The organism is Bacillus sp. JAS24-2, from assembly GCF_008274905.1.
Taxonomy (GTDB): domain Bacteria; phylum Bacillota; class Bacilli; order Bacillales; family Bacillaceae_G; genus Bacillus_A; species Bacillus_A cereus.
The window spans coordinates 230,685-288,355 of record NZ_CP031069.1 but is presented as its reverse complement, the minus strand read 5'-3'; the positions used below and the strand labels follow the sequence as shown (position 1 = coordinate 288,355).

Sequence of the window (57,671 nt, the reverse complement as noted above, 5' to 3'; positions counted from 1 at the left end):
TATAAAAATTACATATAATTTTCATTTAGGGTGAACTTAAAAACCTTAACTTGATAGCAATGTGGTGCTACCCCTCATTGTTTATAACATAAAAATATTATGTTAATAAAACCTCTGATAAGACAAGCCCAGTATACGAAGTTAGTTTGTGGTAGGCTTTTAATAGATTAATATTCCAGGAGGTTTTTGTGATGGTAGATACTAAAAGAGAAGATATTGTTTTACGAGAAACCATTAACGATAATTGTTATGAATTGCTCGTTGCAAATAATGGACCAGGATTCAATCATTTTGTACTACATGTGGATCATGACAATAATTTATTCCACATCTTTGATCCTATTACCCTCGCATACTTAGATTATGCCCGTGGTACAGCTGCCGATCAACATTTTTATGGTAATAACCTAAGAGAAAAGATTTGTTCTTCTTTAGAATTAGATCCTTCAAAATATGATAAAGTATTGATCTATACACCAGATTCAAACGCTGAAGGCTTCCATATTCAACCTCATGGATTCGGAGTTCATGTTCCAAAGAAATTTGATACATATGAACCATTTGTTATGATGGCAAAGACTACAAAGTAAATTAGAATCTAAAAAACTTATTATTAGTACATTACTAATTATTACAACGTTAGCATGTCACATGAAGGAAAAGAGAGTAATTGCCGAATAGTTACTCTTCTTTCCTATTTCCCTATGGATCTATTAAAGCCATTTAATGATGGGTTATACACGAAGGGAAAGATAATCGCCTTAAAATCGCAATCTCAGCGACTTTCTATGTCCAAAATACAGTACGTAAAATTATACATTCTTATAATATGGTTTATTCAAACTCCTTTTAACTAAAAAATAGATTGAAAATTAAAATTTCAATGTGTGTAATATGAAAAAATGCTAAAATTAAAGCATCTTGTTATGTAATAAATTGTAAATTGATCAGGGTTCGTGAAATTTTAATATCTTTTTTTACGAGGAGGAACTTTTTTGACTTTTATACGTGACATCATTCAACCTATTTTATTTATAGTTACTTTTGTTTTACTCTTTTTTATTCTTGTATTAGCAGATAAACTAACAGGATTAGGACTTTCTAATAATAATAATGCCATTGATAACCTCTTTTCATTTTCAGTTTTATTAGCAGTAATTTTCATCTTTCCGATAATAAGAAATGATTTCAAAAATCGCTTTATTCTTCATAAAAACAAATATTTAACTATAGGTTTCCCAATCCTAATTGGCATACTCATACAATTTATCGTCACTTCCATTTGTTTTATCCCTACTGTACTAGGTCAAGATATGATTGGCATAGGATCAGATCAAATAACATATACATCAGACCTAACCAAAACAGGATTTCTTATCTTGGTTTCTGTAATTGGTCCATTTCAAGAAGAATTTGTCTTTAGATATTTGTTTTACGCTGGAATATTTTTAGCGCTTGCTAATTTTAAAGTGAAATTTTCATTGGTTGAAAAAATTTACAATCCATTGTTTATCCATAAAAACCCCTTATATATATGGGGATGGATATTAGTCACTAATTTAGGATTTGCATTATTACATGGACCTGACGTATCAAATTTCCATGTATATTTCATTCCAGGTATAATTGATGCTTTGTTATTTTTAAGATTGGGATTCTTATCCGCTTGGTTAGCCCATGGAGCTTTTAATTTATGCTCAATGACTGTTTTCAGCATCGTATCCATTATATTCTTAAAATAAGCATATAAATTAAACCCTACAGTTAATGGAATTGTGCATATATAATAGTTAAAAACATTTATTAGATTGTAAAACGATAAAAGGTGAATCCCTTCTCTCACAAGGATTGGCTTGTTTAACTAAAGCACCTTTCAATGTAATTGCTCTTTTCTCGAATAATATTCGTAATTTCCGATACAAATTAGATCCAATTTAATTATCAAATATAGTTAACTTTCTCTATTTTGAGGATTTTTTCAGGAGAAATACAGATGTCTTCTTTCAGGAAAACCATATGGTTTTCCTCTGGTCCCCAGTAACCCGTTTGCTTGAATAGAATGTACTCAATTGCCTTTAGAACATAGTTGGATGGTTCAAAAGAGTTAATATCCCCATAGTTTACGAGTAGTGATAGTTTTAAAGGTTTAGCCTTTTCTTTCCATTTATAAACTATCTCTGGCATTTTAATTAGGTTACCTATATCCCATATAAACTCAGGACATTCTCGAATATGACTTACATTAGTATTATTTTCAGCATCTTCATTTATCAAAAAACCATTTATGCATTTATCATTTTTAAAGCGGTGGAACAGTAGTTCTTCCTTATATTCTTTTCCCTTAAATTCAAGTAAAGGAGGAGAATCATCCTGATAGCATACTTTTATTCCGCATTCTTCTAAAAAACCAGAAAAAATGTCATCTTTAATAACTGATTCTAAATTTAATATCCCTTTTTCTCGAAAACTGTTATCATCTAGAGCAGAGGTTAAATGAAACATAACTAATTTATCAGGAATAATCTCATTTTCATTTAAATCAAAATGGTTTAGTATATCTTCAATAGTAAGATCATTGTATTTCCATAGGCTATCATTATTAGTTATTCGATATTTATTGCTATCTATAAATGAATTTAAAATCTCTTCCTTAGTTTTAAGCAATGTAGAAAGTGACTTTATTGTTGTTTCAACACTTGAACAATTTAGTATTCTCATTTTATTTCTCCGCTAATATTTATCTTGTTTTTTTATTTGCTTCTTTAACTGCATTATATAGTGCACTTTGTCCGACATGCGCTTTTAGCTTTCTTTAAATTTAGGTCTTGATAACGTACGAAATTCGCGTTTTGTTGGTGCTACTTTATAACAAAATATCTCCTTCTTTAATAAAGCTCATCACAGCTTCTGCATACACCTTTACAACTAATTATAAGAATCCTTATCTTTTTTTTCTTCCAAAGAAATGTGTTTATTATACCATTTATTTAATTTTCCTTTGTAATACTTTTCGACTTCGTAATCCGGAATCCAAATTTCACAATCATAGATTTTACTCATAACACTTTCTAAAACATCCTCATGTTCTCTCGGTTTCAATCTACGGTTATGCACCTTAACCTTCTCTATATAAGCCTCTCTCAGCCAATTTGATATGGTTTCACGTTGGTTTTGCTTTAGGTGAGACCATTTCTTATTTGTTTGCAACAATTGCCCTTTAGGACCTTTTGTATGGTTTTTCACTGTCTTCCCCTCGTCGCTATGGTAGATTTATACTCATCACTTATTTTAGCCTAATATGAAGAGGAATCCAAATTGATTGCAAATTAATACAGAATTTTCTGATAATTGTTTAGAAATATTCTTTTAAACTACTATCAGCTGTAATAATATGGATTTAACTGCTATGATAAAAACATATAGATATAAATATACAAAGGGGGAAGCTATGTGATTGTAGCAAAAGGAAACGAAAAGATTACTAAATTAATGAACGATTGGTACAAAGCTATGCGCTCTCAAAAGTTATTGAAAGCAAAAAATCTAAGATCAGATGTTGAAAAACTTATCGACGAAATGGAACAAGATCAAACGCTTCTTATTTACTATTCGTTACTAGAGTTTAGGTATAATCTTTTGATAAATAATACATCAGGTTTAGTAAAACCTGGAGAACATATTGAAGAGTCTACCACAGACATGCTCAATTACTACTACTATCTGTTCAATGCTATACATGCAATGAAGATTGGACAATATAGTGACGCCAAACACTTCTATCACAAAGCTGAAACACTTCTATCTCTTATTCCGGATGAATTAGAACAAGCGGAATTTAATTATCAGTATGCCCTTTTCAACTATTATCAGTTCCAACCACTAAATACAATAACATACAGTAATAAAGCGAAAGAAATCTATTCTAATGAAGTTGGGTATGAAATAAATGTAGCTTCATGTAATAATATTTTGGGACTTGCAAGTACTTCCCTAAAGCAATACGAGTTAGCTGAAGAGTATTTTCTTTCCGCTTTAGATATTGCAACCAAACAAGATCAAACACAACTTACTCATATGATTCGTCATAATATAGGGCTGCTATATTCAGATCAAAATATGCCTCAACTAGCAATCAATTATCTCTCCAAGGCACTAGAAGGTAGCTGCAAAACAATGTATTTGTTAGCTAAAGAACATGAGAAACTAGGCAATGTAAATGAAGCTGCTAATTATATAGATAAAGGATTGCAAATTAGTAATGCACAAAATAATAAAGAATATTATCATCATTTAACAATTCTAAATGCAAGATTACAGCATACAACTATAGATGAATACGAAAAGATTATTGTTGAAGGAATCCATTATCTCCAAGAAGAAAATTTATGGCACTTTGTCGAAATATATGCTGATGAATTAGCAAACAAGTATTATGATGAAGGTAACCACACGAAAGTAAGCGAATACTTCCGTGTGGGGTACAAGGCTAAAATTGAAATGGAGAAAAGGAGTGCTTTAAAATGATGAAAAAAATTCTAATTAGTACGGCAGGACTTTTGTTCTCTGGTTTAATGCTCGTAGCACCAATCACTTTAAGTAACACTCATGGCGAGGCAATGATTGCAGTACAAAAGCAGGAAATTATACAATATACTACCCATGGTGAAGGAATGTAATAACTGCAGAAATCCTCCCTACAATTAATACACTATTATTTGCAGGGAGGATTTCTTTGTATATAACATTTCTTTTATTTGTACTATGAAATAATAAGACTAGTTACAAGTGATGCAGCCACTTGGGAATGCCACCATTAAAGACAGCTTACGCAGAATAGAGAAAGAGAAATAATAAAAGGTTCAGCATATAGATATATTGCTGAACCTTTTATTTTCGAATTTTTTTCAAGTTTAAATTTCTATCTATGCATATTTGCTTTTATCACATCTAAATTCCTTGATACTTCAAATGAAATTTCTATAAGCTCGACGTAGATATATGTTTCCTGGAAGCGTAATATGTAAAGGCCCCCATGAAGGATTCGCATCATGCAAAATATTTAACATACTTAACATCCTGTCAAATATAACTGGAAGATTACCATTACCATTACTAGATAATGCCTCAAAAACAGCTGCAGCAACAACATGAGTAGCAAACACGCTGGATTCAAATTTATTAGGCAATGGGTGTGCGACTGATAAATTTGAGCGCAGTTGCTGAACAATCATTTCATCCGCATTTTTCCAATTTTGAATCTCACTTAGTGCATGGTCGCCTAGTACTTGTAGTCTCGATTGCGCAATGACAGATGCAACAATTTCTGCAGATTTTCGAGCATCCTCCGCACTTACTTGAGTTCCATCGAGAATAATTTTTTTAAGGTCTTTATCTGTCTCGGATGCAATAACATCAGCCCAATTTTTTGCACCGTCAAAACTAAGTAACCTTACTGTGGATGCAGCTAAATAGCCCCGTAAAATATCAGCTGGATGTGGATCGTTAGTGCGTCCGTTATTACTTAATTCAGGTTCCCCTGTAGAAGCAGCACGGAGACCCCTAAAATATCCAATTAAGCCTATGCCAGCTGCAGGTCCCATATTAAGTATTCCTAAAACATCTGATGCTGTTTCATCAATTCTTGATGCCCAATATTCTGGTAATCCATCGTTCGAATTCTGATTATTCAACGCATTGAAAACACTCGTGGAAAGTTCTTTAAGCAATCCAGTATCAGCATGCAGAATATCGTGTCCACCTGTTTCATGGCCCAGTGCACCCCATGCTAAAACACCCCGTCTAGCATTAACGGGAGGAAGATTCACTATCCCTGTCTGCAAGCCAAAGGTTTCGGAAGTGCCATCAACTGGAATAGTATATGGGCCCAAATCTGGATTTCCCCATTTTACAAGTGGAGGAATAACGCTTTTATCTGGTCGTTTTACTCCTATACGATCTTCTTTACTTAGAAAACCATCGTATATATCACTAACTACCTCCTGAAAAGCGCGTGTTGCCTTTTTGTTATACCTTTCCCCTTGCTGCAATATCGCTTGAATAATATCGAACATCACTCCGGATAAATCATCACTTCGTAAAAGGATTTCATTAAATCCAGCTTGCCCGATATCATTTAGTTTTTGCATAAACGGTTCAAATACGGCTTTTTGATAAAGTGAAGGCAACTTATCCCGACAAGCTTCCAATTTTCCTCGTAACTCATTATAGTCCTTTATATCACTTGGGCCGGTATCACTGTCAAATGCAGCATTTTTAACATCATCGATACATTGAGAAAGATTGCTGATATCTGGCATACTTAAGGCCAAATCTGTGTTTGGTGGTTGTGAATTCTCTGAAAAACTAGATTCTTTCATCATTTTACCTCCATAAAATCTTTAGTTTTTAAATTTATACATATTGAGCACAGTTTGCGATTAGTTATCTAATCACATCTATTATGTTTTGAAGTTTGTTCTCTATTTATACCAAAAAAATCGAGTAAGATAACATTCATATAAATTAATATAACTATTATGATAGACTATTGTAGTATAAAGTGCATACTGAGAGCTTGGAGTCCATTCGAAAGACTTCTAAGCTCTCGGCCACACTACGAAGGCATGTCCTTTCCATTGTTAAGCTATAGGAGATGGGGGCCCACCGGCTTTGTATCGATATAGCCGCCGTATAGACAAATCACATCGATAACTGGTGGGACCGCACAAATCAGGCTGGAATGTACGAGTAATGAGCATGAGAGCCGCTATTGCGGCCAAGTTACCCTCTGTCGAATTACCTACCAAAATAAACTTGATATATAAGTACATTTCATACTTTCATTAATACTTACTAATCTTTCTTATAAGGGAATCGGATGTTATGATTTTAAAATAAACGTCTTATGTTATACCCCTATAAAGAATAAAATTGCTACAATAACCATTTATACTGTGTATAAAAAACACTAAAAATATTTGTGATTTAATCAGATACAACGGAAGAAAGTTGGTGAGTTGGTGAAAAATAAACAACGGTCTATATTCAATAGACCGTTGTTTATTTTCTTCAATTTATGTCTTCAGAATCACGTAGACTATTTTCCAAGCAACGAACATTAGTTCGCTTTAATGGTTAGTAAAAATCTTAACAGCTATTAGGTAAGAATTTTTTTAATATTTTACGGTTCTTTCTAAAACAATCATTCAAACACAATTGAACTACCTCCCCTTTTACATTCACGTAATTCTTGTATGCTTATTATAAGTTCCACTTTTCTATTGGAATAAAAATATATATTGCAATTATAAATTTTAAAATCCTTTGGCTTCTGGAAAATAAGCATATGTATCCTTAACTTTAATCGTAATATTTTCCCTTGTTCCATCTTTCCAAATATATCCCAGTATATCTAATTCTCCAATATAAGATGGCCAAAACCAAAATCCAACTTCCTCTCTTTCTATAATTCCCCATATATAAACCCAATTACCTAAATACTCAAATAATTCAAAACTACTTCTAAATTTAACTTTTAATACTGGAATATCTTTAGGTGGGGCATTATGAATGATATAATTTCTACGTGAATCAACAATAACAAGATAACGAGTTAAAATTAAATACCAAGTTTTTTGATCTATTACCCCATTTATTTTTTCCTCAGGAAGTTTCATAACTACTTTTTGAAAAAGTTTTACGGCTTTATCGGTTTTTTCTCCAAATTCTCCATGTTCTTCAATAGATTTTGTAAGTACTGGAATTTGATATTCTTTACCTATTACCTCAAGATACTTTTGACATTCTTCCACTTCAGAACCTGAATCTCCTAAATTTATAGGTTTTATAAAAGAATAAAATTCTCCATTTAATAAAATGTGAGTTGCTGATATAATATTAAAATTTGAACCGTAATAATGTTTTAATATTTCTCCGTGTTTTTTCCCTTGATTAGCTAATTTTCTAGATCCAATTTGTTCTAACTTATTTTTATCTGCACATTTTATCGAAGTACCATTGCAATATTGAGTTAAAAATGGAAAATTATGATCTCCAGGATATTCTACATATTGATTAAAAATGTCATCTATATTCCTGATAAGTGGTGCTTCAGCAGTATAATTTTCTAAAAAACCTTGATCCACACGCGTATCATTTGTTATATGAAAATCCTTATTCTCTCTTTTATAGTGCTCCGTAAAAATACGATTTAAAATGAAAGATACTATTACAATTACATTAGCTTTAATTGCTTCATCTTCAGTAAATCCTCTAATTTCAGCATGAACAACTCCTTTAATATAATCAACAAATGGAACTTTTACAGTACGAGAATTATTCAAATTAACCTTCACAAATTCTGGAATCGTGAGGCCTATGGGTAAACCAGAAAATCCCCCACCTCCACACCTCCCATGGAAATGTCCATGATGTGTTTGTGATGTAATTAAAACAGATTCTGAAATATTATAAGGATTAAGAAATTTTTTTTCATTAGAAGGAGTAGGTTCTTCCATTACCAATACTTTATATGAAACCCTTTCGCGATTATTATTTAAAGGAGTAAGCTTTATCTCTGGTATTGCTACAGAATTTTTAGATATTGTTAAATTCTCTATACGTACTGGATAATAGTTAGGATGTTTAATAATGATGATATATCTCCCTTGAGAAACCGTCGTATGATGGTTGTGCCCAACCCCATCACCATGCCCAATTTCATTTGAAAGAGCAGGTAACACAATCTTTTCAATATTACCAAACTTATCTGTTTTTAAAGTTTTAATTAAAATTCCATTTGTATCCCTAATCTCTACTTGAGCATCAAAAATTGGAGCAAGATTCCCCTCCTTATGAACACTTAATACAAGTTCACCAACAGGTTTTTTCGTCTCCATAATGCATAACCTCCAATAAAAAAGATTTCATAATATAAATCTAAAAATACCCACATATTTCTAATTTATTAGTTGGATTACAAGTAAAGTACTAAAAATCCCATATTAAAAAAACTAATTGGTTGTCAAGCCAATCGTCTGCCTTGTATTATTAATTTTACTAATTTATATTTATAAGCTGTTTTTAAATCTTAGTGATTCTTAATATATTTTTAGTTCTAGCTTTTGTACCTTGCTATGGACACCCTCATTTCTTAGCATAACTCTTACGCGGAGAGTCAGATTCTAATGATCATGTTTCTCCACTAAATGAAAGAGGAAAAGTGCAAGCTGAAAGATTGGCTGAATTTTTATCGGATCTCACGAAATTTGAAAATGCTATTATAATTAGTAGTCCGTTCTTACGTGCTAGCGAAACTACAGCAATTTTAACCGCACGAACAGACCAAACGTTTTGCACAGATAAGCGTTTGGAAGAGCGTAATATAGGCGATTATCAAGGTAAGGATTTATGGGGAGTTCTTAAGAACCATTTTAAAGATATGGAACATAAATTTCCAAATGGTGAATCTAATGATGAAGTGTTATCTCGTGTGAACAGCCTAATGGAAGAGCTGAAGAATAGTAATCACCAAAATATATTTTTAATTACACATCGTTTTACAATGATGCTCTTGTTTAATGAACTCGATAAAAATTTTGATTTTGACAAAGGAAGTTTAATTACAAATCCAGATGTTTATGAAATAAATTCTATTAATGGAGAGATCGTAATTAAACGATTGTGGAATGAGAAATGATTAAATTTCAAATAATCTCATGCTATACCTTTTAAATTTTGAAAGCTAGTAGTATAAGCGCTTTTTCTTATACACTTTTTTGGAAAATCGAATTATCTTACAAATAAATTAAATAACGTAAAAACCGAGATTCGAGATAATATTCAAAAACACATTAAAAGTAGTAAGTTTTTATGATATATAGCACAAAATATACTAAGGTATATGAAAATAATGCCTCCTTATAAATTAAGACATACATTTGTATATAAATTATATCTGGAAGAAAGAGACTCATTACAAGTGATGCAGTAACTTAGACATACCAGTCAAGATACAGCGTTATTATACACCCAACTTTGGGAAACAACTATTAAAGATAGTTTAAGAAGAATAGAAAAAAATAAAGAATAAGAGTTTAGCAATTACACATTGCAGACTCTTATTCTTTTTACCCTAGTTAAATATATATTTTATTATAAAGAAATTAACAATTTGAATAGATATTTTCTAAATTGGGTCAATAACATCTAAATCAATAATGGGTTTCATCACTAAATAAAAAAGCCTATTTTCTTCACATTAAATTGAGAATTTAGGCTTTTTAGTATTGAAATTTCCTTAACGTTGTAAATCCACATTTTTCTGAAGCTAAGCCATATATAAGAAATAGACTTTATTACCTCTCGTCTAAATGTCTGGATATCTACTCTTCTTAAATCACTTATAACACTACTTTTTTCCATTTTCGTATTTTAGTTCTGAAATTCGTAAATGGAGCAACTGTATTGATATGCACCCATTTCCAAATAGGCCACTTTGCTTTTGTTGTGGCCCATTTTCTTTGTTCTGGTTGAAATAATTCTACTTCAGAAAGATCATTTATCCAATCAATTAACATTTGAACTAACTTTGTTAATTCTTCCTCTTGCTGTTTTAAGGTTAACTTACCGTACTGCTTATAAAAAGATTGATAAAGCCCACCTAAGTTATTCCATTTGTAGTCCGGAGTAGGTGTTTGTACGTCAAGTCCATCTTGTTCATCTTTTTCCCATGATAATAACAAGTTAATCCACCCCAATTGATAAGAAAGGATTTCAGAAGGAGTTTTGTCCACTTCAGAGATATGTTTACCTCTCAACTCTTCAGGAATCACCTTAAATTCTTCAATAAATTTCTTATAAGCTTTATCGATTGATTTAATTAATTCTTCTGCATTCGCATACTCTTTCATAATTCTTTCACACCTTTATTTTTGATACCCCGAGCATATGGTTAATAGTCTACATTCAACCAAACTAAAAGAATCCTAAATAAATAAGATTCTTTTAGTTTGGTTGAATTTTATTTATCTTAGTTTGCTAGTTCACTTGACGATGATTTGTTTGGTATTCTTCGCCTTTATCTTTCTTGGTTATCATAATATGTTTTATCTGCGTATTTTTTATCATTTCCTCTTAGATAGGCTAAGATTACTTTTGGATTTTTTAGTAAAGCCCAGTCTCCATATGTATCAAATCTTCTGCATGAAGTTATCATTCCGTTTTTAATGGTACCGAATTTCTTATGATTTTGCTTTCCCCATTTTTTTAACCGTTTAGCAAAATCTGCATCTTCTGCCATAAGCATATTTTCATTAAATCCATTGATTGCTATAAAGTCTTTTCTATAGCACCAAAAAATCCCTACAGATATAGCTCCATACTTAAAAAGTAAGGGGATTATTAATAATATTGCGGAAACGAATATTCCTAAAGACATTCTTTCAAATTTCCCAGTTACCCCACCGCCAATGTATTTACCTGAAGCTAAATATTTATCTACATTAGACAACATAGATTCTGTCATTTGGGTATCAGCGTCTATAGTAATGATTATTTCTCCACTAGCTATTTGGGCACCTGCATTTCGAATTTTGGATAAGTTTTTATCGTTGTTTTTTAATGTAATACAATTATAAGACTTTGCTATTTCTTCTGTTTTATCTGTGCAACGATTTAAAACAACGATAACTTCAGTTTGACCTTTATATGCTTTTGATGCTTTTGCAATCGAATCTAAACATTTTTTAATATACTTTTCCTCATTGTGCGCAGGGATTATAATAGAAAATTTCACAGCTTCTTTTAAATTGATTCCTGAAGATTTGTTTGTTTCAGTCATAATATTCCCCCTTTTTCATAAAGCAAATATATACCATATATAATACATATTAACATTTATAGGGTTTTATTATAGGGGGTAGCACGTAAATCTTAACATTTGTATATCCTAAGGAATTCTCAAACACCACGTCAATATACTACTGCTGCAGTGCATCCATCTATATGTAGCCATGTTTACTCTGGACTAGATTTCCAAGAGGGACTATTATCAATACAAATAGAGCTCTTGGTATACCTAATGGTACTGCAAAGAATACATTTGTAGTAGGTGTCCCTGTTTAAAGAAGTGCCCATTTTCTTATCTGGATGTGTGGCCAGGATAATAAGTACTAATTGAACTGTTTCTGTAGATGGTAGAGCATTTCACACTACAAAATTAGTTTCTACTTTCATGCCTTTATACACTTTTGAAAAAGTGTATAAAGGCATAGATCTCTAAACAATTTAGACGAGAAAGTAGATCCTTCATGAATATCTTTTGTTACTTATGTAGAATTAAATTACATTCTAGTTAAACTCCAAATTTAATAAGATTTTACTGAGGACTAAAAAAAGAGAGCATGGCTCTCCTTTTTAATTATTTACTATTTAATTTTGTTTCAAATTAAATTAGTTGAAGCGTTACTAAAATTTTCTTCAGAAAATTAACTAGATTTTCATGCTTCTTTCATTCTGTTTTCCATAAGAGCTACATCTCTTATTCCTTGCAATATAGCAGTTGCTAATCTTTTTAAAAGTTTTTAGAATTTCACTTGTGCATGTGTAGTAGTTTCTGTAAATTTATCAGATTGACTAGCTGAAACTCCAAACGTAAGAGGTGAAAACGATATAGACGGAGAAACTTGGAATGTTGTTTCTTGATGCAAGTACTTACCATAAGCATCTATCTGAGTAGTAGTTGCTAATTTCTCAACTGTATAATAAGAGAATGCGGATAAAGTTAGTACTTTTTCGTTATAACAAGCGTAGGATTTAGTAACATCATTAGGTAAATCAATATTTAAAGCATAGCCAGAAGGTCCTTTTGACCATTTGTTGCTGTCCTTGGTATAAGTTGCATTCTTAGGTTTAGTTTTATTACAATCATACTTTAGTTTCCATTTTTGTTGTCCATATTGTGATCCTGGAGAAGGAGCCCAAAAAGAACTGTTAACACCTGTACCTATAACATCTATTTTTCTATTACTAGGCATAACACTCCATTCTATTGAAGTTTTTACCCTGTACTTTTGTTTTGCTTTTAAAGAGACAATATTAGTTGTAACCTTTTTATAAGATGTTGTATTTATATCGCTAGAAAGTTTTGCCACACCATTGCTTTTTTGAACTCTTTTTGCTTCTTCTAGTTGAACTTCATTTAAATACGTGTTCTTATCAATTTCAATTTCTTTACTTGAATTATTAACTCCATTTTCAGTAACTTTAATAAACTTTTCTTTGGTAGCTACAACTTGACCATCAATTTCTAAGTTTTTCATTATTTCCATTTCAGGCATGTCCGAAATTTCTTCTTTAGTGAAACCTAAAGACTCTAAATGTTTTATTTGTTCTATATTTAGCTCGGCAGCTTCAACTTTAATACCATCCAAATTAACTACCATAAACCCCATCAAAAAACCAACAAATAAGTATATTTTTTTCAAAATAATCCCCCTGGTTATTTTTATATTTTAATTTATTTATACAAATAATAAGGTTGTTGCATTTCAAAGGTTTTACTATTGAATTCGAATTTTTATAAATCTGCTTGATAAACCATATATCGACCACTAGCAAGGGTAACGAATACTTGATTATCTTTAATTTTTACTACAGTGCCGCTAGAAGTATAATTATTTAATTTTGTTTTTGCTTTAACAGAAATTTTATTATTTCCATCAATCTGAACCAAAAGCATCTGACCAGTGGAACTAATTACTATTGCATGTTTATCCTTGAGGGCCACCACTTTATTCCATTTATAATTTTTACTTTCTTGATCAGTCAGTTCTGAGCTCTCAATCTTTTCCCCTTCTTTATTAAAAAGGGCGAATTTTGCACCCTCTCCAACAGCTATTATAGTACCATCAGAAAGTCTGTCAATTGACGTAATATCATGTTTTGTTGATCCCCAATCCCCAAAGTTGATTACGTTTCCATTTGTTAGTGACATGACTTGATACTTTCCTTTATCACCTACCATCAAGATCAGGTGTCCACATAACTGAATTGAATCGTTAATATTCCAATCATTTGGCCATTTTCCTGTTCGTGTTACGCCATAAGAATCACCATCAAGAATAGCATAATAACCTTTATCGTAAACTAATAAAAGCCTTCCATCCAATAGTTTCTTAACAAATCTCGGATTACGTTTGTCCGATAACTGCCCTTGTTCAACTAAACCTGCAGATGAATCTACAACTTTCCATTTTCCTGATGTACCCGCAATAAAAAAGTTACCATCAGATGTTTTTACAATGCCTTTTGTAGGAAAAGAAGGTTTGTTTTTTTCATGTGAAACCATTGATCCACCAGATTCAGTGCTTAATACAGCTAAATCAGTAGAATTTCCAACAAAAATAGTATCCCCATCGATATCTACAGCTTCCTGGATAGTGCCATTTCCATCCCATTTATTACTCACAACACCATACAGATTTGCTGCATTTGCACTTGTAGGCAACATTAGTAAAGCGCTTACAAGTAATAATGTAGATAATTTCTTGAATTTAATCATTTTTTCCACCCCTTCAAAATATATTTAATAAACTGTATATTATCATATTAACACGATAGGTAATAAAAGATAAATGCTGTAGCATATTTATCAAAAGGATTCAGAATAATCAATTATATCATTTGGTATGTATATTCGATTATAAAGGTTGCCCTTTAAATATTAATAAATATAAAATTTAGCGAGGAAAAATTATGCAGAAAGGTTATGTAGGGGGCTCATCACATGCCCTATTAAGCTAAGGTATGGTACCCTATGACCTTCCGAACTTGTTGACTACATGCTTGATATTTTGTTTTTTGTTAAAAATACGTATTCAGAATAAACCTTAATAAGATCTGTTTTTAAAGGTTATGCAGAAAAGTTTTATCTATTATTTTTCTGACCCTGTTTATTTTTGTATTTCAACAATAAAGATAAAAGCCCTCCTTTAATTAGGAGGGCTTTTACCTTTCATATAAGTGAATCCGATTTTATGATTTTAAAAGTGAATGTCGTCTGTTATACCCCTATAACGCTGACTTTATTATTATACTAATGTATATAACGGAAATCAATATTATAGTAATAGGTAGATTCCCCTTGCTCCTCTTCGTTTTAGATACCTCTAATTGTCGCTTTAAAATAAAGATTGATAATATGTAAAAAAGTGTAATCAAAATTCTATGTTGATGTGCAGGATTCTTTCTTATTCAACAATCGGGCCATTTAATTGAATAAATCTAACTGTTTCTAGAGGAACTGGTCAGATTGACGGGAGAAAGTTTATTCACTCGTATTTCTTTAAAACAATAGCTGCATTATGACCTCCGAAACCAAATGAGTTAGATAGACCTATATTTATTTTCACTTGGCGAGCAACAGAAGGTACATAATCTAGATCACATAATGGATCAGGTTTTTCTAAATTAATTGTTGGAGGAATTATCTCTTCCTTTATGCTCATTGCTAAAGCAATTGCTTCAACTCCACCAGCTGCCCCTAACATATGACCAAGCATAGATTTATTAGCTGTTACCGGAATCTGATAAGCTTGTTCTCCAAACAGCTGCTTAATAGCCATCGTTTCAGAGATGTCCCCCACTTTTGTACTTGTTGCATGGGCACTAATAACATCAACTTCTTCAGGCGATATATTGGCAATTTTTAAAGCAGATCTCATTGCAAGATAAGCACCTTTACCTTCCGGATGTGTAGCTACGATATGGTGCGCATCTGAACTTGCACCATATCCAATGACTTCTGCATAAATCTTTGCCTCTCTACGTAAAGCGTGAGATAAAGATTCTAAAATTAAAATTCCAGCTCCTTCTGACATGACAAATCCATCTCGATTTTCATCAAATGGACGACTAGCCTTAGTGGGATTATCGTTTCTTGTTGATAATGCTGTAGCGTTACCAAAGCTGGCTAATGATAAGTCTATTATAGCTGACTCTGTTCCACCTGCAAATATAACGTCAGCTTCCCCAGAACGAATTAGTCTAAAGGCTTCTCCGATAGCTGTATTTCCAATTGCGCAAGCAGAAACAGGTGACATAGAAGGCCCCATCGCATTCCACTTGATACTAATTTGTGCTGCAGCAGCATTAGACATTATGGCAGGTACTAGAGTTGGGCTGACTCTTCTTGGTCCCTTCTGCCTAAGCGCATCAACATTTTCAATCAAGGTTTCAATCCCTCCGATACCTGAACCTACGTATACGCCTAACCTTTCTACATCTATACGATCGAGGTCTAACTTAGAATCTGACCAAGCTTGTTCAGCTGCAGCCAAAGCAAATTGAGAAAAACGATCTAAACGTCTTGCTTCTTTCTTTCCTAAAACTTCATCTGCATCAAAATCTTGGACGATACCCGCAATTTTTGTTTTATGATTGGTAACATCGAAAGTATCGATATTGACTATACCAGATTCCCCTTTAATTAGATTGTTCCAAAATGTTTTGATGTCGTTTCCTATAGGAGAAACTACTCCCATACCAGTAATCACAACTCTTTCCACTTTGCATTCCCTCCAATCAATAATATACTTGTATTTTACAGTCAATTTGTCCTATTACAAGGGGGGGATTTATCCTAGTATAACTACTACTAGGATAAATTGATAAGATAAGGAGTTTTAAAAATGAATAATAAAACAAGGCTTAAAGCTCTGTCGGCATTCTTAAAAGCTAAGCGCGCCCAAATTAATCCAGAGTCTATTGGTTTGTCTGCCGGAAACCGGAGAAGAACACCTGGGTTACGAAGAGAAGAGGTTGCGCAGTTAGCAGGTGTAAGCACTACTTGGTATACATGGCTAGAGCAAGGAAGAGATATAAAGGTTTCTACACTCGTACTTGATTGTATTTCTAAAGCTTTGCAATTAAATATTGATGAAACCGACTACTTATATGACCTAGCATTCGAAACAAATTCAGAAATTACAAGTCAAAAAAAAGATCAATCAAAGATTAGCCCTTCTCTAATACGAATACTAGATGAGTTAACATATTGTCCGACTATCATTACGGATCGACATTGCCATATTGTAGGCTGGAATCCTGCAGCAGCTTATGTTTTTTTAGATTTTGAACAAATACCGAATGATCAAAGAAATTTGATTCGTTTAGTATTCACTAGAAAAGAATTAAAAGCATTGGCCGTCAATTGGGACCATTTTGTGAAAGGTTTTCTTGCGATTTTCCGTACCTATTATGGACGCTATTTAGACGATGAATGGTACAGCCAGTTTATTAAAGAAATGAGTCATTCCCACCCAGAATTCCAGGATTTATGGAAAGAAAGTCAAGTGAGTAAGGCTCCAGACATGATAATTGAATTCAGACATGCTAAAGCAGGAAAAATGTTGTTTAATTTAACTTCTCTTCAAGTTCAAGGTGATATGGATTTACGGTGCAGTATCTACACACCAGTAGAGGAAACAGATACTGAAAATAAATTAAAGCGATTAATGAAGAGGGTTTCCGTTGAAAATTAATAAAGTAGGTTCATTACATTAGCAAAATGATACTGATTATTGAACAAAGTCATTATTCCTTATGGGGAAAAGTGTTAACTTTACCATGGGTGGATGGCGTTACTTGAAGGAAAATAAGCTAATTTGCATTCGAATTTCTATTTTCGGTATTCCATTATAGAGCGCTTTAATGGAGGAAAAATCACAAAAATGATCAAACTTTTTTATGAAAGATACATAGTCAATCTCAAAAGTGGAATCAATTTTGATCAAAGATTTTTCAAACTGGATTCTTTTTCTTACCATCCAAATAAAGAAAAATATTACGCAAACTCAGATCCAAAAATCAGTACAAAAAATAAAAAAGCCTAACATATTAGTCATATATAATATGTTAGGACTCTTATATTTTAGGTTTCTTTGAATTTAGGTCTTGATAACGTACGATATCCGCGTTTTGTAGTTGGTAACCCTTGATGGGCTAGCACCACACATCCATCAACTGAAGGAATTGGTAGTTCCCACAAATGAAGAAAATGAGCTAAACTCTCATACATAACTATAAAATAATAAAATTTTCGTTTTGGAGATATTTTAAAATATTAGCATGATGAGCATGTAAGGCCACTCTTAATTAAAAATTTCAAAATATCATAAGTTAACTCTTAGAAATTCATTTTTTCTAATTTATCGTTTTCCGACAGAAGACTCCTTCCTCAAAAATATGAAGGTGTGAAACACCAATTTTAGGTGGGAGATGAATGTCGGTTGGCATAAGCCAACATATTTGCTATCATTTACTTGTACAGATTGCTCTTCGAAAACTGAAGATATGAGGTTGGTTGTAGAAAAACGTTGCAACCGTAAAATCTTCAACGTTCTATCGCCCCACGCTTCTCAAAATTGCGAAAACCAAGCTAAAGTAGATAGTGTGGTGAGTCAGCGTACAAGATACTTATGTTCTCACCGTAGGGACTACGGGTAGAGCCTGCTAAGATAACTGATGGATACATCGGTGTTCGCAGGAATCTCCCACTCCAAACAGTCCGTTAGGACGTTAAGTGGTGAGTAGTTCAAGTATAGCATTTAACTGATTGTCCGATTAATCTTCTGTGCTACTTTTAGATCCTTAGTTTTAAATCCGCTATTTATAGCCCATCTATAAAATAGAAAAGAAACAATTGAAATGAGTACCATATCCCATCCATAAGTTATAATATTTAACCCACCAAATCTTTCACTTCCAATGTACGATATACAAATCATAAATAATAAATACCCCACAATCCATAATCCAGCTAAAAAATTCCTCTTAAATCCAACCCATTTTGTTTTTAATTGATAATAAAAATATATAGGTAAGCCCATAAGAATAATAAACATTACTTCTCCTGTTAATGGCCATCTTGCCCAATATAATGTTAATGATGCAAATATGAACCCTAAAGGCGCAATAATGTTTAATCTCTTTATATAGAAAGAACGATTAAAATTAGGTGCAGTTTTTCTCAAAGTCATTACTGTTATAGGTCCAGTAACATATGAAATTAATGTAGCTACTGAAATAACTTCAGCTAAAACACCCCATCCTTTAAATAAAAATAAAAAAACAAAACAAATCAATAAATTAAACATCATGGCAAATCTAGGCACACCATATATAGGATGTAATGTCCCAAAAACTTTTGGAAAATATCCATTCTTCTCCATTCCGTATAGCATGCGTGATGTGGTTGCCATATAAGTAGTACCTGTACCAGAAGGAGATACAAAAGCATCTAAATATAATACAATAACTAACCAATTAATATTTAGTGCTATCGCTAAATCAGCAAATGGTGAATTGAAATTTAAATTCGACCATCCATTAATTATCATATCGGGATTTACAGCACCGATAAAAGCAATTTGTAATAATACATATATTACAGTTGCAATTAAAATGGATCCTACAACTGCCCGAGGAATAGATTTCCCTGGATTCTTTGCTTCACCAGCCATATTAATTGGGCTTTGAAAACCATTGAATGCAAAAATAACACCAGATGTTGCCATAGCAGTTAATACATTTGACCAATTAGATACATGAAAGTCCTGATGACTAGTAAAGTTCTCTCCATGAAATCCAACAAATAGCAATGCACCAATTGTGAGACCAGGAATTATAATTTTAAATATAGTAATTAATGAATTAACTTTTGCAAATAGACTAACTGTCCAATAATTTAAAAAGAAATATATGATTATAAGTAAAGAAGCAGCTGCAAGCCCTTTTGAAGTCAGCATTCCATTATCCACTAAATCTTTGGCCCAACTTGCCCACTCCCAAGGCCACGAGCTCATATATTGTATTGAGGCTATAGCTTCAACCGGAATAACTGAGACGATGGCTATCCAATTAGCCCATGCAGCAATAAATCCTACGAAATCTCCATGTGAGTATTGGGTATATTTTACCATTCCGCCAGCCTCTGGAATCATGGCTCCTAACTCGCTATATGGTAAGGCAATAAATAATATTACAATCATTCCTAAGACCCAAGAAAAGATAGCGGCCCCTCCTGATATTTTGGCGGCCTTCCATGCACCAAATAACCAGCCAGACCCTAAAATCGAACCAATCCCAGTCATTGTAAGTGCAAAGGTTCCTAGCTTACGTTTCATATTTTTCATTTTTCACACGCTCCTCGTTTACAAAATAAATAGAATCCTCTTATTCATTAACCTTTTACTCATATATACTCCCCCTTTTTATTTAAAGTAAGAATGAAAGTTTTATAGACCAATTCGCCATAAAATTTATCTCCAATCAACTCTTTATAATGTATGTATACCCCCTATAACTCTCTCTAAACTTAAAAACTTTTAACTATATTTGTTACGGAAAAACATCATAATCCATTATGCCTCTAAATTGAGGTTTCAACGAATCTTGTTAGTGAAGCACTAATAACTACATTTGTAAGAGTGTACCTCTATATTAAGAATATTTTAGTTCTAATAGACGAAGTTCATCTTGCCTATGTTCTTAATTTGATAGGCATGGGATGTTCCTCCAGATGCATTCAAGATAGACACGAAAATGAAGGAAACTGTTATAGAAATTTCTATATTTCTTTGGTAATTTATCGCTCCTTTCTTACAAAAAACTCAACTCTATTACATCAAAAAGGTTCTGTATGAAAATATGTAGAATTAGCACATATACGGCATTTTATAAATGAAGAGGTGATTGTGTTGAAACATTTAACAAAAGCAAAAAACTCATCAACAGGTCTGAGAGGGTATTTGGAATCCTATCCGTTAACTTCATTTTTTGTAATGGCATATGTATTCTCATGGGTTGTATTAATTCCATTTATCTTATCCCAATGGGGTATTTTTCCTAAAACAAAGGCATTTGATATCTTCTTTTTTGCCAATGCATTTGTAGGCCCTATGTTAGCAGCGTATATCATGTTTCGAACTCTTGAAGGCAAGGAGTCATGGAAAAAATTTAGAAAAAGCATTCTATCTACTAAGGTCGGTTTGAAGTGGTACTTGTTTACTCTCATCGTTATCCCCGCTGCAATGTTTCTGGGGATGGTGATAGTAAATGGAGAGATACCTACTTTCCGTGACCTTAATTTTGAATTTTTTATAACCTATCTCTTCTCTTTTGTAGCAATTTTCTTTCTCGGTGGGCCTTTACCCGAGGAAATCGGATGGCGTGGTTTCGCTCTGCCTCGATTACAATCGAAATTTGGACCGTTAAAAGCTACTTTACTACTTAGTGTTTTGTGGACTTTTTGGCATCTTCCACATTTCTTAACGGCTGCACAAAGGGGGGGCCCGGGTTCTGACCTTTCTCTCCTATATATTCATTTACCAATTTTTATTTTACTATGTTTGCCGATTTCAATTCTTCTTACTTGGGTCTATAACTGCAATCACGGTAACTTATTTATTGTCATGCTAATTCATGCGAGTGTAAATACGTTTAGTTTGGTACAAACTCATTCCACCAACCCTGTTTTAAAGAATACGGATATATTTGTAGTGATAGGATTGGGATTTGTTGCTTTACTTATTCTTATTTTCACACGGGGCAACCTGGGATATAGCCAAACTTTTAATGAAGTAGAGTTCAGTAACAATGAAAATATTAGTAAGAGGTAGAATCTGCCGCCCTCGCGCTTGGCCCATACAGCAGCTGTTTTCTTCGGTAACACATTGTTTTCTAATTTTCGGGCTAAATATTGAGTCAGCACATTTTGCCCCAATCCCGGCGATAATTCATATGTGCTCTCTCTCAAAAATTCGCCCCGATGGTCACATAGCTTACATTGAGTATGACGAAAGAGAAAACTGTAAAGATTTGAAAATAAAGTTGAATGATTTAAAAAAACTACTATTTATGGCATGAAGTAAGAACTTTCTAGTATAAACATTAAAACAATAGAGTTTCATATGCCCCCACAACTATCAGTGGGGGCATTTTATATTAAATGAATTGCATTAAAACCAACTTCTAACTGAATTTTTCCAATTAATTCCCTATATTGATTAATAATACTAATATCTATTTCCAATATTACATTCATGTTTTTTCAACTCTAAGGTCACCATGGATACTAAACATTACCCTCAAAATTCTTCACATATTCTAATAATGTTTGATATTGTTGATCAAGGGCATACTCATCTGTTCCAATTGGTGATTTAAAAAAGAGTGAAAGATGTTCCATTATTCCTACTTTCCTCTCTCTAAGTGCATGATCCATAAAACGGGACAAATCAATTATTAGAGGCGCAGCTAAAATCGAATCGATACCTAGCCAATTAATTTTCATTGTCATTCGTTCTCCTAACCAACCTTCAAAATCAATCGTATCCCAGGCCTCTTTCCTATCTCCTCGGACAGGAAAGTAATCAATTCTTACTTTATGATCAAAATTACTGTACCCCAATATTTGTTCTAACCCAATGGATTTCGAATCAATTTTTGTTGAAGAATGTATTGGATGTTCCAAAACTGCACCATCTTGATTCCCTAAGATATTCGTGCTATACCACCCGACAATATTCAATCCGCGTTGTTTAAACATTTTTCCTAAAACATGTTTATATAAAGTCTGACCTGTCCGTCCATCTTTTCCTGCTGTCGGAACAGCTTGTAATTCTGCTAATTCCTGTAGTGCTGGTATCTCAGTCGTCACACTTGGCGTGAAATTTACATAGGCACATTTTGATTTCATAGCTGCATAGGCATAAAGCATACTCGGTCGAATATCCGATGAATTTTCCCTTAACCCTGTCTCAAATGCTTTTAAAGACTGATATAATGAATGATTTTTTGTCTTTGCTTCCGTTGAAGCAGTATTTATCACAACAATTCTCTCAAGATTATATTTTTTTCTAAAATCTTCAATGTCTGCCTGAATTTGATTCACTGCGCTCATTAAGTTCTCAGGCTCTCCTGTCAGACTATAGACTCCTTTAACAAAATCATTTACATTAGCCAGTGGTGCTTGCCAAATAGGAACATCATTGAGTTGCACTTCAATTTTCTGCAAAATAGATTCCTGAATGATACCATATTTTTGTACTACTTCTATCAATGAATCCTTTTGTATATCCCATCCACCAAAAGCAATCTGATCGAGTGGAGTTAGCTGTAGTGTCTCGAATTCTTTCTCTGTAGAAATAACGCCCTTTAGTGGAGCAAGATTTTGATTGACTGCAAAGATTCCGGAAATTGTTGTTGTTGCAACTGCGCCTAGTACTCCAACAAATAACACACCTATCTGATATGTCATTCTTTCACCACCCCTCATTCCCCACAAGTTTTAGCAACAAGTCATGGACTTCGGTTGCTTCTAATGTATCTGGAAGTTCAAAATCTCTCCCTGTTACTACAAGTGACACATAATCTCCTTTATCCTTTGCTGGTAAACCGTGAGATCCTTTGATTCGCTCCGGTTCTAGTGGTATTTGGAATGTCTTTGGATTTACAAACAGCTCTACCGGATCATAACCAGGCTTCCTATGAATATCTACATTGTATGCAAATTCTGGTGCCTGTTCATCGTTCAACCACCAGTAATACACAAACCAACTGTCAGGTTCCGCAATTGCAATTAATTGCCCTGAAAGCTCGTGATTAACCTTATGAGCCCGCTTCTCCTCTTCTCCCCATACCTCGGCTATACCTGGTATTCTCTCCAGAATTGCTTTCACTACCCCAATATCACGTGAATCTTGAATATATACATGGGCCAATTGATGGTCTGCTAAAGCAAAAGCTTTTGACATTTCTAAATCGAGAAAATCCATATTTTCAATATGCTTGATAGCCACATATCCCTCTTTATTCAACGTTTGATTGATAAATATAGGTCTATTAACTGTCTTAAAGTTGTATTCTGATAAAATAACTAGCCGTGTTTGCTCCTTCAAGTTGCGCTCTTCCAATTGCTCGACAAAGTTTCCAATTAAACTGTCAATTTCTTTAATGGATCTCTTCGCAGCTTCACTTTCAGGCCCAAACCTTTGTGCGTTATAATCTATATTGGGTAGATATACAAGTGATAATCTTGGTTTATATTCTTCTAAAACATCTATTGCTGCATCTAATATCCATTCACTGGATTTAACTGAAGAGAGCGGACCCCAGAAGCTCTTCAAATCGAACTCCCCATATTTCCCCCTCAATTTTTCATATAGCCCCCTCGGCTTTGAATCACACCACATAATTGTTTTTTTATCGAGATGAATTGGGGCAGGAGTAACTACATAGTCTGCTGTGCTCAACTTACTGAACTGCCAAAACAACACTGCTGTTTCAGCTGTCAAATCTTCTCCCTTCAACTTCTCCCATATCTTTTTACCTTCAACAGGTAGCATTGTTTGATTCCACATTGTTATCTCTTTTGTATCCCAATTCGGAAGACCGTTACAAATAATTCCATGTTCAGCTGGTGAGGTTCCAGTAATATACGTAGCCTGCATTGAACCAGTTACAGCCGGAAATACAGGTTTAATTTTTGCTTGTTGGCCATTCTCTAGCAACTTCTGAATATTTGGGGTTAATTCAGCATCATTTAGATGCTCCTCCGTCAAACTAATAATATCTAATACAACCACGTTCTTTTTCTCCATAGATATCATCCTTTCATCTATGTAACGGGAAAGATATGAGACATGATATAGCTTATGATTAGGAAAGAAGATACAGAAAAGAAAGCTGGCCATCCTCCAAATGAAGCAGCAATTGCTCCATCCAATAATGGAAGACCAATTATACATGTTCCTACTGCTTTTTTAATATTAGATGATATTGGATTTGCTAATGCTGGTAAAATCCCTGAAAAAGTCCATAATAAAAAAACTATTACCGTAATAACAGTTGTTCCCCATACACCATAGAAATGCAAAAGCAAAATAGCAATAGCACATGTTAAGACCGCTCCTGCCATAATTCTTACTCGTATAGGATAAAGGCCGGATCCAACCTCACCTTTAGACATTACAGTAACAGTGAAAATATATATAAACCCTAATCCCGCTAACCACCAAAATTCTACTAATTTATCTGGTACAATACTTAATCCTAGTAACAAGTTAACTCCTCTACAAAGCCCCATCGTTAATGGTCCTAAAATGTCATAATGCTTTGAATAGCGATTATATACAAATACCAACATAATGAGGATACAAGCAATTAAAAAGCTGATACCTGAAACAAAACATACAGATATGATACCTACAGTAAGAAGCACAAAACTAAAACATAAAGCAGAATGAATTGATATACGACCAGATGGTAAAGGTCTCTCAGGGCGCTCACTTTTATCTATTTCAAAATCAAAAAAATCATTTAAAATAATCCCTGACGCATATATACATGCGCTTGCTAACAGAAGAAGAATAACCTGACTGAAATAACTTTGATTCAAAACTATTCCTGCAATCCAGGTGCCTGCCAATATATCTGCCATCGCTGTAAAGGTATTTGGAAATCTTATCAGTTCAAAATAAGTACGAATTCTTCTCATAGGCTGTTAAGGATACTTTGCACATAGTCATAAGATTCTTTGGCAGCCGATATTGCATGATTTTCATAAGGATATAATTCAATGGTAATAAAACCGTCATAACCCGTTTTCTTTATAGATTGTAAAACTTCCAGGATAGGAATAGCACCGTGACCAGGAATTAGATGCTCATGTACACGATTTGCTGCAATATCCTCCAGATGATAATGTTGTGTATATGGTAGCAATTTATAAACCAATGCAGCGGGATCTTCTCCAACACAAAAGAAATGTCCTATATCAAAATTTAATGCAATTGCCTGCGAAGGAACAGCCTTCTTAAATTCTATAAATTGATCTGATGTTTCAATTAATAAATCAGGCTCAGGTTCAACAAGGATTGTTACGCCAGACTTTTCGGCATGATCAGCCAATTCTTCCATTGCAGAAATAAAAACTTTATTTGCCCATTCCCTCCCTACATTGATGAGTGGCCCCCCTGGTTCGGTAGATAGTGTCTTTGCACCGAGTTTTTGAGCTAAATCAATACAGTTATGGGTATGTTCTATACGTTGTCTTCTTTCTGTTTCATCTATCTCTACAAAAGACGGGTGCCAATTATCTTTTATTCCATACAGCATGAATGCATTCAAATTTGATATAATCATGTTCCTTTGCTTCAACTTGTCTTTTATCATGAGTATTTTCTCATTCGTTACTTCAGGTGGAAAAGCATGCGGGATATCTAATAAGATTTCTATGCCTTCATATCCGATTTCGGATAATATATCTATTGTTTTTAACAGGTCATATCTTTTAAATCCATTACTGCTATATGCAAGTTTCATAATCTTTTCACCCCTTATGAATCTAGTTTTAATTTTCCAGATTGCTCATAAAAACGAACTGGATTATTCCAAACTAGTTCTTGAATGATATTTTCCGCATGCCCTTTCTTTCGCATCTCAAGCGCAGTTTTTACAACATTAAGAGGATTAGATGGTCCCCAATCTGCTGCAGTGTTAACCATAATTTTATTTATGCCGTAATGTTCAATTATTTCAATTGCTTCATCAGTTGAAACTTTCGTCGGATAAATTGTCATTCCGCTCCAGCCTCCATATTCAACGGAAAGATCAATAGTATCTGAATTATTATGATCTATTAATACCCTATCAGGTTCAAGCCCTTCTTCCCTTAGGATTTCTATTGTTCTTCTTGTTCCCTCCCGCTTATTTTGATGGGGAGTATGCACCATAACTAACATATCGAGGTCTTTAGCCAATTTCAGTTGTCTCCGCATCACATCTTCTTCCTCAGGAGTAATCCTATCAAATCCAATCTCCCCAATTGCAAGACACCGCTCATGTTGCAAATACTCGGACAATCCATCAATTACTTGATAGGCAATATCAATGTTATTTGCTTCTTTTGGATTCATAGCTAAACAACAATAATGAGTGATTCCATATTGCTTAGCACGCTCAGGTTCAAAGGTAAGCAAATGTTGGAAGTAATCAAAATAGGTTTCAGGATAACGGCGTTCGCTTCCAAGCCAAAATGCGGGTTCTACAACAGCGCGTACACCAGCCAGACTCATATTTTCATAATCATCGGTTGTACGAGAATAACAATGAATGTGCGGATCAAAATATTTCATAAATTATCTCCCCTCATAAAAGGCTATTCTTAAAATATGGTGTAAGGAATTCTATAGATTCCTTTGCTGCCAGTACTGGATCATTGCAATAGGTATATAATTCTACTGTAATAAATCCCTTATATTTAATTTGCTTTACATAATTAAATAATTGATTAAAATCAATATTCCCATGACCAGGTATAAGATGATAGTGTTTATGATCTGCTATATCCTCTAGGTGGATGTTCCATATCCTAGACTTTAAACTTGATAATAAAGTGGGAATATCCTCTCTTATTACATCTGCATGCCCGAGATCAAGATTTGCGCCCAGCCTATTTGATCCCACTATTTGAATTAATTCATTCAATTCTTTTCCATTTTCTATTAAAAGGCCAGGTTCGTACTCAATCCCTACGTTGATTTCACGTCGTTCAGCATAGTCCATAATCTCTATTAGTGAATTTATAAGATGATTAATTGCTTGATCTGGTGGGTTCCCTGAAAGACACTTTCCACTTGTAATACTGATGTTTTTGGCATTAACTATTACAGCTAAATCTATTAATTGTTTTGTATATTTAATTCTCTGATTCCTCACCTCTTCTCTTGCATTACATAATGAAGGCTCAAATGTAGGTTCTCCAGTAGAATATGGAAAAAATCCAGCTGCTGTATTTCCGTTTATATTTGAGACCTCGAGGCCATATTTTTCTAGTTTTTGTTGTACATCAGTTACCCAAGCAGCAGTATGTGCAGGTGGGAAAGCATGAGGAACATCCGCTAAAATTTCAACCCCTTTATACCCCAACTTTCCAATCTCTGAAATAGCTTCGGGTAATGTGTATGTTGTAAATGCATTTGTACTAAAAGCTAGCTTCATCTTGCGCCTCCTTTTAAAACCTCTAATATTACAACACTTATTCGTTCAATAGAATTTATTCAACATTTATAAAAAACGGTACAATCTATTAAAAAATATTCTACAAAGTTCAACGAATAGCCAGGAGTAAAAAAAACTTAATATAAATATTATTGCAATAACCTTTGCATCTATAATTGTATTAACAGTAGGGCCCAGTACTGGGAAACGGAATACATACAGTATCACCATGATCCCCGCCAGTAGACATATTGATGAAAAAGAAACAACCCAAATTCTCTTATTCAATTGAAAAAAAGACACACCTATAGCTATACCTAATAAACCTGTTGTAAATGGAAAAATAATTAATTCACTCGGCTGAATGATAAATAAAAGGAGAATTGTAAGGATATAAGAAAGGATTCCTTGACGAATAGAAAGGGACGTAACTAAAAAAATTGGTAATGTCGCTAAAAAACTAATTAAGTAGCCTATACCTGGCATAAAGCCTCCTGCTGATTGAAGCATGGCGGCAAGTGCACTCAGCAAGGCTGTAATAATCAAGTTGGCTGCAAAAGGGAGCTTTTTCAAGTGAATATGGTCTCCATCTCTCTCTCTCATTGATTGATACCAATAACGAACAAACCATTTGATTAAAATCACCACCCAAAAATATCCAAACAGTCATTTTCTATACTATTCATTCCCACGTATTTTATGCGATATTGCCTTTATAATAAAATTGTAAGAATGATTGCTCCTCTGAAAATATTTTAAAATAGCAGCTATTTCAATTGGTATTACTATAAATTCATGAACATAAATTTTGCAAGATATTGCTGAACTCTCTTTTTCTAAATTCGCAATTATATTTATTTTCAAATGCCTTCTCTTTATTTTCATAAAGATATAACACGCCCTACCATTTGAATTTTTATGGTAATGTCTTATAGAACAATTTCAAAAATAGTACCTTTGTTCAAATCAGTCACATTTGTAGATTCATAAACCCCTAAATATAATCTAGTTTGATTCAGGTTTGTTCCCAAGTTAACATAATAAGCTGATTGAGATCCAAAATTATAATCGGTTTCAATAACACTAAAATCATTTAATTTACCATCTATACTAGGACGAGTATAGACTAACCCCCCTCTAACTGGGGAGTTAGATTCTTCCTTCCGAGCAAGATCGATAAACACAATACTTTCTGTTAAATTCGGGATTCCATTCCCCATATATGGTTGGACACCTGTAAGTGCAGTTCCATCAAACTTATCAGGTCCTGAACCTTTATGAAAATAGCTAATGAATGGTTGAAGCCGCTTCATTGACGTTTTAACTGTTTCATTATAATAAGCTATTATTTTTTCATCTAAAGTGGGAGTTGAAGAACATCGTCTTATAAAAGAAGTAGGAAAATTCCCTTCCCATCCACGCCAACCAAAGTTAATAAATCCGTCTTGATCAGAAGTAGATCTCATCATTAAAGAAGCTTGAACAAGTTGAGTGACCGGTATAGGTCTATAATGAACAAATGAAAAAATTGATTCCACCAAATCTTGCCCAACATTTCCCACATATTTAATATAATGATTATAAAACCTTTGAAATGAAATACCTGTGATATTACGAACGCCTTTAGCAATTACCGTAAGAGTTTCCTGAATAGATGCGGGAAGTTCATCAAAACGTGTGACTATAGGGGGATTATTGATAAGTGTATTCTTAGCTACATCAATTTCAATTATTTTACCGGCTATCTCCATATCATCCTGACTTAAATTAAATGGATCATAGCCTGATCCACCATCTCCAGTTGTTAAAACAAGTGCCCCAGTTTCAGGTGAAAAACTTAGGCTATTAACCCCATTATGATTAAGAAATGGTCTTCTTATATTAAGTAATGTACGTCTTTTTTGAGGTTGACCATTCGGTTGTAAAATCCATTCTTCTACGGTATCAATATGATCATATTGAGTTTCCCTGTTTATCCATCTTAAATTTAACGTTTTTGGGTCACATGGATTAGGCTTAAAAGGTTCAGCAAGAGCTCCCGGTCCTTGTGTTCCAGCTAATGAATAATGAAGATAAAACAAACCGTTATAATAAAATTGTGGATGAAACGCTACTCCTAGCAACCCTCTTTCATCATATCCACCTTGTTCAGACTTCCCTAATTTTATGATTCGAGAACGAATATCTAAAAAAGTTCTTATTTCTCCGTCTCCTATGTAAAAGATTTCTCCTATTTGGGTTGCAATAAATAATCTTTCAATTGATTCACCTGGAAGTATAGTTGTTCTTAAAACAGTGGGTAGATTTATCTTACTTACAATGGGTTGTAAACGAACTTTTACTTTTATCAATTAACTTTACACCCCTTTCTATTATAAGAATATGATTTGGACTGTGCTATTAGTATCAAATAAGGGATGACAATTGAATATAAAAAAAGCGTGTTATGATTATCTTCTTCAAAACACGCTTCTTCCTAATATATCGAACATTCATCAACTTTATATCTTAAAATACACCTAACAATTTTTCTGTGAATTTTTCAGAATTCCTCTAAAAAAATTAGACTTATCTTCCTGATCCCTTCAATACTATTGCTGAGTACGCTGCATTTCCTGCTTCTCCATATAATTGCGCATCTTTTTCATATATCTAGGTGCATCCATTGAATCTTTTACAATCATTTCAATAATACAGAGTTTTTTAGTACTTTCTATTTCAGCTTGGTTTATTGCCTGATCAAGCTCTCCGTAGGTACGGACTGTAGCTGTAAACGCATCGCCTCCAAGAACTTCCGCTAGCTTAGTATAAGACCATTGAGGAATTTTGTTGTACTTTTGATTTTTTGTTTTTACATTCAAATATTTTTCAATCGTATAACCATCATTGTTTAAGACAAAAATTATAGGCTTGCATCCATAATAAAGCATGGTGCTGATTTCTTGGGCTGTCAGTTGTAAGGCTCCATCCCCTGTAAACAGCAACACTCGGCGTTCAGGCACAGCCATAATAGCACCGAACGCCGAAGGGATTGCGTAACCGATGGACTGCCAACCGCCTTGCCCAATATATATTACATCGCTCGGTAGTCTCACCTCTGCCATTCCGTTATAGAATGTACCAGTCTCGACAACTACAATGTCTTCTTCTTTCAGCATCTGCTGAAAACGTGGATAATAGTTGGCCGCTATTAGAGGGGCATCGGTGTTAGTATTTAATTGGTCGTAAGGGAATGGCATTTTTTCTACCAAGCCTTGCCCCTTATAACCCACATTCTGTATTGCAAGTAACATGTCAGCTGCAAGAACATTCGGATACTCTGCCTCAGCAATTTTAACCATATCCGGTTGAATATTGACGGTTATCAGCTGGTTTAGTTTTGCGGTAAAACTCGCGGTATTAGTATCCGCCAATACCATACCAATTGCGATGATACAATCTGCATTTTCTACCTTACTTTGAACTTCAGAATCTCCAAAAGATCCTAAGTACATTCCCACATAATTTGGATGTGTTTCGTCGAATCCTCCCTTTCCGTACATCATCGTTGCAACAGGAACATTCATGGTGTCTACCAGTTGTTGAACTGCCGCTTGAAGGCCGAAACGCATGGTTTTCACATCCACCAGTATAACTGGTCGATGTGCACGATCTAGTAGCTTATGGACATGATTGACCGCAGCATGAAGAGTTTTCAAATTAGATGTTGGGCGTTGGGATGTTGGCTCTACACGATTTTTAATCGGTTTGGTCACTAAATCATCGGCCACAACAAGATATACAGGCTTTTTCTTTTCTTTAGCAATTTGAATTGCGGCTGGAATTTCAATTTTAGCGTTTTCAGGCGTAAGCACCGTGCTGTATGCAGTAATTTGCTCATACATGTTGCGAAAAACATCAAAATTCCCATCCATTAAAGTGTGATGCATCAGCTTATGCTCTTTTTGATCATTTTCGGGAGGCGCACCCACTATATGAATAATTGGTACATGCTCACTATTAGCTCCGGCTATAGGATTACAAGCGCTGAGTTCTCCGACTCCAAAAGTTGTAATAAGAGCGGCCATCCCTTTAATTCTTGCATAACCATCTGCAGAATAGCCAGCGTTTAGTTCGTTACGCCCTTCTATAAAGCAGATACCTTTATAACACTCTAAAGTATCAAGAAGTGTAAAATTATAGTCCCCTGCAATACCAAAAATCTCGGTAATGCCCTCCAATTTTAAACAATCGAATAAATATTGACCAACCGTCTTTTGAGAAGGTTGCCTTTGTAAACCAAAGTTATCCTCATTTATCATGTTTTCCACCACTTGTTCACCCCTTATCTATTTCTTAAATTGTTTTATAGTATTCTCTTTGATAATACCCTTTAATTGAGCCCATTATCCGTTGCACTGAGCCAAAGCAGTATATCAAACGCAATTAACTAATATAAAAACATGTCGCTATTAAGCGATACATTTTGTATAATTCAAAACAATTTTAAGCTTGAGATAAGGTTTAAAAGTTAAAAAAGAGCACCTTTTGAAGAAACCTTAAACATTTAAAATGTGTCAAAATCTATCAAATATCGTTATATTAACAGTTATTTAGAATTATGATTGCACCTTTCCCCCTTTTTGATGATATAAAGAGCATATTTATAATGAAAAGAACATCTTCTGGTAGTGAAAGAGCAATTAAGGAATTGTTGAATGATAATAAACTATTCCGTTACAGAGCCATTTAATTGAATAACCGTTATTAAGTTAACAGTGAAATTTGATATGGATAATAAGGTCTTTAAAAAAATATAGAGAAAAGAATATAATTATATTGAGTATAATAACGTGTTTTTAACTATACCTTTAAGGAGGCGTTGTCGATGAGAAATTATTTCTATTTGATTGGGCGAAAAAATAAGGGGATAACGTTCCAATAGCCCATAAACTACGTGGTTCCCCTTTCATATTAGAAGGAGAGTATCAGATTGAAAAAAATTTATTTAAAGCCAATTGACAAAAGTAATTGGGAAGAAGCAATTAGATTATCTGTTAAAAAAGAACAACAAACATTTATTGCATCCAACCTTTACTCTATCGCAGAAGTTCAATTTCTAGATAATTTCTATGCAAAAGGTATTTATTTTGATGAGAAAATGATTGGATTTACTATGTTTGGGATAGATCCTGATGATAAAAATTATTGGATTTATAGACTTATGATTGATGAAGAATTTCAAGGGAAAGGTATAGGAAAACAAGCTATATATCTGGTTATTGATGAAATAAGAAGAAATAATAACGTAAGAAATTCTATAATAATGATCGGATATGCTCCTGAAAACCTTACAGCTAAATTTGTATATAAACAAGCAGGATTTATTGAAACTGAATTATCATCTTGGGGTGAACAGTTAGCTAAGTATTCTTTATGAGCATTTGAATTCCTCAAGTTGACTATTAGACTTATTAAAGAAAAGAGTCCAATAGTATAGCAATGTAGATAGGAAATGATTAAATTTTTTATAAAAGAATCAACTAACTGAAAATATTAAGAGCGTATTTTGATTAACCTTTTTGTCAAAATACACTCTTTTCTATGATTATTTATCAAAGTTATTAGTATCAATTTGAATAAATTTTATTTAAAAGCAAAAACACTGTTTAAATAAAATCACGTCTAAATTGAACATACCATACAGCCACAATTTGCTGTTTTCTAAGCTCGAAGTTTACCTCTCCAATAAGTGGAAATAATAAAACTATAAAACATTGGATGGAGGATTTATAGTGACGAATAATGAGAATTACAGTGGAATATTACCCCATAACGCCGAATCTTATTGGACGAGCAGTATTCATTTACCAGAATACCCTTCCTTAGAGAGTGACATGCAGGTCGATGTTATTATTGTAGGAGGAGGAATTACTGGCATTACTTCTGCCTATCTTTTAGTAAATGAAGGTCTAAAAGTCGCTGTTATAGAGGCAGACAAGTTATTAAATGGAACGACTGGGCATACGACAGCTAAAATTACGGCTCAACATGACATGATTTATGACGAGCTTATCAGATATACCGGAAAAACTACCGCAAGATTGTATTATGAAGCAAACATCGATGCTTTAAAATTCATTCAAGCTACAATTAATAAACATCACATTGATTGCGATTTTACTGAACAAGATGCTTATCTGTATTCCACAACAGAAGAATATGCATTTAAGTTAGAAACAGAAGCAGAAGCTTATAAAGAGCTTCGTATTGAAGGTGAGCTTGTAAACAAACTTCCTATTAACTTAAAAATACATAATGCACTTGTTATGAGAAATCAAGCACAATTCCATCCTCTCAAGTATTTAGCTCATCTTTCAAATATAATTACAGAAAAAGGTGGATACATCTTTGAAAATACCACAGCAGTAAATATAAAAACAGGCGAACAACCTGTAGTTCTTACCCGTGGAGGAGCTCAAATTACAGGCAAGTATATTCTCTCTTGTTCTCATTTCCCTTTTTATGAAGGCGCAGGACTTTACTCTACAAGAATGCATGCAGACCGATCCTATATAATTGCCGCTAAGACAAAAACAGATTATCCAGGTGGTATGTATATTAGTGTAGATGAACCAACCCGTTCCCTCCGTTCTACAACAATTAATGGAGAAAAATTTATTCTTATCTCTGGAGAAAGTCATAAAACGGGACAAGGCGGAGAAACACTAAAACATTATGAAGCCTTGGAAATATTCGGACAACAAGTTTTTGGGCTTGAAAATATTTCATACCGTTGGTCAGCACAAGATTTAATTACACTAGACAAAATTCCTTATATCGGAGAAATCACCTCCGATCAGAGAAATATATTAATTGCTACTGGATACAGAAAATGGGGTATGACTAATGGGACTGCAGCTGCTCTTTTATTCCGTAACATCATATTAAAGGAAAAAAGCAAATATCAGGAATTATATACTCCCTCTCGTTTCCACATGAATCCTAGTTTAAAGAATTTCTTAGTCGAAAATGCCAATGTTGTTGGTCACTTAATTAAAGGAAAGTTAGAGATTCCTCAAAAATGTATTCATGATTTATCTAACGATGAAGGAGCCGTCATTGATATTGATGGCCATAGAAAAGGAGCTTATAAAGATACCGAAGGTAAACTTCATATTGTAGATACAACTTGTACTCACATTGGATGTGAAGTTGAATGGAACAATGGAGAACGTTCTTGGGATTGTCCGTGCCACGGTTCACGATTCTCTTATACAGGGGAAGTACTTGAAGGACCTGCTGAAAAACCATTACAAAAATATGATTATAAAATGATAGATAATCTTACTTCAGAAGACTCTGGTTATTAACTAAATTTATGAAAGAGTGATATTGAATTTACAATATAAAACCAAGATACCCCGTTTGAGAGTAACTTGGTTTTATTAGCTTGATGATGTCGTAGCCATCCCCCTAAAATTGACAACTTATAAGAGAATATCTTTTTCACCTTCTATCCTAACTAACAAGTCGTGAAATTCGTTTCTTTTTCCATGAAAATTTATAATATCCATATTGCAAAAGTAAACTTACAATAAATGCAGCTGGATATCCAATCCATATTCCTTTTATGCCAAGATTTGTATGATAAGAAAGGTAATAAGCAACTGGGACTTCTACAAGCCATATTGATACGACACCGATAATAGTGGGCCATAATACTGTTCCACTCGCTCGCATTGTCGCACTAATAATTTGAGCATGGCCGAAAATTAAGTAACTCCAAAGTGTAATCATCACCAAACTATGTGCAATTTCGATTGTATTCGGGTTCGTTAAGAATAACGATAAGATTTCTCTTGAAAACAAGTAAATAAAAGCAATTAATATACCACCAATTATATAGTTCATAACGATTCCAGCACGAATAACTTCCTGTAATCGATTAAATTGCTTTGCACCAATGGATTGCGCAGCGAAAATGGATACTGTTATTCCGAGACTGACTGCAGGCATCTGAACATAACTTGCAACCTGGTTTACAACTCCATATGCAGCGGTCGCATCAGAACCGAAACGATTCACAAATGCGATTACCGCAATCTCAGATAATGAAACAAGAATCATATTAATGCTCGCTGGAATTCCAAGGCGTAATAATAGTTTTAACAACTCCCAATCCATACGAAGATATTTTCGTACGGTCTCATCTAATTGCAGTGGATGATTCTTCTTCTTTAAATAAATAAGCATAACAATAAATGTTAGAATGGTTGAGATAACAGAAGCATACGCAGCCCCGTACACACCAAGTTTGGGTATTCCTAGCCAACCAAAAATTAGGATAGGTAAAAGAATTATATTTAAGACTGTACTAACAATTAAGAAATAAAACGGTGTCTTAGAATCTCCTGTCCCTCTAATAAACGTTGTATAGGAGAAATATAGAAATAAAACTGGCATAGAAATAAATAAAATACGTGCATAATGCACACTCATATCAATTATATTTTCTGGCGTACCCATAAGACGCATAATATTCAGAGCAAATCCATTTCCCACTATTGCCAAAATAACTCCTATTATAAAGGTAAATGTCAACGTCGTACCAACAATGGCTTTTAAACGCTCTTCATTACGGGCACCAAATGCCTGACCAATTAAAATCGAACTACCTGATCCAATTCCAATTACAAACGAAACCAGTAAGAAGAATAATGGGAAAAATGCTGAAATGGCAGCTAATTCCTTCACACCAAGCCATCGCCCTACTACCACCATACCAAATAATTGTCCAACTGATTGTAATATGTTACTTAAAAGCAAGGGAACTAGAAACATAGACATTGATTTCCATGTTGCTTTCTCTTCTTTTTGTTGATTTTTTAATTTTTTACTTTCTTGAATACTATCTATCGATGATTTCATATTTGATTTCCCCTTTTATTTGGAGGATTTATATCATTTTGAGAATAATACGTTAAAGATGAAAAAAATTTCAAGTTAACGTTATAATCTTATCTACAGATTTCCCCCTACGTAATAATGATTCTTGAGAATTTGTTTGTCATTCTTTTTTCTACACTTCTCCCTTTGGATTTACTCTTCAACATGTGCAACAGTTGGATTAATTTTCCTTGCCCCGTTTATTTTAATAAAATTATTTATATTATTAAATGTAATAAACAATTAATAAATAAAATTGGTATAAAAAATGATTTTTGTAATTAACAAAGGTCATTTTTTATTTTTAAATATTGTAATTACTTAATAGTAGTTTATTTAAGAGTTACAAAATAAATATTCTTCCCTTGTTTTGATGTTCATTATAGCGGTTAACATTAATTACTGCTCTTTTATGTTGTATATTTTTTAATAATTTGTCCAAAATATAACTAACCTGTTTTAGAACAAATTGGTTACCGAGTAGTTAGCTTTTGCTAGCTGCTATTTTTATCGTTTTCCGACAGAAGACTCCTTCCTCAAAAATATGAAGGTGTGAAACACCAATTTTAGGTGGGAGATGAATGTCGGTTGGCATAAGCCAACATTTTTGCTATCATTTACTTGTACAGATTGCTCTTCGAAAACTGAAGATATAAGGTTGGTTGCAGAAAAACGTTGCAACCGTAAAATCTTCAACGTTCTATCGCCCCACGCTTCTCAAAATTGCGAAAACCAAGCTAAAGTAGATAGTGTGGTGAGTCAGCGTACAAGATACTTATGTTCTCACCGTAGGGACTACGGGTAGAGCCTGCTAAGATAACTGATGGATACATCGGTGTTCGCAGGAATCTCCCACTTCAAACAGTCCGTTAGGACGTTAAGTGGTGAGTAGTTCAATGCAATTACTAAAAAATACACCTAATCATCTTGTTCAAAATATATACTTTCATAAATATAGGGGATTTTTTATACTGTTTCTCCAAACGAAAATACAAAAAGGTATTATGGTCCGAGTGCCTCCAATGTGGGTTCATCGTGAATGCTTTTAATGGAGTTTATCCAACAAACACGTTTGATAGTGATGTTGTAGACCAAGACACAGTAGTAATAAATTAAGATAATTCAACTCCTGAATAAAAACTAATATTTCATCTATAATAAACATTACAACCTGCTTCTTACCCAGGTTGTATTAAATAGAGCAGTTGCTACAACTAACTGCTCTATTTTAATTTTAGTTACATAAATTTGAAACTTTCGTGCATACTATGTTTACTCCTTAAATTCATAGATGTAATGTTCTTATGGCAGTTAGCTTTTGCTAACTGCTTTTTATTATTAAGTATGTTCCAAAATGATGAATTCCTAACTATTAGGTTAGCTCGTGCTATCTACAAAAGGAGTTTGACGTTTTACTTAAATCTCCTAAAGATACTCTACTCATATATTTTCCAATAAAAAAGGAGATATATATAATCTCCCTTTCTAATCCATAAACTATATAATTAACGAGTGAATCCACCGCCAAGTTGTTGTTCAGCCATTGCTACTAGACGTTTTGTGATTTCACCACCAACAGATCCGTTTGAACGGGCTGTTGCGTCTGCACCAGGTTGTACACCAAACCCTTGTGCCATTTCATATTTTATTTGATCGATTGCACTTTCAGCACCACGAACTAATAATTCGTTACAGCTTCCACTATTATTGTTTGCCATTATTACGTATATTCGTTAAATTTCATGTCCATACTGTTTAGAGAAGGTATTCCATGCCATTCGGATTGACCTCCAGCACATGATAAGTTTATAACCGTTCCTATAATTAGGAACGGTCTTATTTCATTAAACTGTCCTTTTTAATTACAGTCACTGTTTTTTTGATAAGCATTACTACACAGTTTCTTCTGTTCAAGATACATTTTCACTAAAATCATTCAAATTCCCTTCACTATTTGATACATATGTTTCATATAATCGTTTTTTATATTCATTCATACTATTAAACCATAGTCTTTCATTTTTATAACTTTTACACTTAATTCTAATACGCCTTTATTTGCATGATTAGCATGTGCAGCTTCATGTTTCTCCAAAATAGCTTGTATTCCGCTCCATCTAAATAAATTAAAAGTTATAGCATGTTTTTGAATTAGGATCTGAAAAGCTCATTGAAAATTTATTAATTCCAATGAGGGCTCGTGACTTGCCAGGTGTTGGGGGACTTGAAACATCTTTGTATCTTTTCTTTAAAGAAATGAAAAAAGATGTTTCAGTAGCCCTTTCAGGAGAATCAGCAGATGAAGTTTTTTCTGGATATCCTTGGTTCCATCAAGAAGAGTTTTTAAAAGCGGATATTTTCCCTTGGAATGTAAACTATTTTTATATTACAGAAATTTTATCAGAAGACTTAAAAACAAAAATAAATCCTATCGACTATCAAAAACAACGTTTTCAAGAAGCTGTACATGAAATACCCTTTTTAGAAGGAGAAAATGATTTACAAGCAAAACAACGTCAAATGTCTTATATGTTTATTACACGCTTCCTACCTTTTATGCTAGAGAGAAAAGATCGTAGCATGATGACAGGTTTTGAAGTACGTGTTCCATTTTGTGACTATCGACTGGTTGAATATCTCTGGAATGTACCGTTTGAAATAAAAAGTATCGATAATATTGAAAAGGGAATTTTACGTCGAGCTTTCCAGACTGTTCTTCCCACAGATGTATGTTATCGTAAAAAAAGTGCATATCCAAGTACAAAAGATAACGCCTATTTACAAGGAATTAGTGTATGGATGCTAGATGTATTAAACGATAATACCTCTCCTATTCTACCTCTTATTAACGTAGAAAAGGTTCGTTCAATTGCACTAGGTACAGATGAAATCATTACTGGTAATGAGACTAGAGGCTTAATTGATTATCTACTTCAAGTAAATAGCTGGCTTCAAGAATATCAAATTAAACTTATCTAAAATATATTTGATAGATAGCAAAGTAACATTTTATATATGTCGAACAATTAAGATGGATTCCTACCATCCCTTGTTCGAAGCCTATTCACTGGGCTGTAACCCTTCACGCTCCTTGAGGAAGGAGTCTTCTTAGCTAAAATGATAAAAACCGTAAAGACTAGAAATCCTTACGGTTTTTATTTGGATTATTTACATGCGTTGCATATTCGGATCTATATAGTTATTCTAAATCACTTTATTTTTAAAAATTTAACTTCATTAGATTTATTTAATTGTAGCCTCCACTTTTATTTGTTCTTTTTGGGTATTGTTATCTATAGCTATATATATTTTTTCAATTTTATAGACGGTATTTCTTGGCAATAATAATTCGTATTGCCCTGGATACGCAGTCAAGTCATCTGAATTCATATAAGCACCATGATTCCCAGAGCCTACCTTAAATTCTGTCATAACTGGTCTTGTTTTGGCATATCCGGCATCAATAAGTATAGAAGTACTTATATATCCAAATTCTGTTATTGTTTTTCCTTGGAATTTTTTTTGTATTTCCTTGAATTTCTCCCTATCAACCTTGCCATTTTTTATTATGGAATTATCATACTCCTTTCCAAAAATCCATACATCATCCCCTCGATACACTTTTATATTGTCATTCACTTTTGCCTCTTTTCTATTTAATGCTTTATCTAAGGATTCAATTTTTTTCTTCATTGTAGGATCAGAATCTAATTTACCCGCATGCGTTCTTAAGAATTCATTATACGGCCTTGCATTTTTTGTATAATCTCTTATGGCAGATTTCTCTTCTTTACTCCACTTACTAAATTGTTTTTTTCCCCAAGCATCAGCTTCTTCTTTGTTTGTACACAGCTTATATTTGTCTACATTATTACAGTCCTTGGGCTTTGACGGTATATTTCCTATATATTTTGATGTAAATTGAAATGTCACATTATCGTTTGGCTCGGTCATCGCAAATGTAGAGGTAGTACCACCAAATACAGTTAAACCTAATGATAGAATAGTAGCTATAGCTAGACTTTGTTTTTTCATACTAAAACTCCTCTTATTCTGTATTTTTTAAAAATAAAGCTTTCGATTCTCCAAAACTATGTTTATATAGATCTGTAGAGCTATCATGACTATAAACTTTGACAAATGGGTAACATAGTCATAAAACAATAGAAAAGTATTATTATAGAAATAGTATTCAATTCAAGGAATAAACTACCCCATTAGAACTCGTGCCTTAATAGTTATTCCTATAATTTACCCCTAGTTATTTATTGTATATAAAGTGAAGTGCGCATTGTATTGAATGGGAAATTAATAGAGGTTTTTTGATATTCAAATGTCCCCTGTTGATGTCCAGATGCATCCCACTTATAATACCAACCAACAATTGGGTTGCCGCCAATTACAGTTGATCCAATACTCTTTACTGCTGAACCATTCATTTTTGCAATCGGATTTTGTCCATATCCAATTTCTTTTGTGTAAATATATAGGTAACTTCCCCCATGGTTTCTTGTTGTACTAAAGCTATTAGTATTGATTATCTCTACCCCACCTTGCTCAGACTCTACTTGTACAACATTTAAGGAAGACAATGGTGCTGCAGGACCAGCAGATGCCTCTGTTGCCATTCCTAAACCTACAAATGCAGTGATTGCTAACGATGAAATCCCTAATGCTACTTTTTTAAACATAATAAGATCCCTTCCCTCCATTTATTGTATATCATCACAAACATAACTTTGTTTCCTAAATATGTAAATAACTTGAAGTTTTAGAAATATAAAATAGAATATTCTGTTTTATATTTCTACAGCTTTATCAACACAAGAGATAGGATCTTCGCCTTTTTACGTAGATCGTATTATAGGCATGTCTAATTGTTCATCTATTTTTAGGAAAACTCTTTTTCGTTCTTTCTTTACCATATTCCACTAACTGAATTTGAAACACACCCGAATCCTGAATTCCTAACACATTCATTTCTTCTCTAAATGAACGCCAAGACTCTACCTTTATTGATTTTTCTTGGCCATTTCTTAATAGGGTAGCACGCACATTTTAACGTTTCTATACTCTAAGTGATTCTCAAAACTCAATAACACAATTTGAATTGAGATTTTGATTTAAAGATGAGTGTTGAGACACTATTCAAGATATTTTCAGCATATTTTAGGTTGAAATTCATTCGTCTCAAATACCTACGTTTTTGAGACTTCTTTATGCTTTCTATTTGTATTTGATAATTAAAAAAATCTAAAATATACATAAACTTGCACATTTTAGAATTATTATTTTTATTTTTTATTAGGGTAAAGATACTCCTTTGCGACAGAAAGATGGTCAAGAGATTTCATCCGAAAAAAAATCGTGTATAATAGTTGAAGAATCCATTTCGATGTATAGAACACTATACCATTCGAAATAACATCAGAATCTAGGAGGGATATAATGAACGATACGCTGGATCTATTTCGTTACCATGTTTGGGCTAATAAAAGAGTTTTTGATCATTTAAAGAAACTTCCTGATGATCTGTACCGTAGACCATTAAAAAGTGTATTTCCTACTATCAGCGACGCATTAGCACATATCTATTCTGTGGATAACACTTGGATAAGCATAATGTCCCATGAAAGTCCTGAGGACATTTATGCTGCAATGACGAGCTCGCGTGAAGAGGTAAACGATGCCACGCTCGATGCATTTGAGGCTTACTATGATAAAATAGCGGCTCGATATGAAGAGTTTATTTTGAACCATCAATCTGATTTAGAGACAATATCTGAGTACCCGCTTAAATTCGGTGTGTTGCGGGCTAATTACAACGATCTCATTAGGCACGTGGTTAATCACGGCACATATCATCGTGGTAACATTACTGCAATGCTTAGACAAATGGATTATGAAGGTATTTCCACAGACTATGGATTTTACCTTTTTGAACTGAAACGATGAACACTCCTTCGGGAGTGTTTCTTTATAAAGATCGTTCTCGATTTGTTTCCAAAGTATTTTCTCCTGTATTTTCTTCACGTTTCCAATCGTTACATATAAATCTAGGGCGAATTGATGCCCATCTACGATATTCGTAATTTTAATCCCTTAGCGTATATTTTCGTTAACATGTAGTCTTAACGTACAGAATCCACGAAATGTTGGTTCTACCCCATCGCCATCAAGTTAAAATTTTATAGTACCCCCAGAACGAAATTTTGTACTAACTTTTAACAAAAAAGTCCATTTTTTCGTTTTGGGGTCAATCTGTTTTCTTAGCTTGATAGGCATGTGGTGCTACCATTATTAGAAATTAAACATTTTTATTGTGGCTATACGTAAGACAATACGTAAGACAGTTTCTGGTCTTTTCATCTGATAATTATTCCTTTCTAATTCAAAATAAATATCTCGTAATTTCTCCACCTACAGAACTATTTACATGTGAGAATTCCTCAAACCCAAATATCTCCTAATTCACTGGCTATCTCTATGCTATCTACCAAATAACAGGTGAAATTATAAACTCATTTCTTTACTAATTATTATCTATTTATATTTCCGCATGAATAAAACCTTATTTAATTATATAAAAAATACATAATTAAATAAGGTTTGAAGAGTTTCAAATTCACAATAACAGATCTGCAAATGAGGTACCTACATTATTTTCTCGTTTCATGTGCTTTTCTAAATAAATCTTTGTCGTTTGAATGTTTTCATGCCCCAATGTTTGCATTAAATGATATAAATCTGCATTTCCTTGTTCAACTGCCATGATTGCAAAAGCATGACGGAATGTATGTGCCGTTACTGGATTTTCACGATACTGTAGAAACTCTAAGTTTGTCTTTTTTATCATATCTGTTACTTGATTCGATAGTGTTTTAGAGTTATAAGTATTTCCTCTTTGATTTATAAATAACGGACTATCATCCCCTTTTTCCAATACCGTTTGGCATCCCCTTCTCCGCCTCATTTCACAAATACACTGGTATAAGTGTTCCGAAATGAAAAGTTCACGCACTTTATCCCCTTTTCCAGTAACTTTTAACCAGTACTTTCCGTCATAATGTAAATCCTTCACTCTCGCGTTGCACAATTCTTGAATTCTTGCACCAGTACTTGCCAGGGCAAGTAAAATTGTATAGTTTACTAAATGTCCTCTTTCTTTATAAAACCCTAAAATTTTCATAACCTCATCATAGGATAGATCCCGATTTGGCCGATCCTGCTCATTTACATTTGCGCGCTGCAGTTCTTCATGAAGAGGTTTTTCAATATAAGAAAATACATGAAGATGTTTTAGAAAAGAACGAATGAGCACTGTTTTCTTTGCAAGTGTTGCGACTGCATATGTGTCACCATTCCTACCGTTCTCTACCCGTTTCAACCAAGAATTGTATTTACGAATATGCCAAGGTTGCAATATTTTCAATAAAGATTCCTTTTTCTGTACCTCTTCCCCATTCAATTCAAATTCTTCTGCATGCTGCACCATGCACTGACAAAATGATACGATTTCTGAGATATAACTCTTTTTCGTATCCTCTTTTCTATTCTTCTTCTCATCCATATCTTTTTGTAAATGTACGAAATGATAAATGACTTCTATGTCACTTAAATACGTATATTTACTTTTCCCCTCTTTTTCCGCAACCTCCATCTTCTCTTCCACCTTATCTACATAACTATTGTTATGCAGAAATGGAACGATATCTCTTATATTCTCTACATATGTATCTATATACTCACTTTGATTGTTTATAATTGATAAATTTTCTTTTACATATTTATTATTCATATTTAGTATTAACCACTCCTATTGAAGATTATGAATATAATTATCTTTAGTACTTATAATTATTATTTTATTTTACTTCTATTAATTATACAAATGATAATTCATTTTCTTTCTGTAAGAACGTTATATTCTTCTTCATTTACTTATATTTATATTTTTTATAATTTATTAATAAATAGATATTATTTAAAAGTTAATTATTTAAAATTCATAGTGATTCTATAATGAAAATAACTATAAAAATCCATTAACATATAAATTGAATGAAAAATATCTTAAAACCATAACTATAAATACAATATTTAATAAAATCTATTTCTTATTTTAAATATAAATCAGATTCTGATATGATATATATATACCTAAAATATTAGTAAACGATAGTTATGGAGGTGTCCTTTCATGACACAAGATTTATTGTTCATTACAAAACCTACTGTAACGACAAAAGAGGCAGCCGACTTATTAGGAGTAACGGTACAAACAATTTTAAAAAAAGAAAAAGATGGATTAATAGAATGTGTATATAAAGATAACTGGAAGCAATTCGGTAGTAAGATTTTCTATTTAGAGGATATTGAACGTTTAAAAAATAAAAATGAGGTTAAAGGCCTTAGCACGAAAGAAGTAGCTGAAATTCTTAATGTTGCACCATCTACTATCTTTACATACATCAAATCTGGAAAATTACCCGCGACAATGGTAGAAAAACGAGGAAAACAAGTATATATTATTGATGAGGAAGAGCTAGAGATTTTTATGCTTGATTATGAAAAAACTAAAACAAAAGAGCGAAAAACATTTATTACTAAGATTCAAGATGAAGATATATATTTATATCAATTATTAAAACATCTACACACTGGAAAAACCGCTAGGGTAATAGAGATTAATGGAGGAGACGGCAAGATTCTTACAGAGGACGAAGAAATTTTCCCTCTATCCACTTATAAGGAACATGATTACTCCTTTGAACCTTTCAATAAAAAAGCGGTAATTACTAAACGAGGGTATTTATCTTTTTCATTTAAAAAACCTCAATTATTTAATTCCATTACTTATAATTTAATAAACTTATTTTATAAGGAGCTAGGTGTCACAAATATGCGATTGAGTATTTCATCAGATACTATTAAATTAGAAATTAAGCCTTTCGTATTACAAGTAGATCCATTGCAGTTTCAAGAGGAGATTAAGTACTTACATTCTCATATGAAATCTGGCACGATCCTTCCACATGTAGAAGGTATTTACTTTAAAAGTAATGTAGAGCCATTAACTTTTCATGTAGATCATCAATTCAAGCAAAAAGTAGTTCAGATGGCAGCCAGTGCTGGTATGGGGCAGGAAGAATTCTTATTGCAAGCTGTAAAATCTTATATAAAAAATTTAGAATAGCAATAAATTTGGTATCAAATAAAAAAAGTGTAGAAATAAAACCTTTCTACACTTTTTTTGTTACTTAACTAAATATAATTTCTCTTATTGAAATTTCTAATAACCTTATTCAAAATTACAAAAGAAACAATATATTACATCTTTTATTGTGAATAAGATCAACTTTTAATTTACCATAATTTTATTATGGATAATAAGTTAACTGTATAGTTTATAAACTATTAATTCTTTATGGTGAAATCATTTTCTTATTTTAGATTTTCTTGTTTTGGTACAATTTTAATAGATCTCTTACTAATTCGTATAAGCATGCCAAAAGAGAGAAAGATAAAAAATCCTCCAAATATAGCAAATACAACTGTAGGATTGAAATTTGCTAATAATAATCCCGAAACAACTGGTCCTACAGCCATTCCCATATATCTAATAAAGTTAAACATTCCCATTGCACTTCCTCTATTATGTTCAAATTCATTTGCAATCATAGTAGCAAATAAAAATAAAAATGGAAACGGAAAGGTTAACCATTGTTATAGATACTTGGAATGAATCCCGAATTATCGAGATTATTGGAGAATAAATATTTTGGTTTAAAGAAGCGAAAAAAGCACTCCTTTTCAAAGAGTGCTTAAACACTTTATGTCTATTGAACAATTAAAATGGCTCCTTCTCCTCCCTTGTACGAAGGCAATTCATCCCCCACCTATTCATTTCGCATTCCTTGAGGAGGGATTCTTCTTAGCTGAAATGATAAAAAAGAATACTTCCCTCAAATAAATACAATAATTGCAAAGATACTACAATCATTTTATTGCAATATCCTTTATCCTTATGGTAAGAAACCTTCTTATGCTCATATTTTGTAGTTATTAAATTATAAGCTACTTAAGGGTATAAGATATCACTATATTTATAGAAAAGGAATGAGTAAATATCCTGAAGTAATTATTAAAGTTTACTTTACAATACCATTGCTGTTTTATCCTCTAACTGGTAAAGGAAAAATACAATTTCACTTATAAAAATGGTAGCACTCTATAATATATTTTTAAAAATGATCTTATCAACATACATAGTTTTATAATTTTTATTCAAATAATAATTAAAATACACGTTAGGGAGAAAAAATTTAAATGTCTATTTACAAAGAAAATGCTAACCTTTTAAAGGCAATATCACATTCAATAAGGATCAAAATAGTCATAGAACTTAATAAAAGGGGTCCATGCACTGTAAATCAAATTGTGGAATTTTTAGAAAAGCCTCAGTCTACTACATCTCAACATCTAGCTATAATGAAATCTCAAAAAATACTAGCTAGTAATCGAAAAAGAAATCAGGTTTATTATAGTGTACAAAATAAAAAAATAAACACTCTTATAGAAGTATTAGTAGGGCAAAATATTGATAAATTTAGTAAGTGAAATTACTTAATCAGGCGAAGATTACCAAAAATTTTTGGAGTTAAATATTCCATTTCAATTTTAAGTAAGGAAGAGAAATTCATGGAAAATAAAATAAGAGTAGGTACAATTATTCAAATTTTTTCTGAGGAAAGACTAAATGGGATATACATTGTATCCAAACTATCAATAGATCGTTTAATTCAAGATAAATATGCTTTAATTGGTACGAATGGACATCACTTTTTAAATATGTATTTTAGTAGCTTAGAAGATTTAAAACTACAATTGGAACTAGAAGATTCTTGGAGAATTTTAAATATAAATGTTGAAAAATTACTTTTAGAAAAGGCTTCTGAAGAACAACTGAAAGAAATTATTATGAATCACTCTAAAAATAATATGATTATTGATCAATGGAATATTGAAAAAGAATATAGTTCAATTTATAAATTAGAAGATGTAATAAGAAACTTTATTAATGGTCTTTCTGGAAGGTATGGATTCTTAAAAAATACTAAGATAAAAAGGAAGAAAAATATTCAAATTTATTATAAAGGAGATTTATTTTTAGATATCGGAATTAAATTAGAAATTCGTATTGAACTTATAAATAATGAAAAAAAGCAAACTCAAATTTGGATATGTAAAGCAAAACTAATTTCATGAGCTGCTTACTACTTAGTAAAACTTAAATTAGAAGGTTTTTAAGAATAACGATATAATCACCATTATCTTATCCAGCTCTGTCTGTAGAATTCCTACAATGAGAACAGATATATCTTGTGCATTGACTCATCATGAACTACACTAGCTTAATTTTTATAACTTCGTCAAGACTGGGACATTAAAAGGCTGTATCGTTTACAATTACAATAATTTTTCTGTAACTCCATATCTTCAATTGTCAAAGAAGAATCTGTGCAAGTATATAGTAGATAAGCATTTTAACTTATACCAGCCGACATCTTCCTCCTATTTACTGGTGTTATTACACCCTCACACCAATTAAGGGGGAAGTCTTCTGTCGGTAAAAGAAAAAAGCATAAATGTATATTATGAAAAGTGATACTTTTGTTCCATGCCTAAAGGCGGACGAAAGTCCGTTATGGACTTTCCCGTACCGCGAAATCTGTAATGTACTCAAGCTTATTTGTTACTTCTGGTGCATCTATTAGCTTTGTAAAAAGAATTTACATTTTATACTATGAATAGATGTATAAAAGCATATTCTTTCACATAGAAATACGGATTTTCTTATGACACACATTCATTCCTAATGAACTACGTTGAGTATAGCTTTCACATAATATATTTAGATTACAGTATGTTTTTCACGATATTGTTTCGGTGTCATCATCGTTATTTTTTTAAACACTCTGGTGAAGTAACTTTGATCATTAAAGTTAAGCCACAGACAAATATCTGTTAAGGAATAGGAAGTTAAGGTTAGTAATTTTTTTGCTTCTTCAATCCGTTCTCTTTGAATGTACAGACTCAAGGGAATGCCTACTTCTTTTTTAAATAATTTAGATAAATAGGTTGGATTAACTCCTAAAAAATCAGCAAGCTCATTTAGTGAAATTTCATGGTAGATATTATTGCTTACGTAATTTAAGCATGCGGTAATCGTATTTGAATACCTTTTTGTCTTGTATTCTTTTACACGATCGGCAAACGTACATAAGGCATCTTCTATCAAACGATTAACAGAATACATGTTGTCTAACTGTTCAAGCGTTTGTATGTATAAAACACTAAGAGAAAATGCAATATCTGATGGTAAATTTCCAGCAATCGCATACCTTGTAGCTAATGTAATAGCAATAATCCCATTATTTTTTTGATTTCTCAGTTGATTTCCTTGAGATGTGATTCCTGCCTCTTCTTGAGGGAAAGAATACGCATATTTGATTACGCTTTCTTTATTCCCTTCTTTTATTTGTGAAAAAAACTTCTGTTCTAAAGCAATATTATAATTATCAGGATTATCTTGTCGACGTTTGGAAATATATAAATCTGGATTCACCATTTTATAAGGTTTCTCTTCTAACAATTTATTTTTTTTCCAAACGGTATCGATATCTAATCTTTCTTGAAAAATCATGTAATGTAAGAAAATCCCTATATGAAGTAACGTCATTTTTTTCATCTCAAGTAGAGATTGATAGTAGGACAAGCCTTCCTGCATCTTCTCACTTGCGTGAAAGGCTTTTACAAGCTTTCCTGCCATTTCATCTGTTACTTTTGGATAAGTAGTTGGTCCAATGACAATCGTTCCTTTTATCCCTTCATGATTTTTAATCCGAATTAAAACAAAGTTTTCTAAGTAATGGTTTCCTCTAAAAATCGGAAAATTATAAGGATCATTTTCTTGATACAATGCCTGAAAATGTTCTTCCTTGTTTGCATAAAATGGGCTATTTGTATCATAGCAAGTAAAAGAATGGGAAATTTCTCCCTCCTCCGAAAGAAAATATACAGGTACATAAAATGTGTTATGGACGAGCTTACATAAGTACTCTATATCAATATTTTTCATGCTTATCCTCCTTTTAATTGAAAATATTTACATTTCACATAGTATACACATTTGTATACTATGTGAAATTTTACTGAAAAATTTTACTATAAATCTTTAAAAAAGTATACTTTAAAGTACTACTTGAGATAAAAGGCAGATAATCAGAATAATAGAATATTTGAAAATTTCAAAAACCGAAGAAGTTCTTTTCCTAAAATATAGTATTTAACCTTTTAGGAAAAGAATCTCTTTATCTTATATTTTTAATGAATAGAAAGGCTACTTTCTTCTTAACAGGCCAAATAAAGCAATAAATATCACTACAATTCCTATAACAATAAAACTTATTGTTTTTACAAAATCTTGCTTTTGATTTTCCTTAATCTTAATCATACTTTCTGTACCGTTTTCTTTTACTTCATTATTTACTCTTTCTCCATAAACGAGTAAACGATATTTACTTGAAGTATACGGTTCACAAGTAAGCAGTGTAGCCTTGTCTTTTCCTTTTATAATAGCGAGTTTTTCAACTTGGCTAGGAAGTATCACTTCGTGACCTGTTACTTGATAAGTTAATTCTTCTCCTAAAATACGAATATAGAATTTATCTCCCTTTTGCAGTTGATCTAAATGTCGAAACATTTTCGCCCCATGATAACCACGATGTCCTGCTAAGACGGTATGCGTATCCTGTCCACCTATAGGAAAAGATGTTCCACCAATTTGACCAACTCCCATGCTCAGATGTTCCTGAGTTGCTCCTAAGTAAATAGGAAGTTCTTCATTAATTTTCGGAATGATGACTGTACCTAGTACATCATCTTTCTTAATATAATTTACAAAGGTTTCATTTTTCCTATCATTACTATTAAAAGGATCTTGCATAGAAAAAGATAGTCCTTTTAAGGACTCATTATAGGCTTGCATAACTTTATATTTGTTGCGTAAATCCTCACCTCTTAATTTTTCTACTCGCTTCTCATAATTAATTATTTCTATTTCATATACACGTTGATTCACATAATTTGAAACAGTTGGATATAGAAAGATGCTAAATCCAAGAATAAACAATGTTGCACTAAGTAACATCTTTTTCATATTTTCACCACACACTTTAACTCTATTTACTTTCTAATTTTTTCTTTCCCCTTCTCATTAGGAATAAGAAGACACTCATAAATAGTATACCGATTGCTACAATAGGAGACTCTGAATGATTTTCACTTGGTTTCTCTTTCCCTGTTGCTTCATATGGGACACGATGCCCTTTCACTAATAATCGATGCGTATTTACACTATATGGTGTACAAGTCAACAATGTGGCATAATCCTGATCATTTACAACCAATAAAACCCTTGTTTCACTTGATAATACAACTTTAATTTGATTAACTTGATACGCAAGAACATTATCTACAGAATGAATATAAAATATATCAGACTCCTTCATTTTATCTAAATCTGTAAACAGTAATGCCGAAGGTAGGCCTCGATGCCCTGTTAATACAGTATGTGTTCCTTTTCCTTACGGGTAAGGACGATTTATCTAAATGCCCTACTTAGAGGAATATGGTGTTCTTACAGAAAGGCATATATTTAAGATTAATTAACTATAAGAAAATAAATTTCATACATTCAGTACCTATTCTTATGGCTTTCTACTTCAAACTCTTTCGGATATATTTCTTTTAACATCTTAGATGAACTGCATTTCCAATATTTATTAAAGGGTGTAGTCAATTTATTTTGCTTCATCCATTTTCTCACTCCCATTTTTAATAACTGTGAAATGGATACCTCTGTTTTATCTATTTCATCTTTAATTATTTTTATCGCTTTCCCTTTTTCCCAGAATTTATTCGGTGCTACTTTTAATTCCCACTCTTTAAATTGATTTGGGTACGCCTCATTTAGTAGTTTATAAGGGCTATCTGACCAGAATCTCATGAGTGGTGTCCTCAACCCATTATTTACAATCCACTTCAAACTGTAATGTTTCTTTATATCTTCCTGAGACATGCCTTTTTCTTTGATAATCTGCTTAAAAATTTTTATATTCCTTTCTTTATTATTCCAAAATTCCTTTGGAACTCTTTTCAATTCCCATTCTCTAATTCGATTTGGATATGTTTCATTTAACATCTGATAAATATTGCTGTCCCAATACTTCAGAAGTGGCGTACTTAAATTTCGTTCTCTTAACCACTCTCTACTATACACATTAAGTAAGCATGTTGGTGTTAATTTTTCTTTTTCCTCAATCCACCATCGTAAAGCCATGAAACTTTTTTCCTTTGTCCAAAAATTCTTAGGAACATTTTTTAATTCCCATTCTTTAAATCGATTTGGGTATGCTGCATTTAACATTTGATACGGACTATCATGAAAATACTTTGAACAGGCCCAACCTAACTTGTTTTTAATCAACCAATTCAAATCATAATTCTCTAGTAATTGAAACTCTGTTAATCTTTCTTTCTCTTCAATAATCTTCTTTAGAATTTCCAAACTTTTTTCCTTTGTCCAAAATCGCCTAGGAGTATGCTTCAACTCCCAGGCTTCAAATCGATTCGGATAAGCTGCGTTTAACATTTCATATGGACTACTTCGATAACTTTGCATTACACTAGTTAATTTAAATTTTTGAATGAGATGTTGATTCCACTTCTCTTTAATATCCTCATCGTTCCATTTTAAAATCTCTTCAATTAAATATTTTGTTACCCTCTGTTTTAATTGTCCATCTACATCTCTGCTCCATGTACCAGGAGGAAAGCTTTTCCTTCTTCCGTCCAATATTTCTTGATATATTTCTTCGATTGTTATAGCCAATCAATATTCACTCTCTTTCTACACTTTCTCCCTGATCCTCATTTAAATAAAGTACATCGTAGATTATCTATTAATCCGTAAGCTCACATCTTTACAAATTTAATGATTTAACTCGTTTGCTTTTTCTTTCTAATTTTTATCAAAACCAGAAGTATGACTGCTACTAAAACGGCAACTATTGAGGCAATCATTTTCCAATCTTCTAACACAGATGGTGCTGAAGCGACTACTTTTTCTTTTTCCTTCGGTTCATAGGGAATGCTGTGCCCTCTTACTAATAATCGATGTGTATTCACTCCATAAGGCGTACAAGTCAGTAATGTTACATAATCCTGATCATTTACAATGAGCAAATCTTCTGTTTCACTTGGTAATACAACTTTAATCTGATCCACTTGATAAGCTAGGACTTTATCTAGAGAATGGATATAGAAAACATCAGATTCCTTCATTTTATCTAAATCTGTAAACAATACTGCCGAAGGCAAACCTCGATGTCCTGTTAATACAGTATGCGTTCCTTTTCCTCCTACTGGCAAAGAAGATTTGTCTAGGTGACCAACTCCGCGGCTTAAAACTTCCTCAGAAGTTCCTGGATAAATAGGGAGTTTTACCTTGATTTTAGGAATTTCCACATACCCCATCACATCACCGATGTTGAGTGCATCCGCATAGGATTTCCCACCAGTCTTCTCTTTTTCTACGAATGGATCTGCAAATGTTTGATTCGAATGTTGAACTTGTTTATTGTACGCATCCGCTTCTTTTTCCCGACGTTCTATCTCTTTCTTTTGCAGTGCTTTTACTTTTTTATCATAAGAACTAACCTGGGAATAATGTGCTCGAGTTGCTAACCAGTTACTAATTGTTGGATATAAAAAGATTCCTAATCCTAATATAAAGATACATCCAAAAATAATATTCCGTTTCATAGTGACTCCTTTACCGTGTACTGATATAGAGAAAAGAGGAGAAGCAAATGGCCCTCCTCTTTTCACATGTAACTATTATAAGTATGAAGTTGTAAATAATTAGTTATTTACTGTTTTTTTTCTGAAGAAAACAAATGCTGCTGCAGCCATTAGTAATAGACCTACTACAGTGAAGAGAACTGTGCCCATACCACCTGTTGTTGGAAGAACCCAACCACTCTTATTGTTTTCTACATTTAATTTAATTGCTTGGTGATCTGCATCCACTGTTACATCAATTGCATCTTTTAATAATTGGTAAGAACCTGTTGTACCATCTTCTTTTTTATACGTTGGTGCTTTTGTTTCAACGATTTGGTAGTTACCGTAAGGAATGTTATTCCATTGGATGACACCATTTGCATCTGATACACCTTTTACTTCTTTACCTTCTACTACAACTACTTTACCGTCTTTGTCACGTAATTCAAATTCCGCACCTTGTAACGTTTTGTTATCTGCACCATCAACTTTTGTTAAAGCAATGTTACCTGTTGTTACCGTAACCGTTGTAGGTTTAGATTCTTTTTCACCTGTTACATCATTTTTGTTCGTGAAATCAATGTTTGCTTTGTTTTGAATTTGTGTTCCCGCTGGGAAGCCTTCTTTAATTTTTGTTGCAATTTGTAAATGTAATTGTTTTTTGCCATCTAATTTTGTAAAGTCTTTCACTGTAGCTGTTACTTTTTGACCATCTACAACTACTTCTACTACACTTGCATCTACTTCTACGCCATCAATTTTAACAATTGGTGTACCTACAATCGTTAACTTATCATCTAGAACGTCTTTTACAACATAGTTTTTGTACTCTTTAATATCCTCTGGAATTAAAGTTTTAATATCGTAAGTATGTTCTTTGTTTGGGTTCATTGGTGCATTTTCTGAATCCCCATTAATCTTTTTATCAATTGTTGGTTCTTCAAAGTTTTTAATTGCTACTGGTACGATAGCACCAGACGTAATTGTACCATCCGCATTTACTGTACCTGATTCTGTAATCGAAAACGCATGTTTCGTTGGATCAATCACATATCCAGTTGGTGCTTTCGTTTCTTGGAAGTAATATTTACCATACTCTAAACCTTGTACACGGATTTTACCGTCTGCACCTGATACTAATCCTTTTTGAACTTCTGTACCATCTTCTTTAAATACAGAGAATTCTGCACCTGCTAATACTTTATCGCCAGCGCCTGTTTTTGTTAATTCTACAGCACCACGTTTGATTTCATTCTTTGGATACATATGAACATCATAGTTTAAGCCTTTACCCTCTTTATCTGTCATTGGGATATCAACTGTATACGTGTTTGGATTTAAATTAACATGTGCTGGACCAGCAATTTCTTTTACTTCATAACGTCCTAATGGTAGATCTGGGAATACAGCTTGACCATTTGCATCTGTTGTTACTTGAATTGATTTTGCATTTATAACTGGTGTTACGCTTTCTTTTGCGATTGTTCCATCATTTGTGATTTTCTCAAATGATGCAATTTGTTTAATTTCAAATGTTACACCTGGTAATGCTTTTGCATCTGCAGGAACAGTTTGGCTTGAAGAACCGTCACCTTCCGCACCTGGAGCTCCATTTTTTTCTTGCTCATACTTATGAATTGTTAATGTACCTGTGCTTCTTGAAGCCGCATTTGCAAATGTGCTAGGCATCATAGCAAATGTGAATACAAGGATTAATAGCATACTAAATAGTTTTTTCATTTATTTTACCTCTCCCCATTGTTTCTTTTCTATTTGTTTTTAGCTCTCTTACGGAAAAATACAACCAATGCTGCCACCATTAGGATCATGCCAATCAGGTAAAATAAAGTTGTTCCTATCCCACCTGTATGAGGTATATTCCATCCATTTTTTGTGTTTTCCACTGTAATCTTTTGTAATGGCGAAGAAACTTCTACTTCAATTGGATCTTTTAATAACATGTATCCATCTGGCGCCTTGATTTCTTTTACTGTGTATTTTCCTAAGAGTAATAGTTCAGAAGTTGCTTTACCATTTTCATCTGTCGTTAGTTTTCCAACTTCTTTACCATCTTTGTCTATAATCTGGAATACGGCATTTTTTAATTTGATAGTTGAATCCGCAGCATCCACTTTTTCAATTTCAATTTGTCCAAGTGGTTGCACTTTAATTTCCGTTGTTGGTTTTTGTGGTGTTATACCATCACCAGTAACAGTCGCAGTATTTTGAATAGCTGTTCCTTCCTGTCCTGCCTTGACTTTTGCATGGAATACGACAGTATGCCATTCTGTATCTGTAATATCACCCAGTTGTCCTGTGACTTTACCTTGCACATAATGACCAGTATCATCGCCTTCAGCATCCGTCACAGATTGTCCATTCACTTGTAATGTCCCTGGGACATATTCTAGTGCTTCTGGTAGTTGGTCTTCAATTACCGCATTTTTTACAATACTATCCGAAACCGTATTACGCATTTGAATCGTATATTCGATTTCGTCTCCTACTTCAATATTTTTATCTTGTAGGTTTTTTGCGGTTTTTTTAGACTCTACTTTAGGATTTCTAGGATAAACTTCTACTGTTGTACATGGTTCTTGTGGTGTTATATCATCACCAGTAACAGTCGCAGTATTTTGAATGTCCTGTCCAGCTTGACCCGCTTTTACCTTCGCATGGAATACAACAGTATGCCATTCCGTATCTGTAATATCACCCAGTTGTCCTGTAAATTTACCTTGTACATAATGACCGTTATCATCACCTTCGGTATCTGTTACAGGTTTTCCATTCACTTGTAATGTCCCTGGGACATATTCTAGACCTTCTGGTAATTGGTCCTCAATTACCGCATTTTTCACAATGCTGTCCGAAACCGTATTACGCATTTGAATCGTATATTCGATTTCGTCTCCTACTTCGGTATTCTTATCTTGTAAATTCTTTGCGATTTTCTTAGATTCTATTTTTGCTTCTTTTACAATCACAGTATTAACAACTTCATTTGTATCAACGGATTGATCTTTGTTTACCAACAAATTCTTATAAGCAACGTTTGCTTTATTCTTAATCTGTTGATTTACATAGCCCGACAATACTTTTACTTTGAATTGCACGGTAACGCCATCAGGTAAGATATCCGTATTCGGTAAATCTCCTAAATTAACTGTTACCTTTCCATCTTGGTAATACCCTGAATCTGTATCTTTTTCATCAGTGATAGAATCTGTCTTTGCATTTTTTGTTACCTGTATAGATCCAGGTACGTATTCAGTTCCCGCAGGAATTGCATCCGTGAAAATAGAGTTAGCAGCAATGTCACCGCCATCATTTTTCACTTTTACGTTATACGTTAACTCATCTCCTGCTTTCACTTGACCTTCTGGAGACACTGATTTTGTTGCTGACACACAAGGCTCCGTACCAAGGAAAATGTTATCTATATGATTACCATGTCCCATAGATCCATTTGAAGTAGAAACTGCTTCAAAACCAAATCTTGTAGCTGTTTGACCTTCTGGTACTTTATAAGTCCCTGCATAAGTTCCCCAACCAGTATTTCCATCAGACATTTGTTGTTGGACTACGGTATCATAAGGGTTATTCGTCACAGGACCAATACGAAGTTGCATTGTATCAACTCCATAAAGACCTTTATGTGAAAATCTCCAATAAATCGTCTGTCCAGGTGTTGTTTTTACATCTTGATATAACATGCCATTTTCAACGGCATTTATCTCTGCATAGCGATTTCCATCTACAGGAGCCGGTTGTTG

General features: G+C 33.1%; 45 protein-coding genes and 4 pseudogenes (1 of these 49 only partly in view). 16 read left to right on the top strand and 33 right to left on the bottom strand.

Annotated elements, in window-relative coordinates; translation table 11 throughout:
- Positions 1-191 precede the first annotated feature (191 nt).
- Positions 192-590 (top strand): hypothetical protein, encoded by a 399-nt coding sequence (locus DN407_RS28410; RefSeq protein ID WP_149216928.1) that lies wholly within the window; start codon positions 192-194, stop codon positions 588-590.
- A gap of 405 nt (positions 591-995) precedes the next feature.
- A complete protein-coding gene (locus DN407_RS28405; protein WP_149216927.1) occupies positions 996-1,742 on the top strand; it encodes a CPBP family glutamic-type intramembrane protease in 747 nt (248 codons plus the stop codon).
- Between the two features lie 199 nt (positions 1,743-1,941).
- On the opposite strand, the gene DN407_RS28400 is transcribed toward DN407_RS28405, so the two are convergent.
- Positions 1,942-2,718, bottom strand: a complete 777-nt coding sequence (locus tag DN407_RS28400) for a hypothetical protein (RefSeq protein WP_149216926.1) — start codon at positions 2,716-2,718, stop codon at positions 1,942-1,944.
- Positions 2,719-2,925: 207 nt separating this feature from the next.
- Positions 2,926-3,243 (bottom strand): transposase, encoded by a 318-nt coding sequence (locus DN407_RS28395; RefSeq protein ID WP_149216925.1) that lies wholly within the window; start codon positions 3,241-3,243, stop codon positions 2,926-2,928.
- 207 nt (positions 3,244-3,450) lie between these two features.
- Here DN407_RS28395 and DN407_RS28390 point away from each other — a divergent pair, with 207 nt between their 5' ends.
- Both DN407_RS28390 and DN407_RS31820 read left to right on the top strand, forming a co-directional pair.
- Positions 3,451-4,524, top strand: coding sequence for a Rap family tetratricopeptide repeat protein (locus tag DN407_RS28390; RefSeq protein WP_149216924.1), 1,074 nt, complete (start codon positions 3,451-3,453; stop codon positions 4,522-4,524).
- Positions 4,524-4,676 (top strand): hypothetical protein, encoded by a 153-nt coding sequence (locus tag DN407_RS31820; protein ID WP_003308622.1) that lies wholly within the window; start codon positions 4,524-4,526, stop codon positions 4,674-4,676. The genes DN407_RS28390 and DN407_RS31820 overlap by 1 nt, the downstream gene beginning before the upstream one ends.
- 288 nt (positions 4,677-4,964) lie before the next feature.
- Here DN407_RS31820 and DN407_RS28385 read toward each other — a convergent pair whose 3' ends face one another.
- Both DN407_RS28385 and DN407_RS28380 read right to left on the bottom strand, forming a co-directional pair.
- Complete coding sequence (locus tag DN407_RS28385) at positions 4,965-6,377, bottom strand: hypothetical protein (RefSeq protein ID WP_149216923.1); 1,413 nt, start codon at positions 6,375-6,377, stop codon at positions 4,965-4,967.
- A 936-nt stretch (positions 6,378-7,313) separates the two neighbouring features.
- Positions 7,314-8,897, bottom strand: a complete 1,584-nt coding sequence (locus tag DN407_RS28380) for a SpoIID/LytB domain-containing protein (protein WP_149216922.1) — start codon at positions 8,895-8,897, stop codon at positions 7,314-7,316.
- 323 nt (positions 8,898-9,220) lie between these two features.
- Between DN407_RS28380 and DN407_RS28375 the strand changes: the two genes are divergently transcribed.
- Positions 9,221-9,697 carry a histidine phosphatase family protein gene (locus tag DN407_RS28375; protein WP_149216921.1) on the top strand — a complete coding sequence of 159 codons (477 nt, stop codon included), beginning with the start codon at positions 9,221-9,223 and terminating at the stop codon, positions 9,695-9,697.
- 188 nt (positions 9,698-9,885) lie between these two features.
- Positions 9,886-10,090: pseudogene (locus DN407_RS28370) on the top strand (tyrosine recombinase XerS); the annotation flags it as partial.
- Positions 10,091-10,400: 310 nt separating this feature from the next.
- Here DN407_RS28370 and DN407_RS28365 read toward each other — a convergent pair.
- From DN407_RS28365 to fabF, 5 genes are all read right to left on the bottom strand, one after another.
- Positions 10,401-10,910 carry a ClbS/DfsB family four-helix bundle protein gene (locus tag DN407_RS28365; protein WP_149216920.1) on the bottom strand — a complete coding sequence of 170 codons (510 nt, stop codon included), beginning with the start codon at positions 10,908-10,910 and terminating at the stop codon, positions 10,401-10,403.
- Between the two features lie 167 nt (positions 10,911-11,077).
- Entirely contained in the window at positions 11,078-11,839 is a 762-nt protein-coding gene (locus DN407_RS28360; protein WP_149216919.1) for a glycosyltransferase, read from the bottom strand.
- 742 nt (positions 11,840-12,581) lie between these two features.
- Positions 12,582-13,484 (bottom strand): hypothetical protein, encoded by a 903-nt coding sequence (locus DN407_RS28355; RefSeq protein ID WP_149216918.1) that lies wholly within the window; start codon positions 13,482-13,484, stop codon positions 12,582-12,584.
- A 92-nt stretch (positions 13,485-13,576) separates the two neighbouring features.
- Positions 13,577-14,560, bottom strand: a complete 984-nt coding sequence (locus DN407_RS28350; protein WP_149216917.1) for a hypothetical protein — start codon at positions 14,558-14,560, stop codon at positions 13,577-13,579.
- A 769-nt stretch (positions 14,561-15,329) separates the two neighbouring features.
- The gene (fabF, locus tag DN407_RS28345; protein WP_149216916.1) at positions 15,330-16,565 is read right to left on the bottom strand and encodes a beta-ketoacyl-ACP synthase II; all 1,236 of its coding nucleotides are present in this window, start codon (positions 16,563-16,565) and stop codon (positions 15,330-15,332) included.
- Positions 16,566-16,688: 123 nt separating this feature from the next.
- Here fabF and DN407_RS28340 point away from each other — a divergent pair, with 123 nt between their 5' ends.
- A complete protein-coding gene (locus DN407_RS28340; RefSeq protein ID WP_149216915.1) occupies positions 16,689-17,540 on the top strand; it encodes a helix-turn-helix transcriptional regulator in 852 nt (283 codons plus the stop codon).
- Between the two features lie 1,065 nt (positions 17,541-18,605).
- On the opposite strand, the gene DN407_RS28330 is transcribed toward DN407_RS28340, so the two are convergent.
- The gene (locus tag DN407_RS28330; RefSeq protein WP_149216914.1) at positions 18,606-20,192 is read right to left on the bottom strand and encodes a glutamate/serine transporter AimA; all 1,587 of its coding nucleotides are present in this window, start codon (positions 20,190-20,192) and stop codon (positions 18,606-18,608) included.
- A gap of 564 nt (positions 20,193-20,756) precedes the next feature.
- On the opposite strand from DN407_RS28330, the gene DN407_RS28320 reads away from it, so the two are divergent.
- Positions 20,757-21,677: a CPBP family intramembrane glutamic endopeptidase gene (locus DN407_RS28320; RefSeq protein WP_149216912.1), complete on the top strand. Its 921-nt coding sequence runs from the start codon at positions 20,757-20,759 to the stop codon at positions 21,675-21,677.
- A 455-nt stretch (positions 21,678-22,132) separates the two neighbouring features.
- Here DN407_RS28320 and DN407_RS28315 read toward each other — a convergent pair whose 3' ends face one another.
- From DN407_RS28315 to DN407_RS28275, 9 genes are all read right to left on the bottom strand, one after another.
- A complete protein-coding gene (locus tag DN407_RS28315; RefSeq protein ID WP_149216911.1) occupies positions 22,133-23,317 on the bottom strand; it encodes an inositol-3-phosphate synthase in 1,185 nt (394 codons plus the stop codon).
- Between the two features lie 4 nt (positions 23,318-23,321).
- Positions 23,322-24,659 carry an alkaline phosphatase family protein gene (locus DN407_RS28310; RefSeq protein WP_255446546.1) on the bottom strand — a complete coding sequence of 446 codons (1,338 nt, stop codon included), beginning with the start codon at positions 24,657-24,659 and terminating at the stop codon, positions 23,322-23,324.
- Between the two features lie 17 nt (positions 24,660-24,676).
- On the bottom strand, positions 24,677-25,498 hold the full coding sequence (eboC, locus tag DN407_RS28305; protein WP_255446548.1) for a UbiA-like protein EboC: 822 nt from the start codon (positions 25,496-25,498) through the stop codon (positions 24,677-24,679).
- Positions 25,499-25,551: 53 nt separating this feature from the next.
- Positions 25,552-26,382: a sugar phosphate isomerase/epimerase family protein gene (locus DN407_RS28300; protein ID WP_149214956.1), complete on the bottom strand. Its 831-nt coding sequence runs from the start codon at positions 26,380-26,382 to the stop codon at positions 25,552-25,554.
- Between the two features lie 14 nt (positions 26,383-26,396).
- Positions 26,397-27,194, bottom strand: a complete 798-nt coding sequence (locus DN407_RS28295) for a TatD family hydrolase (protein WP_149216909.1) — start codon at positions 27,192-27,194, stop codon at positions 26,397-26,399.
- A gap of 13 nt (positions 27,195-27,207) precedes the next feature.
- Complete coding sequence (locus DN407_RS28290) at positions 27,208-28,059, bottom strand: sugar phosphate isomerase/epimerase family protein (RefSeq protein ID WP_149214957.1); 852 nt, start codon at positions 28,057-28,059, stop codon at positions 27,208-27,210.
- Positions 28,060-28,125: 66 nt separating this feature from the next.
- On the bottom strand, positions 28,126-28,662 hold the full coding sequence (locus DN407_RS28285) for a hypothetical protein (RefSeq protein ID WP_149217100.1): 537 nt from the start codon (positions 28,660-28,662) through the stop codon (positions 28,126-28,128).
- A 326-nt stretch (positions 28,663-28,988) separates the two neighbouring features.
- Positions 28,989-30,410 (bottom strand): PQQ-dependent sugar dehydrogenase, encoded by a 1,422-nt coding sequence (locus tag DN407_RS28280; RefSeq protein ID WP_149216908.1) that lies wholly within the window; start codon positions 30,408-30,410, stop codon positions 28,989-28,991.
- Positions 30,411-30,650: 240 nt separating this feature from the next.
- Positions 30,651-32,369, bottom strand: a complete 1,719-nt coding sequence (locus DN407_RS28275; protein WP_149216907.1) for an alpha-keto acid decarboxylase family protein — start codon at positions 32,367-32,369, stop codon at positions 30,651-30,653.
- A gap of 662 nt (positions 32,370-33,031) precedes the next feature.
- On the opposite strand from DN407_RS28275, the gene DN407_RS28270 reads away from it, so the two are divergent.
- Positions 33,032-33,478, top strand: coding sequence for a GNAT family N-acetyltransferase (locus DN407_RS28270; RefSeq protein ID WP_149216906.1), 447 nt, complete (start codon positions 33,032-33,034; stop codon positions 33,476-33,478).
- A gap of 355 nt (positions 33,479-33,833) precedes the next feature.
- Positions 33,834-35,411 (top strand): FAD-dependent oxidoreductase, encoded by a 1,578-nt coding sequence (locus tag DN407_RS28265; RefSeq protein ID WP_149216905.1) that lies wholly within the window; start codon positions 33,834-33,836, stop codon positions 35,409-35,411.
- 148 nt (positions 35,412-35,559) lie between these two features.
- On the opposite strand, the gene DN407_RS28260 is transcribed toward DN407_RS28265, so the two are convergent.
- Positions 35,560-36,888, bottom strand: a complete 1,329-nt coding sequence (locus DN407_RS28260; RefSeq protein ID WP_425591731.1) for an MATE family efflux transporter — start codon at positions 36,886-36,888, stop codon at positions 35,560-35,562.
- 1,026 nt (positions 36,889-37,914) lie between these two features.
- On the opposite strand from DN407_RS28260, the gene DN407_RS28250 reads away from it, so the two are divergent.
- Complete coding sequence (locus DN407_RS28250) at positions 37,915-38,103, top strand: spore germination protein (protein WP_179955843.1); 189 nt, start codon at positions 37,915-37,917, stop codon at positions 38,101-38,103.
- 389 nt (positions 38,104-38,492) lie between these two features.
- On the opposite strand, the gene DN407_RS28245 is transcribed toward DN407_RS28250, so the two are convergent.
- Entirely contained in the window at positions 38,493-38,705 is a 213-nt protein-coding gene (locus DN407_RS28245) for an alpha/beta-type small acid-soluble spore protein (RefSeq protein WP_149216902.1), read from the bottom strand.
- 421 nt (positions 38,706-39,126) lie between these two features.
- Between DN407_RS28245 and DN407_RS28240 the strand changes: the two are divergent.
- Positions 39,127-39,966 (top strand): annotated as a pseudogene (locus DN407_RS28240) (asparagine synthase-related protein); the annotation flags it as partial.
- Positions 39,967-40,230: 264 nt separating this feature from the next.
- Here DN407_RS28240 and DN407_RS28235 read toward each other — a convergent pair.
- Together DN407_RS28235 and DN407_RS28230 are read right to left on the bottom strand one after the other, a co-directional pair.
- Positions 40,231-41,022, bottom strand: a complete 792-nt coding sequence (locus DN407_RS28235; RefSeq protein WP_149216901.1) for an ADP-ribosyltransferase — start codon at positions 41,020-41,022, stop codon at positions 40,231-40,233.
- Positions 41,023-41,252: 230 nt separating this feature from the next.
- The gene (locus DN407_RS28230; protein WP_149216900.1) at positions 41,253-41,678 is read right to left on the bottom strand and encodes a DUF4879 domain-containing protein; all 426 of its coding nucleotides are present in this window, start codon (positions 41,676-41,678) and stop codon (positions 41,253-41,255) included.
- A gap of 757 nt (positions 41,679-42,435) precedes the next feature.
- On the opposite strand from DN407_RS28230, the gene DN407_RS28225 reads away from it, so the two are divergent.
- A complete protein-coding gene (locus tag DN407_RS28225; protein ID WP_001000186.1) occupies positions 42,436-42,942 on the top strand; it encodes a DinB family protein in 507 nt (168 codons plus the stop codon).
- Between the two features lie 670 nt (positions 42,943-43,612).
- Here the strand turns inward: DN407_RS28225 and DN407_RS28220 are convergent.
- Positions 43,613-44,785, bottom strand: a complete 1,173-nt coding sequence (locus DN407_RS28220) for a tyrosine-type recombinase/integrase (RefSeq protein WP_149216899.1) — start codon at positions 44,783-44,785, stop codon at positions 43,613-43,615.
- 402 nt (positions 44,786-45,187) lie between these two features.
- On the opposite strand from DN407_RS28220, the gene DN407_RS28210 reads away from it, so the two are divergent.
- Entirely contained in the window at positions 45,188-46,183 is a 996-nt protein-coding gene (locus tag DN407_RS28210; protein WP_149216897.1) for a helix-turn-helix domain-containing protein, read from the top strand.
- A gap of 248 nt (positions 46,184-46,431) precedes the next feature.
- On the opposite strand, the gene DN407_RS28205 is transcribed toward DN407_RS28210, so the two are convergent.
- Together DN407_RS28205 and DN407_RS33000 are read right to left on the bottom strand one after the other, a co-directional pair.
- A complete protein-coding gene (locus DN407_RS28205) occupies positions 46,432-46,629 on the bottom strand; it encodes a hypothetical protein (RefSeq protein WP_481748647.1) in 198 nt (65 codons plus the stop codon).
- A gap of 46 nt (positions 46,630-46,675) precedes the next feature.
- Positions 46,676-46,837, bottom strand: a pseudogene (locus DN407_RS33000) (MFS transporter); the annotation flags it as partial.
- Positions 46,838-47,316: 479 nt separating this feature from the next.
- Between DN407_RS33000 and DN407_RS28200 the strand changes: the two are divergent.
- The gene (locus tag DN407_RS28200) at positions 47,317-47,607 is read left to right on the top strand and encodes an ArsR/SmtB family transcription factor (RefSeq protein ID WP_149216896.1); all 291 of its coding nucleotides are present in this window, start codon (positions 47,317-47,319) and stop codon (positions 47,605-47,607) included.
- Between the two features lie 81 nt (positions 47,608-47,688).
- The gene (locus tag DN407_RS28195) at positions 47,689-48,255 is read left to right on the top strand and encodes a hypothetical protein (protein WP_149216895.1); all 567 of its coding nucleotides are present in this window, start codon (positions 47,689-47,691) and stop codon (positions 48,253-48,255) included.
- A 646-nt stretch (positions 48,256-48,901) separates the two neighbouring features.
- Here the strand turns inward: DN407_RS28195 and DN407_RS28190 are convergent.
- The 7 genes and pseudogenes from DN407_RS28190 to DN407_RS28160 form a co-directional block, all read right to left on the bottom strand.
- Positions 48,902-50,128 carry a helix-turn-helix domain-containing protein gene (locus DN407_RS28190; protein WP_149216894.1) on the bottom strand — a complete coding sequence of 409 codons (1,227 nt, stop codon included), beginning with the start codon at positions 50,126-50,128 and terminating at the stop codon, positions 48,902-48,904.
- Positions 50,129-50,389: 261 nt separating this feature from the next.
- Entirely contained in the window at positions 50,390-51,208 is an 819-nt protein-coding gene (locus DN407_RS28185) for a class C sortase (RefSeq protein ID WP_149216893.1), read from the bottom strand.
- 22 nt (positions 51,209-51,230) lie between these two features.
- Positions 51,231-51,669 (bottom strand): annotated as a pseudogene (locus DN407_RS28180) (sortase); the annotation flags it as partial.
- Between the two features lie 76 nt (positions 51,670-51,745).
- Positions 51,746-52,942, bottom strand: a complete 1,197-nt coding sequence (locus DN407_RS28175; RefSeq protein ID WP_149216892.1) for a DUF4046 domain-containing protein — start codon at positions 52,940-52,942, stop codon at positions 51,746-51,748.
- Between the two features lie 107 nt (positions 52,943-53,049).
- Positions 53,050-53,874 carry a class C sortase gene (locus DN407_RS28170; RefSeq protein ID WP_149216891.1) on the bottom strand — a complete coding sequence of 275 codons (825 nt, stop codon included), beginning with the start codon at positions 53,872-53,874 and terminating at the stop codon, positions 53,050-53,052.
- 99 nt (positions 53,875-53,973) lie between these two features.
- Positions 53,974-55,635: a SpaH/EbpB family LPXTG-anchored major pilin gene (locus DN407_RS28165; RefSeq protein ID WP_149216890.1), complete on the bottom strand. Its 1,662-nt coding sequence runs from the start codon at positions 55,633-55,635 to the stop codon at positions 53,974-53,976.
- Positions 55,636-55,664: 29 nt separating this feature from the next.
- Positions 55,665-57,671 carry the final stretch of an isopeptide-forming domain-containing fimbrial protein gene (locus DN407_RS28160; protein ID WP_149216889.1) on the bottom strand. It continues 2,745 nt past the right edge of the window, so only the last 2,007 of its 4,752 coding nucleotides appear in the window; its start codon lies off the right edge, out of view — the gene reads right to left on this strand; the stop codon is at positions 55,665-55,667.

Excerpts from the sequence above, each read along its gene's own strand:
- DN407_RS28400 (WP_149216926.1), bottom strand. The coding sequence starts at position 2,718 with ATGAGAATACTAAATTGTTCAAGTGTTGAAACAACAATAAAGTCACTT.
- DN407_RS28190 (WP_149216894.1), bottom strand. The coding sequence starts at position 50,128 with ATGAAAAATATTGATATAGAGTACTTATGTAAGCTCGTCCATAACACA.
- DN407_RS28340 (WP_149216915.1), top strand. The coding sequence starts at position 16,689 with ATGAATAATAAAACAAGGCTTAAAGCTCTGTCGGCATTCTTAAAAGCT.
- DN407_RS28220 (WP_149216899.1), bottom strand. The coding sequence starts at position 44,785 with ATGAATAATAAATATGTAAAAGAAAATTTATCAATTATAAACAATCAA.
- eboC (WP_255446548.1), bottom strand. The coding sequence starts at position 25,498 with ATGGCAGATATATTGGCAGGCACCTGGATTGCAGGAATAGTTTTGAAT.
- DN407_RS28315 (WP_149216911.1), bottom strand. The coding sequence starts at position 23,317 with ATGACATATCAGATAGGTGTGTTATTTGTTGGAGTACTAGGCGCAGTT.
- DN407_RS28290 (WP_149214957.1), bottom strand. The coding sequence starts at position 28,059 with ATGAAGCTAGCTTTTAGTACAAATGCATTTACAACATACACATTACCC.
- DN407_RS28365 (WP_149216920.1), bottom strand. The coding sequence starts at position 10,910 with ATGAAAGAGTATGCGAATGCAGAAGAATTAATTAAATCAATCGATAAA.
- DN407_RS28260 (WP_425591731.1), bottom strand. The coding sequence starts at position 36,888 with ATGTCTATGTTTCTAGTTCCCTTGCTTTTAAGTAACATATTACAATCA.
- DN407_RS28200 (WP_149216896.1), top strand. The coding sequence starts at position 47,317 with ATGTCTATTTACAAAGAAAATGCTAACCTTTTAAAGGCAATATCACAT.
- DN407_RS28380 (WP_149216922.1), bottom strand. The coding sequence starts at position 8,897 with ATGGAGACGAAAAAACCTGTTGGTGAACTTGTATTAAGTGTTCATAAG.
- DN407_RS28285 (WP_149217100.1), bottom strand. The coding sequence starts at position 28,662 with ATGAGAGAGAGAGATGGAGACCATATTCACTTGAAAAAGCTCCCTTTT.
- DN407_RS28185 (WP_149216893.1), bottom strand. The coding sequence starts at position 51,208 with ATGAAAAAGATGTTACTTAGTGCAACATTGTTTATTCTTGGATTTAGC.
- DN407_RS28360 (WP_149216919.1), bottom strand. The coding sequence starts at position 11,839 with ATGACTGAAACAAACAAATCTTCAGGAATCAATTTAAAAGAAGCTGTG.
- DN407_RS28225 (WP_001000186.1), top strand. The coding sequence starts at position 42,436 with ATGAACGATACGCTGGATCTATTTCGTTACCATGTTTGGGCTAATAAA.
- DN407_RS28170 (WP_149216891.1), bottom strand. The coding sequence starts at position 53,874 with ATGAAACGGAATATTATTTTTGGATGTATCTTTATATTAGGATTAGGA.
- DN407_RS28195 (WP_149216895.1), top strand. The coding sequence starts at position 47,689 with ATGGAAAATAAAATAAGAGTAGGTACAATTATTCAAATTTTTTCTGAG.
- DN407_RS28245 (WP_149216902.1), bottom strand. The coding sequence starts at position 38,705 with ATGGCAAACAATAATAGTGGAAGCTGTAACGAATTATTAGTTCGTGGT.
- DN407_RS28410 (WP_149216928.1), top strand. The coding sequence starts at position 192 with ATGGTAGATACTAAAAGAGAAGATATTGTTTTACGAGAAACCATTAAC.
- DN407_RS28235 (WP_149216901.1), bottom strand. The coding sequence starts at position 41,022 with ATGAAAAAACAAAGTCTAGCTATAGCTACTATTCTATCATTAGGTTTA.
- DN407_RS28295 (WP_149216909.1), bottom strand. The coding sequence starts at position 27,194 with ATGAAATATTTTGATCCGCACATTCATTGTTATTCTCGTACAACCGAT.
- DN407_RS28210 (WP_149216897.1), top strand. The coding sequence starts at position 45,188 with ATGACACAAGATTTATTGTTCATTACAAAACCTACTGTAACGACAAAA.
- DN407_RS28350 (WP_149216917.1), bottom strand. The coding sequence starts at position 14,560 with ATGATTAAATTCAAGAAATTATCTACATTATTACTTGTAAGCGCTTTA.
- DN407_RS31820 (WP_003308622.1), top strand. The coding sequence starts at position 4,524 with ATGAAAAAAATTCTAATTAGTACGGCAGGACTTTTGTTCTCTGGTTTA.
- DN407_RS28230 (WP_149216900.1), bottom strand. The coding sequence starts at position 41,678 with ATGTTTAAAAAAGTAGCATTAGGGATTTCATCGTTAGCAATCACTGCA.
- DN407_RS28385 (WP_149216923.1), bottom strand. The coding sequence starts at position 6,377 with ATGAAAGAATCTAGTTTTTCAGAGAATTCACAACCACCAAACACAGAT.
- DN407_RS28165 (WP_149216890.1), bottom strand. The coding sequence starts at position 55,635 with ATGAAAAAACTATTTAGTATGCTATTAATCCTTGTATTCACATTTGCT.
- DN407_RS28310 (WP_255446546.1), bottom strand. The coding sequence starts at position 24,659 with ATGGAGAAAAAGAACGTGGTTGTATTAGATATTATTAGTTTGACGGAG.
- DN407_RS28300 (WP_149214956.1), bottom strand. The coding sequence starts at position 26,382 with ATGAAACTTGCATATAGCAGTAATGGATTTAAAAGATATGACCTGTTA.
- DN407_RS28205 (WP_481748647.1), bottom strand. The coding sequence starts at position 46,629 with ATGGGAATGTTTAACTTTATTAGATATATGGGAATGGCTGTAGGACCA.
- DN407_RS28330 (WP_149216914.1), bottom strand. The coding sequence starts at position 20,192 with ATGAAAAATATGAAACGTAAGCTAGGAACCTTTGCACTTACAATGACT.